This is a genomic window from Streptomyces sp. NPDC111744 (assembly GCF_055634995.1).
The window spans coordinates 1-56,026 of sequence record NZ_JBVKCG010000026.1; the positions used below are offsets into that span (position 1 = coordinate 1).

General features: G+C 68.7%; 49 protein-coding genes and 5 pseudogenes. 29 read left to right on the forward strand and 25 right to left on the reverse strand.

The features are described from left to right. Positions 1-90: 90 nt before the first annotated feature. The 3 genes and pseudogenes from ACZ7OO_RS36880 to ACZ7OO_RS36890 form a co-directional block, all read right to left on the reverse strand. Positions 91-198 (reverse strand): annotated as a pseudogene (locus tag ACZ7OO_RS36880) (DUF6009 family protein); the annotation flags it as partial. Positions 199-381: 183 nt separating this feature from the next. Continuing rightward, complete coding sequence (locus ACZ7OO_RS36885) at positions 382-1,866, reverse strand: DNA primase family protein (RefSeq protein ID WP_471511814.1); 1,485 nt, start codon at positions 1,864-1,866, stop codon at positions 382-384. Positions 1,867-2,406: 540 nt separating this feature from the next. Beyond that, complete coding sequence (locus ACZ7OO_RS36890) at positions 2,407-3,372, reverse strand: SGNH/GDSL hydrolase family protein (RefSeq protein WP_471511924.1); 966 nt, start codon at positions 3,370-3,372, stop codon at positions 2,407-2,409. A gap of 253 nt (positions 3,373-3,625) precedes the next feature. Here ACZ7OO_RS36890 and ACZ7OO_RS36895 point away from each other — a divergent pair, with 253 nt between their 5' ends. Together ACZ7OO_RS36895 and ACZ7OO_RS36900 are read left to right on the forward strand one after the other, a co-directional pair. Then, positions 3,626-3,820: a hypothetical protein gene (locus ACZ7OO_RS36895; RefSeq protein WP_471511816.1), complete on the forward strand. Its 195-nt coding sequence runs from the start codon at positions 3,626-3,628 to the stop codon at positions 3,818-3,820. A gap of 419 nt (positions 3,821-4,239) precedes the next feature. Beyond that, the gene (locus ACZ7OO_RS36900; protein ID WP_471511818.1) at positions 4,240-4,668 is read left to right on the forward strand and encodes an ester cyclase; all 429 of its coding nucleotides are present in this window, start codon (positions 4,240-4,242) and stop codon (positions 4,666-4,668) included. 124 nt (positions 4,669-4,792) lie between these two features. Here the strand turns inward: ACZ7OO_RS36900 and ACZ7OO_RS36905 are convergent, their stop codons facing one another. From ACZ7OO_RS36905 to ACZ7OO_RS36915, 3 genes are all read right to left on the reverse strand, one after another. Beyond that, positions 4,793-5,248: a MarR family winged helix-turn-helix transcriptional regulator gene (locus ACZ7OO_RS36905; protein WP_471511820.1), complete on the reverse strand. Its 456-nt coding sequence runs from the start codon at positions 5,246-5,248 to the stop codon at positions 4,793-4,795. 274 nt (positions 5,249-5,522) lie between these two features. Next, a complete protein-coding gene (locus ACZ7OO_RS36910) occupies positions 5,523-6,122 on the reverse strand; it encodes a hypothetical protein (protein ID WP_471511822.1) in 600 nt (199 codons plus the stop codon). 420 nt (positions 6,123-6,542) lie between these two features. After that, a complete protein-coding gene (locus tag ACZ7OO_RS36915; RefSeq protein WP_471511824.1) occupies positions 6,543-6,719 on the reverse strand; it encodes a hypothetical protein in 177 nt (58 codons plus the stop codon). A 365-nt stretch (positions 6,720-7,084) separates the two neighbouring features. Between ACZ7OO_RS36915 and ACZ7OO_RS36920 the strand changes: the two genes are divergently transcribed. After that, complete coding sequence (locus tag ACZ7OO_RS36920; RefSeq protein ID WP_471511826.1) at positions 7,085-7,483, forward strand: 6-pyruvoyl trahydropterin synthase family protein; 399 nt, start codon at positions 7,085-7,087, stop codon at positions 7,481-7,483. Between the two features lie 135 nt (positions 7,484-7,618). Further along, the gene (locus ACZ7OO_RS36925) at positions 7,619-8,167 is read left to right on the forward strand and encodes a sigma-70 family RNA polymerase sigma factor (protein WP_471511828.1); all 549 of its coding nucleotides are present in this window, start codon (positions 7,619-7,621) and stop codon (positions 8,165-8,167) included. Between the two features lie 33 nt (positions 8,168-8,200). Here the strand turns inward: ACZ7OO_RS36925 and ACZ7OO_RS36930 are convergent, their stop codons facing one another. Next, positions 8,201-10,312, reverse strand: coding sequence for an AfsR/SARP family transcriptional regulator (locus tag ACZ7OO_RS36930; RefSeq protein WP_471511830.1), 2,112 nt, complete (start codon positions 10,310-10,312; stop codon positions 8,201-8,203). A 579-nt stretch (positions 10,313-10,891) separates the two neighbouring features. Then, positions 10,892-11,449 (reverse strand): TetR/AcrR family transcriptional regulator, encoded by a 558-nt coding sequence (locus tag ACZ7OO_RS36935; RefSeq protein WP_471511832.1) that lies wholly within the window; start codon positions 11,447-11,449, stop codon positions 10,892-10,894. 188 nt (positions 11,450-11,637) lie between these two features. Here ACZ7OO_RS36935 and ACZ7OO_RS36940 point away from each other — a divergent pair, with 188 nt between their 5' ends. The 4 genes and pseudogenes from ACZ7OO_RS36940 to ACZ7OO_RS36955 all read left to right on the forward strand — a co-directional run. After that, a complete protein-coding gene (locus ACZ7OO_RS36940; protein ID WP_471510763.1) occupies positions 11,638-12,267 on the forward strand; it encodes a cysteine hydrolase family protein in 630 nt (209 codons plus the stop codon). Continuing rightward, positions 12,264-13,841: an aldehyde dehydrogenase (NADP(+)) gene (locus ACZ7OO_RS36945; RefSeq protein WP_471511834.1), complete on the forward strand. Its 1,578-nt coding sequence runs from the start codon at positions 12,264-12,266 to the stop codon at positions 13,839-13,841. The genes ACZ7OO_RS36940 and ACZ7OO_RS36945 overlap by 4 nt, the downstream gene beginning before the upstream one ends. Positions 13,842-13,912: 71 nt before the next feature. Further along, on the forward strand, positions 13,913-14,395 hold the full coding sequence (locus tag ACZ7OO_RS36950; protein ID WP_471511836.1) for a lipocalin-like domain-containing protein: 483 nt from the start codon (positions 13,913-13,915) through the stop codon (positions 14,393-14,395). Positions 14,396-14,737: 342 nt separating this feature from the next. Then, a pseudogene (locus tag ACZ7OO_RS36955) lies at positions 14,738-14,919 on the forward strand (class E sortase); the annotation flags it as partial. A 48-nt stretch (positions 14,920-14,967) separates the two neighbouring features. Here the strand turns inward: ACZ7OO_RS36955 and ACZ7OO_RS36960 are convergent. Continuing rightward, on the reverse strand, positions 14,968-16,077 hold the full coding sequence (locus tag ACZ7OO_RS36960) for an acetamidase/formamidase family protein (protein WP_471511838.1): 1,110 nt from the start codon (positions 16,075-16,077) through the stop codon (positions 14,968-14,970). Positions 16,078-16,467: 390 nt separating this feature from the next. Between ACZ7OO_RS36960 and ACZ7OO_RS36965 the strand changes: the two genes are divergently transcribed. The 5 genes from ACZ7OO_RS36965 (at position 16,468) to ACZ7OO_RS36985 (ending at position 22,561) form a co-directional block, all read left to right on the forward strand. After that, positions 16,468-18,126: a penicillin-binding transpeptidase domain-containing protein gene (locus tag ACZ7OO_RS36965; protein ID WP_471511840.1), complete on the forward strand. Its 1,659-nt coding sequence runs from the start codon at positions 16,468-16,470 to the stop codon at positions 18,124-18,126. Positions 18,127-18,381: 255 nt separating this feature from the next. Continuing rightward, positions 18,382-18,897: a (2Fe-2S)-binding protein gene (locus ACZ7OO_RS36970; protein WP_471511842.1), complete on the forward strand. Its 516-nt coding sequence runs from the start codon at positions 18,382-18,384 to the stop codon at positions 18,895-18,897. Beyond that, a complete protein-coding gene (locus ACZ7OO_RS36975; RefSeq protein ID WP_471511844.1) occupies positions 18,884-19,876 on the forward strand; it encodes an FAD binding domain-containing protein in 993 nt (330 codons plus the stop codon). The genes ACZ7OO_RS36970 and ACZ7OO_RS36975 overlap by 14 nt, the downstream gene beginning before the upstream one ends. Next, positions 19,873-22,080, forward strand: a complete 2,208-nt coding sequence (locus ACZ7OO_RS36980) for a xanthine dehydrogenase family protein molybdopterin-binding subunit (protein ID WP_471511846.1) — start codon at positions 19,873-19,875, stop codon at positions 22,078-22,080. Before ACZ7OO_RS36975 ends, ACZ7OO_RS36980 begins: the two co-directional genes overlap by 4 nt. Before the next feature lie 25 nt (positions 22,081-22,105). After that, positions 22,106-22,561: a lipocalin-like domain-containing protein gene (locus tag ACZ7OO_RS36985; RefSeq protein WP_471511848.1), complete on the forward strand. Its 456-nt coding sequence runs from the start codon at positions 22,106-22,108 to the stop codon at positions 22,559-22,561. 346 nt (positions 22,562-22,907) lie between these two features. On the opposite strand, the gene ACZ7OO_RS36990 is transcribed toward ACZ7OO_RS36985, so the two are convergent. The 8 genes from ACZ7OO_RS36990 to ACZ7OO_RS37025 form a co-directional block, all read right to left on the reverse strand. Then, on the reverse strand, positions 22,908-23,042 hold the full coding sequence (locus tag ACZ7OO_RS36990; RefSeq protein WP_471511850.1) for a hypothetical protein: 135 nt from the start codon (positions 23,040-23,042) through the stop codon (positions 22,908-22,910). A 387-nt stretch (positions 23,043-23,429) separates the two neighbouring features. Beyond that, entirely contained in the window at positions 23,430-24,488 is a 1,059-nt protein-coding gene (locus tag ACZ7OO_RS36995) for a CU044_5270 family protein (protein WP_471511852.1), read from the reverse strand. Then, a complete protein-coding gene (locus ACZ7OO_RS37000) occupies positions 24,485-25,123 on the reverse strand; it encodes an RNA polymerase sigma factor (RefSeq protein ID WP_471511854.1) in 639 nt (212 codons plus the stop codon). The genes ACZ7OO_RS36995 and ACZ7OO_RS37000 overlap by 4 nt, the downstream gene beginning before the upstream one ends. A gap of 477 nt (positions 25,124-25,600) precedes the next feature. Further along, positions 25,601-26,386 carry a DUF5707 domain-containing protein gene (locus ACZ7OO_RS37005; RefSeq protein WP_471511856.1) on the reverse strand — a complete coding sequence of 262 codons (786 nt, stop codon included), beginning with the start codon at positions 26,384-26,386 and terminating at the stop codon, positions 25,601-25,603. Positions 26,387-26,757: 371 nt separating this feature from the next. Then, entirely contained in the window at positions 26,758-28,014 is a 1,257-nt protein-coding gene (locus tag ACZ7OO_RS37010) for a L,D-transpeptidase (RefSeq protein WP_471511858.1), read from the reverse strand. Beyond that, on the reverse strand, positions 28,011-28,808 hold the full coding sequence (locus tag ACZ7OO_RS37015; protein WP_471511860.1) for a L,D-transpeptidase family protein: 798 nt from the start codon (positions 28,806-28,808) through the stop codon (positions 28,011-28,013). Before ACZ7OO_RS37015 ends, ACZ7OO_RS37010 begins: the two co-directional genes overlap by 4 nt. Positions 28,809-29,104: 296 nt before the next feature. Continuing rightward, positions 29,105-30,337 carry a CU044_5270 family protein gene (locus ACZ7OO_RS37020; RefSeq protein ID WP_471511862.1) on the reverse strand — a complete coding sequence of 411 codons (1,233 nt, stop codon included), beginning with the start codon at positions 30,335-30,337 and terminating at the stop codon, positions 29,105-29,107. Continuing rightward, positions 30,334-30,903, reverse strand: coding sequence for an RNA polymerase sigma factor (locus ACZ7OO_RS37025; RefSeq protein WP_471511864.1), 570 nt, complete (start codon positions 30,901-30,903; stop codon positions 30,334-30,336). Before ACZ7OO_RS37025 ends, ACZ7OO_RS37020 begins: the two co-directional genes overlap by 4 nt. Before the next feature lie 232 nt (positions 30,904-31,135). Here ACZ7OO_RS37025 and ACZ7OO_RS37030 point away from each other — a divergent pair. From ACZ7OO_RS37030 to ACZ7OO_RS37050, 5 genes and pseudogenes are all read left to right on the forward strand, one after another. After that, positions 31,136-31,414: pseudogene (locus tag ACZ7OO_RS37030) on the forward strand (helix-turn-helix domain-containing protein); the annotation flags it as partial. Then, positions 31,347-32,380, forward strand: a pseudogene (locus ACZ7OO_RS37035) (transcriptional regulator); the annotation flags it as partial. The pseudogenes ACZ7OO_RS37030 and ACZ7OO_RS37035, both read left to right, overlap by 68 nt. A 54-nt stretch (positions 32,381-32,434) precedes the next feature. Further along, positions 32,435-33,010 carry a transcriptional regulator gene (locus tag ACZ7OO_RS37040; protein WP_471511866.1) on the forward strand — a complete coding sequence of 192 codons (576 nt, stop codon included), beginning with the start codon at positions 32,435-32,437 and terminating at the stop codon, positions 33,008-33,010. Between the two features lie 266 nt (positions 33,011-33,276). Beyond that, positions 33,277-33,495 carry a PLD nuclease N-terminal domain-containing protein gene (locus ACZ7OO_RS37045; RefSeq protein WP_471511867.1) on the forward strand — a complete coding sequence of 73 codons (219 nt, stop codon included), beginning with the start codon at positions 33,277-33,279 and terminating at the stop codon, positions 33,493-33,495. Positions 33,496-34,611: 1,116 nt separating this feature from the next. Beyond that, positions 34,612-35,679, forward strand: a complete 1,068-nt coding sequence (locus ACZ7OO_RS37050) for an alpha/beta fold hydrolase (protein ID WP_471511868.1) — start codon at positions 34,612-34,614, stop codon at positions 35,677-35,679. A 308-nt stretch (positions 35,680-35,987) separates the two neighbouring features. On the opposite strand, the gene ACZ7OO_RS37055 is transcribed toward ACZ7OO_RS37050, so the two are convergent. Next, positions 35,988-36,998: a helix-turn-helix transcriptional regulator gene (locus ACZ7OO_RS37055; protein ID WP_471511869.1), complete on the reverse strand. Its 1,011-nt coding sequence runs from the start codon at positions 36,996-36,998 to the stop codon at positions 35,988-35,990. A 353-nt stretch (positions 36,999-37,351) separates the two neighbouring features. Here ACZ7OO_RS37055 and ACZ7OO_RS37060 point away from each other — a divergent pair. Further along, positions 37,352-37,399, forward strand: a pseudogene (locus ACZ7OO_RS37060) (hypothetical protein); the annotation flags it as partial. Positions 37,400-37,437: 38 nt separating this feature from the next. Then, positions 37,438-37,734, forward strand: a complete 297-nt coding sequence (locus tag ACZ7OO_RS37065; protein WP_471511870.1) for an MHYT domain-containing protein — start codon at positions 37,438-37,440, stop codon at positions 37,732-37,734. Between the two features lie 259 nt (positions 37,735-37,993). Here ACZ7OO_RS37065 and ACZ7OO_RS37070 read toward each other — a convergent pair whose 3' ends face one another. Continuing rightward, on the reverse strand, positions 37,994-38,377 hold the full coding sequence (locus ACZ7OO_RS37070) for a hypothetical protein (RefSeq protein ID WP_471511871.1): 384 nt from the start codon (positions 38,375-38,377) through the stop codon (positions 37,994-37,996). A gap of 260 nt (positions 38,378-38,637) precedes the next feature. Here ACZ7OO_RS37070 and ACZ7OO_RS37075 point away from each other — a divergent pair, with 260 nt between their 5' ends. Further along, positions 38,638-39,261 (forward strand): TetR/AcrR family transcriptional regulator, encoded by a 624-nt coding sequence (locus tag ACZ7OO_RS37075; protein WP_471511872.1) that lies wholly within the window; start codon positions 38,638-38,640, stop codon positions 39,259-39,261. A 108-nt stretch (positions 39,262-39,369) separates the two neighbouring features. Here the strand turns inward: ACZ7OO_RS37075 and ACZ7OO_RS37080 are convergent, their stop codons facing one another. Both ACZ7OO_RS37080 and ACZ7OO_RS37085 read right to left on the reverse strand, forming a co-directional pair. Next, a complete protein-coding gene (locus ACZ7OO_RS37080; RefSeq protein ID WP_471511873.1) occupies positions 39,370-39,942 on the reverse strand; it encodes an RNA polymerase sigma factor in 573 nt (190 codons plus the stop codon). Between the two features lie 247 nt (positions 39,943-40,189). Next, positions 40,190-40,861, reverse strand: a complete 672-nt coding sequence (locus tag ACZ7OO_RS37085) for an aggregation-promoting factor C-terminal-like domain-containing protein (RefSeq protein WP_471511874.1) — start codon at positions 40,859-40,861, stop codon at positions 40,190-40,192. 976 nt (positions 40,862-41,837) lie between these two features. On the opposite strand from ACZ7OO_RS37085, the gene ACZ7OO_RS37090 reads away from it, so the two are divergent. The 5 genes from ACZ7OO_RS37090 (at position 41,838) to ACZ7OO_RS37110 (ending at position 46,487) form a co-directional block, all read left to right on the forward strand. Next, positions 41,838-42,137, forward strand: coding sequence for a hypothetical protein (locus ACZ7OO_RS37090; protein ID WP_471511875.1), 300 nt, complete (start codon positions 41,838-41,840; stop codon positions 42,135-42,137). Positions 42,138-42,355: 218 nt separating this feature from the next. Continuing rightward, positions 42,356-42,520, forward strand: a complete 165-nt coding sequence (locus tag ACZ7OO_RS37095; RefSeq protein WP_471511876.1) for a group II intron maturase-specific domain-containing protein — start codon at positions 42,356-42,358, stop codon at positions 42,518-42,520. A 386-nt stretch (positions 42,521-42,906) separates the two neighbouring features. Then, positions 42,907-43,260 carry a PadR family transcriptional regulator gene (locus tag ACZ7OO_RS37100; protein WP_471511877.1) on the forward strand — a complete coding sequence of 118 codons (354 nt, stop codon included), beginning with the start codon at positions 42,907-42,909 and terminating at the stop codon, positions 43,258-43,260. Positions 43,261-43,299: 39 nt separating this feature from the next. Then, the gene (locus tag ACZ7OO_RS37105) at positions 43,300-43,863 is read left to right on the forward strand and encodes an HAAS signaling domain-containing protein (protein WP_471511878.1); all 564 of its coding nucleotides are present in this window, start codon (positions 43,300-43,302) and stop codon (positions 43,861-43,863) included. 701 nt (positions 43,864-44,564) lie between these two features. Continuing rightward, positions 44,565-46,487: an N-acetylmuramoyl-L-alanine amidase gene (locus tag ACZ7OO_RS37110; protein WP_471511879.1), complete on the forward strand. Its 1,923-nt coding sequence runs from the start codon at positions 44,565-44,567 to the stop codon at positions 46,485-46,487. A 508-nt stretch (positions 46,488-46,995) separates the two neighbouring features. On the opposite strand, the gene ACZ7OO_RS37115 is transcribed toward ACZ7OO_RS37110, so the two are convergent. Beyond that, positions 46,996-47,559, reverse strand: coding sequence for a CGNR zinc finger domain-containing protein (locus ACZ7OO_RS37115; RefSeq protein WP_097228113.1), 564 nt, complete (start codon positions 47,557-47,559; stop codon positions 46,996-46,998). 219 nt (positions 47,560-47,778) lie between these two features. After that, positions 47,779-48,795, reverse strand: a complete 1,017-nt coding sequence (locus tag ACZ7OO_RS37120) for an alcohol dehydrogenase catalytic domain-containing protein (protein WP_471511880.1) — start codon at positions 48,793-48,795, stop codon at positions 47,779-47,781. Positions 48,796-49,108: 313 nt separating this feature from the next. Here ACZ7OO_RS37120 and ACZ7OO_RS37125 point away from each other — a divergent pair, with 313 nt between their 5' ends. Then, positions 49,109-49,681 carry a TetR/AcrR family transcriptional regulator gene (locus ACZ7OO_RS37125; protein WP_471511881.1) on the forward strand — a complete coding sequence of 191 codons (573 nt, stop codon included), beginning with the start codon at positions 49,109-49,111 and terminating at the stop codon, positions 49,679-49,681. A 308-nt stretch (positions 49,682-49,989) separates the two neighbouring features. On the opposite strand, the gene ACZ7OO_RS37130 is transcribed toward ACZ7OO_RS37125, so the two are convergent. Then, positions 49,990-52,611 (reverse strand): carboxypeptidase regulatory-like domain-containing protein, encoded by a 2,622-nt coding sequence (locus ACZ7OO_RS37130; RefSeq protein ID WP_471511882.1) that lies wholly within the window; start codon positions 52,609-52,611, stop codon positions 49,990-49,992. A 928-nt stretch (positions 52,612-53,539) separates the two neighbouring features. Between ACZ7OO_RS37130 and ACZ7OO_RS37135 the strand changes: the two genes are divergently transcribed. Both ACZ7OO_RS37135 and ACZ7OO_RS37140 read left to right on the forward strand, forming a co-directional pair. Further along, on the forward strand, positions 53,540-53,833 hold the full coding sequence (locus ACZ7OO_RS37135) for a hypothetical protein (protein WP_471511883.1): 294 nt from the start codon (positions 53,540-53,542) through the stop codon (positions 53,831-53,833). 32 nt (positions 53,834-53,865) lie between these two features. Then, the gene (locus tag ACZ7OO_RS37140; RefSeq protein WP_471511884.1) at positions 53,866-54,111 is read left to right on the forward strand and encodes a transposase; all 246 of its coding nucleotides are present in this window, start codon (positions 53,866-53,868) and stop codon (positions 54,109-54,111) included. A 185-nt stretch (positions 54,112-54,296) separates the two neighbouring features. On the opposite strand, the gene ACZ7OO_RS37145 is transcribed toward ACZ7OO_RS37140, so the two are convergent. Continuing rightward, positions 54,297-55,061, reverse strand: a complete 765-nt coding sequence (locus tag ACZ7OO_RS37145; protein ID WP_471511885.1) for a DUF3152 domain-containing protein — start codon at positions 55,059-55,061, stop codon at positions 54,297-54,299. Positions 55,062-56,026 lie beyond the last annotated feature (965 nt).

The following is a 56,026-nucleotide window of genomic DNA, read 5'->3' on the forward strand; positions in this document are numbered from 1 at the left end:
TCAGCCACCGCACCCCCAGCACTCGGATCGGACGTCACGCAACATCCAACCGCCACGACCACCAACCCGGCGAACCAATGTGGTCAGAGCACTAGTCTTGTCCAGTGCCTGGCGGACGTAGTCCAGCCGTTCGGTGTCCTCCAGCCACACCACCTCTTCCTCGTGGCTGAGGTCGCTCTCGGTCAACAGCGCACTCATGGCGCAACCCTTCTCCGTCGGCGCCTGCCCCGGCCAGGGGTGGTGACCGACGACGCGTCCGTGTCGCTGCGGGCCGTGTTAGGCCGGTGTACGGAGGCCGCCGTGTGGGTGGCCCGAGGGTCATCGTAGAACGCGGGTCCACGGTGGGCGAGGCGCTTGCCCGACGCACCGGCGCCAGCCGGTTCACATGGGGAGCAGAGCGATTCCCGGGTAGTACTTGCGGCCGTTCGACTTGATCATGTCGGTTGGTGAGGCCAGGCCGACCTCCTGGCGGACGCGCTGCGCGAAGGCTCTGGGCGTTGCCGGTCGGATGCCCTCGACCGTGTGGCACCAGGAGGTGTACTCCGAGTGGAGAAGGCCCTGTTCGACGCGGAGACCGTGGCCGGTGTCGCGTTCCCGCGTGCAGCGCTCGCCGAGGAACCGGCCGATGTGGTCCTCGGCGGTGGCATAGGCGGTGGTGGCGGCCGTGACCGGACCGGGCCCCCTGAGCGGGTCTTTGGTGGCCAAGTAGCGCTGTGCCCCTTCGATGAGCCACTGAAGAATGCCGGGTCCTTCGTCCCGTACGAGGTCGAAGGCCAAATTGTCTATCTTGCGATCGGCAGGCACCGTCCGGGTGCACGGGATCAGCCGGATGCGCCGCCAGAAGGCGAAGCCTCCTGTTGTCACCTCGGGACGGTGGTTGCCCAGGAGCCACAGATGATGCGTGGGACTGAACGAAAAGTAGTCCTGATGCATTCGCCGTGCCTTGATCCTGTCTCCTCCGGTCAGGAGACGGACCCTGGCCTCGTCGAACTTGTCATTGGGGCTCAGCTCGCTGCACACCACCAGACGCCGACCGTGGAGTTCGGTGAGCGCCGTCGAGTGTTCGGCTGCCCCGCGTTCGGTGAGAAAGCCCGGTGAAGCGGCGTCGGCGTAATCGCCGAGGACCTGGACCATGGTGTCGAGCAGGACAGATTTGCCGTTCTTGCCTTCCCCGTGCAGGAACGGAAGTACCTGGGCACCCACATCCCCGGTGATGGAGTACCCCAGCAGAAGGTGCAGGAAGTCGATCATCCCCCGGCCCTGCGCGTCCTGGCCGAAGGTGTCGCCGAGGAACCGGTGCCAGCGTAGGGTCTTCATGGTGTGCGGAGTGACGCTCGTGGCGCGGGAATGGAGGTCACGGGCGGGATCCGCCCTGCGCAGGTGACCGTTCCGCAGGTCGACCACACCGGCGGGTGTGCAGAGTGCGTACGGGTCTCCGTCCAGCTGATCGGCATCCACCGAAAGCTCGGGCGCGGCCTTCGCCTGGGCGAGGAGAGCCTTCATGCCGGCCGTCGAGAGCGTCCGCCGCTTGTGATGCGCGATCATCCGGTCGCTGAAGACGCCGTGGGGATCGCTGTCGGGCATGCGCTCGGCCATTTCCCCCGCGGCCCATATGGCGGCCTTTCTGCCTCCCTCGCGTCTCCAGCGATGGCCGTCCCACGAGAGCCAGCCCAGACCCTCCACATGACGGAAGCGTTCGCGGTGGAGCTCGGCGAACAAGCGGGCGTTGCCACGGTCGGAGAGCGACGGTGGCAAGGGGCCCACAGGGAGGCTCTCCTGGTCAGGCCCTGAGGCGAAACGTTCCGCCGTTGTCAGAGCAGGCTTCGTGGCGGCATTCGGCCGGTTCGCGGCCGCCGTTTCCAACATCACATCGTCACCGAAGTCCGTGTTCAGGGCGGACCCTTGGAGCCGGGACGGCCATACAGGGCAGGTACGGTCCGTCCGCGTCCCATCGCATGCCGGTGCGCGCAAACGGTGGCCCGGCTCTGGATGCCCCGCGGCAGGTTTGAGCTTCGCTCGGCACAGACTCAGTCCTTGTCACGTGTGATCGCTCGGTCACTTGAGAAACCTCCTGTCCGCAGGCAGGGCCTGAAGGGACTACGTGCGAGAGCAGAGTGTAGGTGACAACTTCGCGAGGTATTCGGTCTAGGCACGTATGTCCTCGCCCCCGGCACGGGAAGCGCAAGTCCGCGTTCACCGGGGACCTGGTCCGGGCGAAGGTGTGAACCTTTCCGCGCCCCGGCCACGTCTTTGAGGTATGAGCACGGGCGGCCCGCGAACAACAGATGCCGGAAGCCCGGGGGCGCTGTCGGATCGCTGGTGACGCCGCACACACCTCGCCTGTCAGTCGTGGGGACGGGACGGCGGGATGGGGCCCGGCACCTGTGCCGGGCCCCATGTGCGTTCTCAGCGGGTGGCCGTGGCCGTGGCCGGGTGCCGCGGCGGGGTGGTCACCGCACCGCCTCGGGATTCCGACCGGGGTCCCGCGTGGCCGGAAAGCCCCCGCCGGACAGCGCTCGCCATCGCACTTTCACCGGCCGCGTTGGGATGCACGGGGGCGGCCGGGCTCTCCGGAACGAACGGCTCGATCCACCGGGCGCCGGCCGGCCGGCAGAGGTCGTGTCCGATGGTGGGCCTGTAGGTGTCCACGTACTGCGCCCGGCCGCCGCGTGCGGCACGCGCGAGCATCGCGTTGAGCTCCTTCTCCTTGTCCCGCAGATAGGAGAAGTCTCCGGCCGCCAGCGGCACCTTGGTGCTCGTGCAGCCGGTGCCGTCCTCCGGGAAGAGGTCGGGGTAGCCCACTACGACGACGCGGGCGTGCGGAGCACGGTGATGGATAGCGCTCAGCACCGAAGCGACCTTCGGCGCGGTCTCGTTGACGGAGTCGGTGACGGTGTCGCTGCCGCCCGCCGTGAAGTGTGTGCGGCAGGGGGCACCGGCGGGGTCCGTGGCGGAGACCTGCGCGCAGGTCCCGAGGACGGTGGTGAAGCCGATGTCGTTGCCGCCGATGGTGAGGGTGACCAGGTCGGTGTTCCGGTCGATGGCGTCGAGCTGAGCGGACACCGAGCCCTGAACGGACGTCATGTCGGCCGTTGTCGCCCCGGAGCAGCTCACATCGGTCAGCTGCGCGCCCGCCAACCGGGCCAGCAGGGACGGGTAGTTGTGGTCGGACCGCAGGCAGGTCGGGTCGACCTGGTTCGGGACCAGGGGAGCGGAAGCGTACGAGTCGCCGAGGGCGACGTACTCCACGTGGTGCCTGCCGTCGGTGGCGGCGCCGGCGGCCGTCGTCCCGGTGGTGGCCAACACCGTTCCCGCAGAGAGCAGCGCGGCGCCCAGTGTCAGTGCGCGCGCGGGGCGGGAGGTGGCGATCAGCTTTCGCAAAGCGGGTCCTCTCGTGGGCCGAATGCCCTGAAGTGGCGAGTGGTTGAGGTGTTCACTCTTCACACGTATGAGGACATGAGAAAGTGTCACGTTTTCCGGGACGCCTTGAGTGAAAGACGGGTGTTCGAGTAACGCCGTGTATGACACTGGTCTCTCCGTCACCCCATTGACAGGTGACGGAGAGCGATGCAGCCTTGGGTCATCGAGCCCCCCGGCTGGTTCGCCACGACGGAAGGAAGACACCGTGGAAACTCCCCCCGAGCGGGACGCGGCGGCAGCGGCGCGGCATGCGCGCTTCGGCAGCCTGCCGAAGCGCATCCAGTTCCATGAGATGGTCGAGGAGCAGGCGACCGGGCCGAACGCGGCGGTCGCCACGGCCTACGACCCCGAGGGCTCGTGGAAGCACTTCTCATGCCTCGCGCTCGACCTTGGTCTCTGAGGCCGCCGGGCGGCGGCACGGAGGAACAGGTGTGTGCCGGCCGGTGATTACTGTCACGTGAACCGGGGCCCGGGAAACCGGCGAAGGGTCGGACGCGGAACGCTCAGCAACCCCTGCCGTACGACAACATTGCGGTTGTGAACAATAGTTGGATGTTCCAGAACTCCCGACAAGTGCGGGCCGCGTTCCTGCGGGCCGGGGCGTACTGTTTGCCTACACATGTAAAATCGGCACGTCAATTCGGCAGGGGGCACGCAGGTCCTCCGTGCCTGCTCGGTGGTGCGGTCGCCGCGGCGCCGAACGCCCCCGCAGGGCTGTGCGTGAACACGGGATCTCGTGACGTCTGTGTCACGGAAGGTGGCCGCGCTGTTCTCCTGGCGTCCGCAGTACATCCCGGATGGAGCATCTACACCATGGGAATGACCGACAAGGATCCCGCCGCCGGGCTCTTCCGCGTGCTTGAAACAGGGGATCTGGCTCTGGCCGCGGAAAGTGGTGCACAAGGCGTTCCAGAACCGCGAGGCGGCTCTGTCGCCTCCGACCTGCCGGATCGCGGGCCCGGCAGGTGTGCTGGCGTCGAGCGCCTGGATGCGTTCCGCCTTCGACGGCCTGCGGCTGCAGAGCAGATCCATGTACTGAGCCTGCGCGACCGCAAGGTGATCCGGCACGCGGCGGTACGCGACGATGTCACGATGCTCGATCAGCTGGGGGTCTTTCCACCGAAGCCCGCAGCGGGGATACGTATGTTCGCCTGGCGAGCCAACGGACGGGCCGCCAGAGCCGCGGCGGAGGTGACGACGAAGGCGGCCCAGGCCGCCGCGACGGCGCTGCACCTCCGCACCGCGTGAGCCCTCGTGCCGCCGCCGGCGCTGCCTGAGGGAGCACAGGCAGGCCGTGGACGCCGAACGGGGAGCAGGCGGTACTCATCCCCGCCCCCGTCGGAATTGGCGCCACGGCGGCCTGTGGATGCCGTCACTGCGGAGCTATGCGCTCCAGCACTTTCACGGCCGCGCGGATGTCGCAGCCGTCCAGGCGTGAGAAGACATGGCGTCGGACACTCGCGAGGTTGGTCGGCCAGGCCTGGCCCAGTTGTGTCCGTCCGGCCTCGGTGAGGACGGCCAGCCACGCCCGCCCGTCGTCGGGCGCCTTCTCGCGCAGGACCAGCGACTGCGCCTCCAGCCGGTTGACCACCCGGGTCATTCCACTCAGCGACAGCCCGCACAGGTTGGCGAGCTCACTCATCCGCATCCGGTTGTGCGCCACCTCGGAGAGGTGCGTCAGGACCATGTACTCCGTGCCGGAAATCGGATGTTCATCGAGCATGTCTGCATCAACCAGGCGAGGCAGAGATGTCATCACTCTGCCCAGAGCCCGTAAGAAGGCCTCTTCGTCACGATCGAGAGGCTTGATATTTTCCACGTCTGCCATGGCGACAGTGTAAATGGCGCAACACGGGAGCCGGGGGCGGGTGTTCGCTGTCCGCTCGTTCATCGTCCAGCGGTGAATGCGGGCCTGATTCGCGGCGCGGACACGGGAAACCGATGCCTCGTCCCGGATCTTGCCGTGCAAATTAAAACGTATCCCATTACGCGCGGCAGTTTATTTTCAGATATGTTTCCCTGGCCATCGCACTCGACGTGTCCCGTTCCGGATCGTCGGACGGGACACATCGTGGGTGGGCGCGAATTCCGACCGTGTCGGGTCAGCCGGCGTCCTTCGTCGTGCCGGAGGTGTCCGGCTCCGTGGACGTCGCGACGGTGTACATCACCGATCGCTGCTGTTTGTGCCGCTGGACACGCCCCTTGGCGACCAGGGATTCAATGGTGTTCCGTACGACCTGGGGTGTCGGATTCCGGTCCGGGTGCTTCACCAGCAGCTCGTCCCGCAGCTCCTTCGCCAGACGCGGCTCGGTGTGCCCCCCGAGCAGGCTCAGCAGGACGTCACCGAGCAGGGGCTGGCGCGACTTCCCCTTCGCGCCGGACTGCGTCGGACTCGTGCGCCGCGTCGTCGACGACGAGGACCGCCGTGATGTTCGCCCGGACGGGATGGACGTGTTCTCACGTACCTGCGTTCCATGTCCGGGTGCGTCTTCGCCCTGTGCCTGCCCAGGCAGCGACGACGGGTCCGACAAGCCCTGGTACCGCTCGGCGAGAGTCAGAATGTCGACCAGGAGGGCTTCCTCCTGCTGCAACATCGTGATTTTCTCTGCGAGTTCTTGTTGTCGACGGTGATTCTCCTCAAGATCCGACGCGGCTTGCTCGACATACCGCGATCGGAGCGTGGCGGCTGATTGGCTGGTCACAACCGTTCACTCCCTCTCATCAATGACGCGTCGCATGGTACCCAGGCCTGCGCAAGAGACATGCAGCCCCCTACTGGACAGTAGCCCGATCATATGGCGACGGTGAGCAATGAGGTACTCCCATGTGGTCGGACGTCATGTCCAGGGCCAGGTGTGTACCTGGGGCGGAAGCTCGTGGCGGAAGGAGCTATTTCTCCGCGCTCGCCCGGGCCGAGGCTACGGCTTTCTCGGGGGAACTGTTGGTGGACCGGTTCGTGGCCGGGTGCGAGGACGTCCGATTCCAGATCCTCGATCAGCGGCAGGGCGTCCAGGGTCCGGGCGTGGGCGGCGTGAAACATGCCGGGCAGGAGCTGGGGACCGATACGGCGCGACGTGGGATGGGCCGTCACCAGGGCGTCGCCGGTGATCAGGATGCCGGACTCAGTCCGAGAGAGTCCAGCGACGCCAGCAGGATGCCGTGGTCACCGGGTACCCGGTGTCGACCAGAGTGCAGTTGTCGTCCTCTTTGGTGGTCACCCAGTTCGTGTTGCTGCCGGAGACCAGGTGGACTTCGTCTCCGATATGGACGAGGTCATCCACCCGGAGGACCTTCCGCATTCTCTTCCGACTCCCCATGACGTGGCGGCGCCCGGGAGCATGTCGAACCGCTGCGTGCCCACCGCGACGGCGTGCTCCTTCACAACAAACACGAAATGACGACAGCTGTGGTTCATCTGTCCGGTGCGGCTGTTCCGGCCGCCGTTCGCCCACACAGGGCGGTCCTCCGCACGGCGTACCGCGGGGTATGCTCCTAGCTCCCCGACGAGTCATGATCTCTGGCTGTACCGGAGACGTAGGGGTCGTTGCGGAGATCGAGGCGCTTACACGTGTGTTCAACGCCGGGCGCCATCGGACATCGCCCAGCCGCTCGGACGGCGACCGAGGGGTTTCGACGGGCGGCCCAGAACCAGAGGAGAGGTCTGTTGTTCAGCATCACGGTTCGCGACCACATGATGATCGCTCACAGTTTCCAGGGCGAGGTCTTCGGCCCGGCCCAGCGGTTGCACGGAGCGACGTTCATCGTGGACGCGACGTTCCGCCGGGACCAGCTGGACGACGACAACATAGTCGTCGACATGGGCAAGGCCGGCGCGGAGCTGCGCGGGGTGATCGAGGATCTCAACTACAGCAACCTTGACGACAAGGAGGAGTTCAAGGGAGTCAACACCTCCACGGAGTTCCTGGCCGCGCTGATCGCGGACCGTCTGGTGGCCCGGATCCACCAGGGTGCGCTGGGGGACAACGCACGGGGGATCTCGCAGGTCGCGGTGACCCTGCATGAGTCGCATGTCGCGTGGGCAACTTACGAACGTTCAGTGTGAGCCGTATCGCTCCGGGGTGTGCGCCTGTCCAGCGCGACCGGTGACGCCAGTCCGGCGTCACAAGTGCGGCAGTTTTCGGTCACTTGCCTCTGCCTACAGTGCGCGGGCGGGGGCTGTTTCCGGCCTCCGTTCGTAGTGACGGAGAACCAGGACGGCTCAGAAGACATGGTTACGCCCCCCACGAAGACATCCTGTTCGGACCTGCTCGGGCTCATCATGAGGGAGTACCGCGACGGCCTGGTGTCGTATGCCGAGAAGATGTTGGGTGATCACGGTGTCGCCGAGGACATCGTGCAGGAGACGATCATCCGGGCTTGGCGCAACATGGACCGTCTGCTGGGCATGGAGGGATCGGTGAAGGGGTGGTTGTTCACGGTCACCCGGAACCTGATCGTGGACTGGGTGCGCAAGCCTCACATGCGTCGGGAAGTGGTGGGCGGGACCTACAGCGATCCGTTCGTGGGGACCGATCCGATCGAGGAGTTGCACCGTGCGATGGCGGTGAGGCCGGCGTTGGGGCGGCTGCCCGCGGAGCACCGGGCGGTGCTGGTTCACCTGTATCTGTGTGACCGCACCATCAAGGAGACGGCGGAGCTGCTGGGGATACCGGCGGGGACGGTGAAGTCCCGTCACCACAATGCCCTGCGCAAGCTCCGCGCGCTCCCCGTGGAAAAGGCCGCCTGACCCCGGGTCGCACGCCGCCCGGAGCCCGTTCGCTCAGCCGCCGTCCGGCCGCAGGGAGTTGTGGAGCGTGGAGGTCAACTGCCGCTGGAGCGACTCGCCACGCGGATGATGGCGTACCTCCTTGGCCAGCACGGGCAGGAGATACCGCTCCGCGACGATCCACTCGGCGGCCTCGGCGGGACAGCTGAACTCCTGCGGGCGCACCCCGGGGCGCGGCGGCGGCAGGTCGACCGTGCCGCGCTGCGGGGCGAGGACTGCGGTCGCGGCCTCGGCGCTGTACAGGTAGTGCTCGATCATGCGGGCACGTGCCTGGGACCGGACAGGGGACGTGTCCAGGACCGTGCTCAGTTCCGCGGCGAAGGCGCGGAGCAGATCATGACAGGTGTATCGGCCGGGGATCAGCTCGACCAGCAGGTGGTGATCGGCCAGCTCGGACAGGTGCTCCAGGGTCGCCCGCAGATCCGTCCCGGCCAGACTCGCGGCCGCCTTAGGTGTGATCTCACACGAGGGGTGCAGGCTGATCAGCCGGAACAGCGTCGCGGCGGGCGTGCTCAGCGCCTCGTAGGAGCGGCGGAAAGCGCTGCGGACGTCCGTGCGGGCGTCCTGGCTCGACAGGGCCACCAGGCCGTCCCGCAGCTGGGACGCGAGCGAGGCGAGCGGAAACCGGGGCCGGGACAGCGCCCGCGCGCCTGCCACTGCCAGGGCGAGCGGAAGCCCGCCGCACATGTCGACGATCTCCTCGGCGGATGCCCGTTCTGCCTTGACCCGGTCGGTACCCAGCCGGCGCTCGAGGAACTGGAGACTCTCCTGCCGCGTCATGGCGTTCAGCGTGATGATCTGTGCGTTGTGGGTGACGGTCAGTCCCTCCAGCCGACGGCGGCTGGTCACGATCGCGAGGCAGCCCGGGGCGGCGGGCAGCAGCGGACGCACCTGCTCGCAGTCCTGCGCGTCGTCCAGGAGGATCAGCAGCCGGCGCCCGGCCAGCGCACTGCGGTAGGCGGAGTTGAGCGCGGCGGCGTCGGCGGTCCTGTCCCGGGGGACGCCCAGCGCGTCGAGCAGCGCGCTCATGGCCTGGCAGGGATCGAGGGGCGGCTGCGAGGAGTGGTGCCCCTGGAGGTCCACGTAGAGCTGTCCATCGGGAAAGCGTTCCGCGGTCCGGTGCGCCCAGTGAACGGCGAGCGTGGTCTTGCCGACCCCCGCCATGCCGCACAGGGCCACGATGGTCGCGGGGTACTCGCTTCCGTCGTCCGGGGGAGTGAGTCGCAGACCCTGGTTCAGCGCCTCCTGACGGCCGACGAAGGGCACGGAGTCGGGCGGCAGATGAGCCCGGCCGCCGGCCGCGTCCGGCCGCGCCGCGGGCCTGTCCGCGTGCGCGGAGAGGTTGCGCCGCAGCAGGCGGTGGTGTGCGGCGCGCAGTTCGACGCCGGGTTCCACACCGAGTTCGTCGGCGAGGGTGCGCCGGATGGTCTCGAACTGCCGCAGAGCCTCCGCCTGCCGCCCGGTCGCGGCCAGCGCGGTGATGATGCGGGCGTGCAGCGCCTCGTCGAAGGGATGGCGTTCCACAGCCCCGCGCAGAGCTGACAGCACGTCCTCCGTCAGCGCCGGAGCGGAGGCCAGCACGACGTCGGTGGCTTCCTTGACCGTGGCCACGTACTCGTGGCCGACCGAGGTGAACACCGGGTGCCGGGCGACCGAGGTGCCGTCGGCGACCACGGGACTGCGCCAGAGCCGGAGGGCCGCGGTGAAGTCGTGGGTGGCCTGCTCGGGGTCACCGGCCTTGACCGCTAGCTGCGCCTGCGCACGCAGGTCGCGGAAGCGCAGGAGATCGGAGGCCGACGCGTCGACGAGAAGGCGGTATCCGTCCGCTGCCCGGGCCAGATGTTCCGCGTTGGTGCGGCTGTGGAGTCCCGGCTCCAGGATCTTCCGCAGGCTGCCGATGTGCCGGTGCACCACGTTGACCGCACTCGCGGGCGGTTCGTCGGGCCACAGCACGTCCACGGCGTCGTTCAGCGAGACGGGACCGGGCGCGCGCAGCAGCAGCAGGGAGAACAGGGCCAGTCTCTTCGGGGGCCCCAGGTCGAGCTCCGTGTCCCCGCGCAGCGCTCGCACACTACCGAGCAGGGTGTATCGCACTGTCGCGTCCATGTGCTGCTGCCAATCGTCGTCTGTCTCGGCGCTGTTCTTTCGGTGCTCGTCGTCGCCCTGGCCGGCGGCGGCACGTCTCCGTGCGCACGAGGAGCGATGCGTCCGGCGGCCGCGTACGAGCGGATCACCGTCCGGGAGCCGGACGGTCCGCTCGGCTGTCGGTCAGGACCGGCCGGCCTGCAACACCGTGGCGGAGGGACCGCCTCCGGGTGCGTGGATGCGGTCGGCCAGGAGACGGGCGGGCATGCCGGTGAGCGGTCGGCGTAGGTGTGGCCCTTTTCGGTGTGAGCCTGCCGCGCTCGGCCGCGGGTGGACCGCGTGCCGTCGGGCGCGCGGCCGATCAGAAAAATCGCCCGCCCCGCTTCCGAGCGGGGTCCGGTCGAGGATGAATGATTGCCCGACCACCGGTGCAGATCCTCGATTGATCATGGATCAGATTCTCTGTCTACCGAACGTGAGGGAGATGGACATGCCCAGGGACGACGGCAAACGGTATATTATTTGCTGCATCAAGTAAAATGGCACATTAGTTTTTTCGTCAAGGAAGCGGGTGGAAGCTCGGGTCAGCTGACCCGAGCTTCACCTCAGGCGTTCGGCGACGGTCTCCAGGAGTTCGTCGGAGAAGTTCTGGTCGGTGACGGCGCGGGACATGAGGACGGCGCCGACGAGTGCGCTGAGGGTGAGCATGGCTTCGGCGCGGGCGTCCTCGGAGTCGTCGTCCAGGCCCGCGATGAGCTCCAGGTAGGTGCGTACCTGCTTCTCGTACGCTTCTTTGAAGCCCTGGTCGCCGCGTCCCGCGGAGGCGCCGAGGGAGACGAGTGCGCAGCCGGTGTCGGGCGTGTCGCGGTGGTGTGTGGCGAGGTAGGCGTCGATGAGACCGGCGCGGGGGTCCTGCTCGTTCTTCCGCGCGGATCTCTGCATCTTGGCGGTGCCTTCGGCGAGTGCGACGGTCGCGGCCTGTGCGATCAGGTCGTCGCGTGAGGCGAAGTGCTTGTAGAAGCCGCCGTGGGTGAGTCCGGCTTCCTTCATGAGCTCCGCCACACCGGGGCGGGTGACGCCTTCGGTGCGGACCTTGCGTGATGCGAGCTGCAGGACGCGTGCGCGGGTCGCCGCCTTCTCTGCCTGCGAGTGGCCCATGTCCGTGCCTGCCTTCCGCGGGAGCGGCCTTGTGGGGTGCCGCGCTACTGGATGATACCCATCATACACCCGTGTCCCGTATGAGTGCTTTACGGCTCTTGGGTTTGACTTTCAGGATGATGGGCGTAATCTTGCATGTGGATGGCGGTAGTCATCCAGATTGGACTTCCCGATTCGGAGTGGAACCCATGCCCCCCATCTATGACCCCCGCCGTACGGCTGTTCTGCTGGTCGATCCGTTCAACGACTTCCTGTCGGAGGGCGGGAAGATCTGGCCGCGGCTGGCTCCGGTGGCCGAGGAGGTCGGTCTCCTGGAGCATCTGCGTGCCGTCGTGGGCTCGGCCCGTGAGGCGGGTGTCCGCGTGGTCTTCGTCCCGCACCGCCGCTGGGAGGAGGGCGATTACGAGGGCTGGGACCACCCCAACCCCACGCAGCTGGGCATCATGGAGCGTCACAGTTTCGCCCGTGGTACCTGGGGCGGCGAGTTCCACCCCGACTTCCAGCCGCAGCCGGGTGAGATCGTCGTCCAGGAGCACTGGGCGCAGAGCGGTTTCGCCAACACCGACCTGGACTTCCAGCTCAAGCAGCATGGCATCAGCCATGTCGTGCCGGTCGGTCTGCTCGCCAACACGTGCATCGAGTCCACCGGCCGCTACGCCATGGAACTGGGCTACCACGTCACCCTGGTCCGCGACGCCACCGCCGCCTTCCTCCCCGAGATGATGCACGCGGCCCACGACCTCAACGGCCCCACCTACGCCCACACCATCACCACCACCACCGAACTCACCACCGCATTCGAGGGAGCCCACGCATGACACTCACCGGAGAACTGCTGATAGGCGCGGCCCGCGTGCCGGCCACCGCGGGAACCATGAAGGCGCTCAACCCCGCCACCGGTGAACTCATCGAACCCGAGTTCGCCTTCGGCGGCCCGGCAGAGGTCGACCGCGCCGTCCGTCTCGCCGACGAGGCCTTCGACAGCTACAGCCACACCGGCCTGAGCGAACGGGCCGCCTTCCTCGACCGCATCGCGGACAACCTCGAAGCGGTCAAGGACGAACTCGCCGCCCGCCTCGCCCTGGAGACCGGCCTTCCCGCCGCCCAGCTCGAGGCCGAGGCCGTACGGACTGCCGGCGTGTTCCGCAAGTTCGCCACCGTCGTGCGCCAGGGCCGCTTCCTCCAGGCGACCGTCGACCCGGCACAGCCGGACCGGCAGCCCGCGCCGCGCATGGACCACCGGCTCCAGAAGGTTGCCCTCGGCCCCGTGGTGATCTTCGGCGCCAGCAACTTCCCGATCTCGTACTCCGTCGTCGGCGGCGACACCGCCTCCGCCCTCGCGGCCGGCTGCCCGGTCATCCTCAAGGCGCACAACGCGCACCCCGGCGCGTCGGAGATCCAGGGGCGCGTCATCCAGCGCGCCGTCGCCGAGGCGGGCCTCCACGAAGGCGTCTTCTCCCTGGTCCGCGGCGCGGGCAACGAGATCGGCGAGGCACTCGTGGACCACCCGCTGGTCCACGCGGTCACCTTCACCGGCTCCGAGGCCGGCGGTATGGCCCTCTTCCGCCGGGCCCAGCAGCGCCCCGACCCCATCCCCGTCTTCACGGAGATGACCAGCGTCAACCCGACCTTCGTCCTGCCCGCCGCACTGGCCGCACGCGGCGCCGAGATCGGCACCGGCCTGGTCCAGCGCGCCATGTACAACGTCGGGCAGGCCTGCCTCAAGCCCGCGATCCTCCTGGCCGCCGACGGACCCGGCTTCCAGGAACTGCGGGACGCGCTGAGCGCGGAGGTGGCGAAGGCCGCCGCACGCACCATGCTCACGCCCGGCATCCACGACGCCTACGTCCGCAACGCGCAGCGCCTGGAGAACGACGGTGCCACCCGGGTCGCCGCCGGAGAGGCTCCCGAGGGCCTGTGGGACGGCCAGTCCCTTCTGTACGAGGTCAGCGGAGAACAACTGCTCGCCGAGCCCGGCCTGCGCGAGGAGGTCTTCGGCCCGGCCGTGCTGCTGGTGCGGCTGACCGGTGCCGAACAGCTGTTCGAGGTGGCCCGCGCCTTCCGCGGCCAGCTGTCCGCCACCCTGCACGCCGAGGCCGCCGACCGCGCCCACGCCCAGCGGCTCCTGCCGATCCTGGAGCGCCGCACCGGCCGCATCGTGTTCAACGCCTTCTCGATCCCGCAGGAGGTCTCCTACGCCTCCACCCACGGCGGCCCGTTCCCGGCCACGTCCGACAGCCGCTTCACCTCCGTGGGCATGGGCGCGATCGAGCGGTTCATCCGTCCGGTCACCTACCAGAACTTCCCGGACGACCTCCTGCCCGACGCGCTGCGCGCGGCCAACCCCGAGAACCTGTGGCGAGTCGTGGACGGCGAACTCGTCAAGGACTGACCCGTCTTCACCGGGCCCCGGCCACTCCTGCGGCCGGGGCCCGTCCCCTCACACTGACGAAGGAGCCGCTCATGACCGCCCAGCACCAGGACGCCGCCGCGCGTGCACACGAGGCCCGTGAGGAGGTCCGCAGGAAGCTGCTCGGCGCCTGGCAGCTCGTGTCCTACACCGCGGTGAGCACCGACGGCGACGTCGTCCAGCCCCTGGGACCCACCCCCTACGGCCTGATCGTCTACACCCCGGAGGGGTACATGTCGGCCCAGCTGGGCCGCGACCGCGCGCCGCTGCCGTCGGCCCGTCTGGAGGACGCGGCCTCCGACGACCTGGCCCGGGCGGCGATCGGCTACATCGCCTACGGCGGACCCTTCACGGTCGTCGACCCCGCCACCGTGGAGCACCACGTCACCACCAGTCTCTTCCCGAACTGGATCGGTCGGCCCCAGGTACGCACGGTGACCTTCGACGGCCCGTACCTGCGACTCGCCGTCGCCACTCCCACCCGGCTGTGGGGCGCCGACCGCACGGCAGAACTCACATGGAGCAGAGCGGCCTGACCCCGTGCCGCAAGGTCCTGACATGTGCTCACACCTCAGAGACGGCCGGGGCACACCCACCTGTGACAGCAGGCGGACCCAAGGCCCCGCGTCGTCAACGTGGTGCGGTACGGCGAGACTTGCGGTGCCCTCCAGAAACGTAAGGGACGGCATGTAAGGCTGGAACTCGCGGTATCCGGCCTTTTCCCGTACGTCTTCCCCGGGGCCGAACCGCTGCAGCCCTTCAGCGATGTGGCGGTGGACAACCAGTGAGCGATCGGATGCCGGTCTGGGACGCGGAGCAGGTGACCCACCTCCCGCCGATCGACGAGGCGACTGTCGCCCTGCGGATCCCCCGATCCGCCGTCCGTGTCGGCGGTGCTGAACCCGGTCCCGAGGGGCTCCGGATTCACCGCACCGGGGCGGTGCATCACGCTCACCACCTGCACACCGGAGTTCACCAGCAAGTCCCGGTGATTGTCTGGGGCAGGACGGTTGAGGAACGTCCGCGCACCAAGGGCAAGCCGGACGCTCTCGTCGAGTAGGAGCAGAGGAGCTCCCGCGGACCGGACGGCCGGATTCCACCGACCGGGTCACCCGAAGATTCCGCGTGGCAGGGTCATGGAGACGAGCCACTTCGGCAGGTCCACCGTCTCGTTGATCTTCAGATCTCCGGCCACGCTGCACAGGGCGTACGCCTCGTGCAGGCTGACCCCCTGGTCCTGGACGAGCCAGTCCACCATCTCCCGTACGGCCGTCTTGGCGTTCTCCATCAGATCGGGCCCGGTGCCGGTGGTCTGGTAGTAGCCCCGCTCCAGCATCTCGTCGGGCATGGCCAGTTGGGTCGGGTCCGCGGCGGGTACGACGGCCCGGGTGGAGGCGATCACGGTGTGCTTGTGCAGGGCGAACCGCAGGGTGACGGACATGAGGGTCTCGACGGCTGTCCCGGTCACCTCGCCGTCGCCCTGCGCCATGTGCCCGTCCCCGGCGGAGAACATGGCTCCCGGCACGTACACGGGCAGCTGTACCCGTGCTCCCTTGACGAGCTGCCGGATGTCGGTGTTGCCGCCCATGCCTCCGCTGACGTCGGGCGGGAAGGTGCGGTACATCCCCCTGTGCAGCGGAGCGACGCCCATGATGCCCATGAACGGCGCGATCGGAACACGGGCCGACCGCCCGGTGTCGACACCGGTGAAAGAGGCGAGACCGCTGCTCTGGCCCCGCTCGAACGTGAAGGTCTGGAGAAACGGCGCACCACTGTTGTGCGGCTGGTCCCCGGGTATCGCTCCGGCCGCCGGGCCGGGGGAGGGGTCGCTCAGCTGGGAAGCCTCGCTCCAGGCCGCGAGCGGAGCCAGAAGCTCCGGGCGGAGCGAGCCGAAGAGACCGAGAGCCGGGCTGATGGCGACATAACCGAAGTCCACGAGGGGGCTCACATCGAGGATCTCGACCTCCAGGATGTCTCCCGGCTCGGCCCCCACGATCTCCAGCGGACCGGTCAGCGGATGAACCAGTCCCAGGTCGATGGTGAGCGTTCCCTCCGCCGTCATCGTCCGGGCCGCCTCGCCGATGTCCAGGGCGTCCCGGCACAGCAACTGGACGACTTCACCGGGCCGTACGCTCGCCACCGGGGGCAGGTCCCTGTTCCAGCGGTTGTGCAGCACCCGGCCGTAGCCGTCGACGACGAGGTCCCCATGCGGTCCCACGGTCACATCCGGGGTACCGGACCCGGCCACGTCCCGACCGCCAAGCCCTCCCTCGCCGGCGGCAAGCCCGGACAGAGCGGACGCGGCGGGTCCGGCGGAAGCCTGCTGAACGAGGCTTGCGCCCTGTACGAAGCCGGAGTGGACGAAGCACATGGCGACCTCCCGCGCTCCCGCGCATGTCGCTACGGGCCGGACCGTCGGCGAAAGCGGTCGTACCCGCAGCCGGGCTTCAGGATCACTCAGCTCACTCGGGCCGGCAACCCGGGCGGCAGGGTATTCACATTCGGGGGTCACACATATGAACCGCTCCCGTTCGTCGGCGCTCACACCCATGGCGGTTGGAAACACCCAGAAACGTTGCTTGCAGGAGGCATGCATAGGATCCCACGTATGAAGAGAGCTGTGAAGGTCGGCGTCGCCGGCTCGGGTATCGCCCTGCTCTTCCTGGGCGGAGCGGGCGTCTACGAAGTCGTGAGCAGGATGACCCACGACTTCTGGTCCGGCGACCGGTTCAGGACCGCGCGAGATTTCGACCCGACGGCGGTGTCCAGCACACCGCCGGCGAACGACAAAGCGGCGGAGTTCGTTCGCTCGTTCCTGCGGACCTGGTCACAGGACCACACCGAGGAAGCGGCACAGAGCGCCGACACCCCCGCGACCGCATCCGTGTCGCTGCGAGGCTACGCCGACGGCCTGCACCTGAAGAAGGTGTCGTTCGACCACGTACTCTCCGCCGGTCCCTCGTCGGTGACGAAGGGCGCCACAAAGGTGACCTTCGATGTCACCGCACAGGTCGCGGGCGGCACCTGGAGCTATCCGAGCGCGGTCGCCGTGCAGCAGAGCACCGACGGAGTGCTGGCCGTCCACTGGAACAATTCGGTGCTCTACCCGGGCCTGGGGGACCGGCAGTCGCTGACCGCCGGTGAACTGCCGCCGGGCGCGGTCCCGGCCAGGGCGGTGGCCTCCGACGGACACACGGACCTGTCCACGTTCCCTTCACTGCGGGACATCTCCGCGACGATCAGCAAGAACGCCAAGCCGAACGGGATCAGCACCGGCACGGGAGTGGCGATAACCGACCCCACGGGCAAAGGAGTCAAAGCGCTCAAGATCTTCACCAAGGGGAAGACCCAGCTGGTGAGGACCACCATCGACGCTTCGCTCCAGGCCGCCGCCGAGAGCGCAGTGCTGGACTCACACCTCCATGCCAAGCCCGCCGGAACCGTGGCACTCGACTGGAAGAACGGCCACATCCTGGCCGTGGCCCACTCCGGCAACGACGGCGACATCGCCATCAACGGCATCAAGTCGCCCGGATCCACCATGAAGATCATCACCTCGGCGGCTCTGATGGACCAGGCCGGTCTCACGCCGGACAGCGCCGCACCCTGCACGGACGAGTTGGCCGCCAACGGCCAGATCTTCCACAACGACCCCGGCGTGCTACCCGCCCCCGGCTCCACGCTCGCCCAGGGCTTCACGGTGTCCTGCAACACCTCCTTCATCAAGGACGGCTTCCATTACCTCGTGCACAGGGGAGACGCCTCCGCCCTGCACGACGAGGCCGTGAACGTCTTCGGCATGGGCAGCTGGTCGATCGGCGGCGGGGTGGCCACCAGCGATCCGAGCGTCCCGCCGGACGTGGTCGGCGGTGACCAGGCCGCCCAGTTCATCGGCCAGGGCAAGGTGACGGCCACACCCCTGTTCATGGCGTCGGTGGCGGCGACCGTACGCAACGCCGGCTTCGAGCAGCCGATCATCCTGCCGGAGCAGCACCAGAACAAGGCACACCAGCCCATTTCCACCCGCACCGCGGGCTATCTGCAGTCGATGATGCGTGGCGTGGCGACCGGCGGCACGGCGGCTCCGCGCCTGCGTGATCTGGCGGACGTCGGCGCGAAGACGGGAACGGCCGAGGAGGGGAAGCACACCAACGGTTGGCTCACCGCCTACAACTCGCACATCTCGGTCGCGGCCCTGGTGGAGGGCGGCAGCTCCGGTGTGGACTCGGCCGGGTACGTCGTCCGCCGCCTGCTGAGCGACGACTGACACGGGGACGGACGGTTCCGTCCACGGCATCCGGGTGCGGCTGCCGTCACCGCACGGAACGGGCTTCGTCCGGGTCCGCCGCGGCGCCGGACGGCGGTCGTGCGGATGCGGTGCGCCGTCGGGACCCATACGGTGGTCTCACACTGGCTGGTCACCGCATGCCGTGGTAAGCGCGCAGAGATACCGGGGGAGCGCGCTCCGTGTCGCTGCCGTGACCTGTTGAACAGGCGGCGGGGCGCCGGAGACCGAGGTGCCATGACTATGCGGGCGAAGCCCGGCGCGACACAGGCCGTTCCCCAGGCGGAGTTCACCCTGCGGGTCAACAACACCGAGTACCCGCTGCGCGTGGACGCACGTGTCACCCTGCTCGACGCGCTGCGCGACCGGCTGGGTCTGACCGGTACGAAGAAGGGCTGTGACCAGGGGACCTGCGGTGCCTGTACGGTCCACGTCGACGGCAAGCGAGTGCTGTCGTGTCTGACGCTCGCCGCACAGTGCGACGGCCGGGACGTGACGACCATCGAAGGTGTCGGCACCGCCGAGCAACTGCATCCGGTGCAGGAGGCGTTTCTGCGGCACGACGGCTTCCAGTGCGGTTACTGCACGCCGGGACAGATCATGTCCGCTCTCGGCCTGCTGTCCGAGGACAGAGCGGGGACGCCCGAGGACATCCGGGAGTACATGAGCGGGAACATATGCCGCTGCGGCGCCTACGAGAACATCGTGGCCGCGATCCGGGAAGCGGCCGGTGATCACGATGAGACCCTTTGAGTACGTACAGGCCCGTGAGGTGTCCGCGGCCCTGGCCGAGGCGGAGGCGCACGTCGAAGCCGACTTCCTCGCCGGTGGCACCACCGAGCTGGACCTGATGAAGGACGGCGTGCTGCGGCCCAGCCACCTCATCGACATCACCCGTCTGCCGCTGCGCGGCGTCGCGGAGCGCCAGGGCGCACTGGTCGTCGGAGCGCTGGTCACGATGGAGGAGCTGGCGGCCGAACCCACTGTCGTACGTCGCCTGCCCTTCGTCCGGGAGGCCCTGTTGCGCAGCGCCTCCGTCCAACTGCGCAACATGGCCACGATCGGCGGCAACCTGCTTCAGCGCACCCGCTGCCGATACTTCCGCGATCCGACGGTGGCGGCCTGCAACAAGCGCGAGCGCGGCACCGGGTGCGCCGCCCTCGCCGGCGCACACCGCACCCACGCGGTGCTGGGCACCAGCACGCACTGCATCGCCACGCACGCCTCCGACGTCGCGGTCGCGCTGATCGCCATGGACGCGATCGTGCACGTCACCGGCGCGCACGGCCGCCGCGAGATCCCGCTGAGCGGCTTCTACCGGACCCCGGGCGACACCCCGGACGTGGAGAACGACCTGCGCCACGGAGAGCTCGTCACTGCCGTGGAGATCCCGCTGTTGCCTGAGGGCGCCCGGTCGGACTATCTGAAGGTGCGCGACCGGACGAGCTACGAGTTCGCGCTGGCCTCCGCCGCGGTGGCCGTGGTACTCGGCGACGGCGACGTCATCCGCTGGGCCCGGGTGGGTCTGGGCGGTGTGGCGACGGTGCCCTGGCGCGCCCTGGAGGCGGAGGCCGTGCTCACCGGCAGCCGTGCGAGCGGCGAGGTGTTCGCCGGCGCCGCCAGAGCGGCCCTGGCAGGCGCCGTACCCCTGCCGCAGAACGCCTTCAAGGTGGAACTGGCCCAGCGCACGCTCGTGCGCACACTGCGTACCGTCACGGGAGTCACCTCATGACGACGATCTCACGTCCCCGGCTGCTGGGGCCCGGCATGAACCGGGTCGACGGTCCGCTCAAGGTGACCGGCTCGGCCCCGTACCCCAGCGACTTCGCCTACCCAGGCATGGCCCACGCGGCCCTCGTACGCAGCACGGTGGGCTCCGGACGGATCACCGAGATCGACACGACAGAGGCCGAGCGTGCTCCCGGAGTCGTGAGCGTGCTCACCCACCTCAACGCCGGACACCTCGACCGCGGACCGATGACACCCCTGGGTGTCTCCCCGCCCGCCCCCCTCCAGGACGACCTGATCCTGCACTACGGCCAGCAGGTCGCCGTGGTGGTCGCGGACACCTTCGAGGAGGCCACCGAGGCGGCCGGCCTCGTCCGCGTGCACTACGCCGCGCGGCCGGCCCTGCTCGAACTGGACGACCCCGGTGCCGAACTGCGCACGAACCCCTGGAAGCGGGACGCCGCCTGGGGAGACGCGGCGGGGGCGCTGGCCACCGCCGAGGTACGGGTGGACGAGACCTACCTCACGGCGGACAACACCAACAACCCGATGGGCCCTCTCACCACCGTCGCCCGCTGGGAGGGCGACACCCTCCTGATCAACAACTCGACCCAGTGGGCGTCCCTGGAGAGCACTTCTCTGGCGGTGACCTTCGGCATCCCCGAGGAGAACGTCCACGTCACGGCGCCCTACGTCGGCGGAGGATTCGGAGCCGGACTGCGGGTCTGGTCCCATGTCATCCTGGCGGCGCTGGCCGCCCGGGTGACCGGGCGCCCCGTCAAACTCGCCCTGACCCGGCCGCAGATGTTCACCGCCTGCGGCCACCGCCCCAAGGGCCGGCAGCGGATACGGCTCGGCGCGACGCGCGACGGCCGTCTCGTCGCCATCGACCACGAGGCACTGACCGCTGCCGCCATGGACGACGACAACTTCGAACCCACCGCGACCGTGTCCGCCACGTCCTACGCCTGCCCGAACGTCGCCACCCACGACACACAGGCCCGCCTCAACATCCCCGTCCCGAACTCCATGCGCGGCCCGGGAGCGTCGACGGGCAACTACGCACTGGAATGCGCGATGGACGAGCTCGCGTACAAGCTCGGCATGGACCCGCTCGAGCTGCGCCTGCGCAACGACGCCGACCCGCATCCCCCGACGGGCCTGCCCTGGTCCAGCCGCGCGCACCGGGAGTGCCTCGAACGCGGCGCCGAACTCTTCGGCTGGTCCCGGCGCACGCACGAGCCGCGCTCGATGCGCGAGGACGGGATGCTGGTCGGGTACGGGCTGGCGGCCGTCGGCTACCCGTGGTTCCGCGCCCGCTGCCTGGCACGGGTCACGATCCGCCGCGACGGCACCGCGTACGTGTGCAGCGCCGGAACGGAGATCGGCAACGGCGCGTACACCGTCTTCGTCCAGCTGTCGGCGGAACTGCTGGGCCTGGATCCCGCACAGGTCACCGTCGGGCTCGGCGACTCCACCATGCCGCTCGCTCCCCAGACGGGCGGATCCGGACTCACGAGCGCCATCGGCAGCGCGATCCACGAAGCCTGCCGGAACATCATCGGCGCCGTTGTGGACCTGGTGGCCGACGACACCGGCTCCCCGCTGCACGGCTGCACGGTCGACGACGTCGAGGCAGCCCACGGAGGCGTCCGGCGGCGCGACGACCCGTCCCGGTTCGCGTCGTACCGCGACATCCTGGCCCGGCTCCACCGGCCCGACCTCACGGCCGAGGGCGAGAGCGTCCCCGGTACGCCGCAGGACCTGGGCATGGCACTGGCCGGCGCGTTCGGCGCGAAGTACGTCGAGGTGCGGGTGGACCCGGACCTGGGCCGCATCCGGGTCGCCCAGGCCGTCTCCGTCATCGACGGCGGACGCATCCTCAACGAGAAGACCGCGCGCAGCCAGATCATCGGAGGGACCGTCGGCGGCATCGGCATGGCCCTCTTCGAGGAGACCGTGAGTGACGCCCCGGCCGGACGCATCGCCAACGCCACCCTCGGCGACTACATCGTGCCGGTCAATGCCGACATCCCCGACATGCAGGTCGAGTTCGTCGGCTCGTGGGACCGCGCCAACCCCATCGGCACCAAGGGCATCGGAGAGATCGGCCTGGTCGGCCTGGCACCCGCCATCGCCAACGGCATCTTCCACGCGACCGGACGTCGTATCCGGTCCCTGCCCATCACCATGGACCAACTGCTGTGAAGCGGTGGAAGGAAGCGGCGAATCCATGACCCCCGACGAACTGCGTGCCGCACTCATCGGAACCTGGCGCCTGGTCTCCTACGAGGCCACCGGCGTCGAGGACGGAGAAGTGGTGCGACCCTACGGTGAACACCCGCTCGGCCTGATCATGTACACCGCTGACGGATACATGTCCGCCCAGATCACCACCCCGGACCGGCCGCTGTTCGCGGAGCAGCGGCAGGAGTACGGCAGCCCAGAGGAACTGGCCGAGGCCGCCCGTCACTATTTGGCCTACACCGGCTCCTTCCGAGTGCCGGACGGAGAGACCGTCGTGCACGAGGTCGCCCTCTGCCTGTACCCGAACTGGATGGGCGACGGCCAGACCAGGGTGGCACGCCTGGACGGAAGGACGCTGCAACTGGCGCCGCCCGTGCCCCTGAGCGTCCAGGGCAAACCCCGTACGGGCGTCCTGACCTGGGAACGCGCGGAACCGCGCTGATCTTGCTCGGAAATGTCGAAGGTCCCGCCCCTGGATCACAGGGGCGGGACCGGCAGAGCAGACGAGGTCTGCCCCGGCAGGTGACGCCTCGCGGACGCCGACTCGTCACGGCGGGACACAGTTAGCCGGTCGGCATCAGCGTTGCGCAGATACTTGCACGGTGCAGCATAGTGGGCGTTTCGGACTCACTCGGCAGCGGGGTCATATACGTATCTGGCTCCGGTCGTCGAACACACGGCAACGGCTCAGCCGTCGTGGGCAAGCTCCCACATCATCATGATCGACGATACGGGCATCGCCGGTTCCGGACCCGAGACGGTACCGGAACCGGCTGTGCGCCGATCGCCTATCGCCGACGTCGTCCCACCAGGACGATGCCACCGATCACGATGGCCGCGACGACGAACGCGGTGACGGCGTACACCCCCACCGGGGGAATGCGTTGCTCGGTGATGGCCATGATGAGGGGTTGGGTGCGCACAGTGTTCCTCTTCGCGTAGTCGTCCGTCACCGCAGCGCGGAATCCCTGGTCTGCCGGTGGCGATCCCGCGCGGTGGTCTTCGTAATGACCTGGTCGCGACGGAGGCCGGGTTCCCGTGACGGCGATCACAGTGCTCAACATGGTCGGCCCATTTCCTGCGCAACGACCTCAAGTGACACCGCACCGGCTACCGGACCGGCGGTGGCATGCCCCGCCCAACTCGAACGCGGCAGCAGCGGCAACAGCCGCCCGATGCCCCCCGGTTTCCGACTCGCCGCGGCCCGAGCAGCGCGTAGCGCCCGCGGCCCGGACGGCATCTGCCGTCCGGGCCGCGCGCGCGACAACTCTCCGAAGCAGAGCTTCGCTCCGGTCACTGAGTTTTACGTGTCACACCTTGCCGCCGGAAGGCACCTGGCCGATCTTGTCGGCCACCCCCCGGTCGAGCACCGCGGAGATACCGGTGAGCTGACCCGCCTTGCCCGCCTTGCTGTCCTTGACCAGGTAGCTGCGCTCACCGAGATAGGTGTGCGTGGTCTTGGCGAAGATGTACTCGGTACGTTCGTTGAGGGACTCGAACGCCAGGGCGTCGCCGTGCCGGCCCGCGGCGTCGACGGCGCCGTGCACGACCTCCACGCCGGGGATCTTCCCGGCGGCCAGCCAGATGGCAGCCTCCACCTTCGGCGGGACGATCGCCTCGCCGATCGTCTCGCCGACCCAGTCGAAGGCCGCGGCGTCACGGCCGGGAGCACGACCCTCGGTGATGGCGTAGATCTTCTTCAGCAGGGCGTTGGGGTCGGTGGGCAGCGCGGCCACCTGCGCGTACGTCGTGTTGCCGGCACCCGGGGTCGTCGGCGCGCCACCGTCGATGCTGACCTGTGCACTGCCACCGCCGAGGTTCTCGTCCTCGCCGCCTTCGCGGATCAGCCCGGGGCGGGTGGGGTCCTCCGGCAGCCAGACCTGGCGCTCGTGCACGGCGTCCAGCTTGATCGGGCCGTCCATGGTGCGCTCATGGATCTGACGGCTGAAGCCGACCTCGCTCTTGACGTAGACGTACTGGTCGGCCCGGATCGTCAGCGGCTTGCTCTCGCCGGTGGCGACGGCGACCTGCTGCATCAGCTCGGCGGTCCCCTGGGCCGAGGCGGGCAGCACCTTCACCACGGGGGAGAGGGCGACGGACGGCGCGGCAGGGGTGGTGGAGCCGGTGACGTTCAGTACCACGGCGGTCGCCACGGCGGCGACGGCCACCGGTATGGCCACCAGGCGCCAGCGCGGGCGGCGGGGGGCAACGGCCACGGGAGCCGCTTCGGTACGAGTGATCTCACGCATCAGGTGTTCCTCGAGGAGTGCCGTACGGGCGGAGGAGAGGCCGTGCGTCGCGGTGGCCGGAAACTGATCCGCCATGGCCTGGCGTTCGGTCTCTTCACCTCGCTGCGAGAAGGCGTTCATCGGACTGTCTCCTGTTTCGACCGGACCGCGGTAGCGCGGTCACCCCGTATCTGTTCGCGAAGAGCGGGCGGTTCCATGGACTTTCTCTGCTTCTTCAGTTCCTCCTCGGTGAGCTGGTGCAGCCGCTTGCGGGCGCGGGCCAGCCTGGAGCGGACGGTGCCCACGGCGACGCCGAGCGCGTCGGCCGCCTCGGCGTAGCTGAGGTCGGACCACACACAGAGCAGGAAGACGTCCCGCTCGTTCTTGCGCAGCCGGGTGACGGCGGCCTTGACGGCGGTGAGTCTGTGGTCGGCGTCCAGGCGCTCGGCGACCTCGTCGGAGAAGTCGGGGACGGTGTCGAGTGCGGGCATGCGTTCCATGGCGTCCTTGTGACGGCGCGCGGCACGGCCACGATTGCGCAGCAGGTTCGTCGCGATGCCGTACACCCATGGGCGCACACTGTCGTCATTGGGGTCCAGCTTCTCCCGCAGCCGCCACACCTCGAGGAACGTCAGTGACACGATTTCCTCGGCGGTCGACCAGTCACCGGTGGCGCGCATGGCATGACGGTGCACCGCTTGGGCGAGTTCCTGGAACAGTTCCCGGAACGCCTCCGGGTCGCCTGCCCGGAGCCGGGATCGTAGAGATACGTTCACGCAATGACCTGTTCGGAGAGGGTGCCCTGGTTCCCGTGAGCCGTGTCACATCTGGGGGCGGCCGAGCGGCAGGGCGAGGACCACGGTGTCGGTCCCGACCCGTCGCGCTCCTCGAGTCGTCCAAGGGTGCCACGAGGCAATGAACCCATAGCGAAAGAAATAGGGTGATCTGCGCCGCAGCGGTCACGTTTCCCTCGTGGCCACGCGCATACTTCGCCTCCTGGGCGCATACGCCCGTCCGCAACGGGTTTCGCCGCTCGGTGGGCAGAGAGGTGTCCGGCACTGTGCGGGGAAACCCATGGCCGTCAGGGCGACGGCAAGTCGGGGCGGACGGGGCAGCCCGACGGCGGCTCCGGACCACCCGGCCGATCGTGGTGGCGTCCTGCCGATGCCGCATCGGTATCGGCAGGGCACCTGGCCCAGGTGCCGCTCGCGCGCCGCTGTCACCCGGGGAAACGGCTTGTTCGGCCGTCGAGGTCAGCCGGCGGCGACGAACTGCGGCGCGGAGGTGGCCGCGGCGGTCGTCCTGTCACCCGAGTAGGACCAGCGCCAGTAACCGTCCTCCTCCGGCTTCACGGACGCCTGGAGGGAACCCGTGGATGCGGACCTCACCGTCCGCACCGTGGTGAAGTGCCTGCTGCTCTCCCGTCGGAACTGCAGCCGCGCGGTGACGCCCGCGTATCCGGCGCTCTGTCCGGTCTCCCAGTCCGCGCGATCGAGTGTCCCCGTCACCAGGACGCCGCCGTCCTTGACCTGCTCCTTCGCCGTCCGGAGCGACAGGGAGGACTCCCTCCGGACCTTGACGTTCGCATAGCGGTTGGCGTCGGTGACCTCATGGGACGTGGACGCGCTCATCGCGTGGACGTCCACATGCCACGTGCCCGCGTAGGAGTTGGCCCAGTCGTGGTAGGAGACTTCCAGGACTTCGGTGCACGTGGTCGTGGTGGCGTTCACCTTGACGCAGTCACTGTCCGACGGAAGCAGATACGCGTCGGCGGCGTCGAAGCTCTTGCCGTGCCAGAGTGCGACACCGAGGGTTTCGATGCCGGCCCTGGCCTGTGCGGTCACCGTGACGGGGATCTGGTGCGGCTGCGTGGGATCGCCGAGGACGACGTTCTTGCCTTCGTTGACGACGACGTCCTCGATCCGAGGCGTGTTCGGTACGGAGCCGACAGCCGGGGCCGCCTGAGCGGCGGTGGGTAGAACGAACGCCGACAGCGCGGCCGCGCCTGACACGGCGGCCATCGCGAATTTCCTGTGCATCGGTTTCTCCTCAACGGGTACGTCATCCAAGTGGCCCGTGCGTCAGTCGCGCTGCCGTGAGCGGCGAAGGGTCAGGCCTGGCGGCGGTCGATGCCGACGTTCCCGGCGTGAGCCGTCACGACAGAGCTGATCCGTGCGCCCTGCTCAACGGCGTTGATGCGAGGCCGACTCGGGCCCTCCTGTTAGGACGACGAGACTCCTCCTGGTTCCGGATCATGAAATCTCGTGAAAGTGCCTCAGATCACGTTGAGGTGGAATTCCCGATACCGCACGAAAGGGCTCTTGCGCAGGCCGCTGACGAGGGCCGTGGGCAGTGGCCGAAGTGCGTGCGCGCACAGTCGGTTTGACCTCGGCCCGGCGCTCGTCGGCGTCTACCCGAGAGCCGACCCGGTCTGCCACTGCTGCCAGGTCATGTTCCAGCCGTTGAGGCCGTTGTCGGGGGCGATCGTGTGGTCGTGGGAGTGCTCGACGACGACCACGTCGCCGATGAGGGAGTTGTCGTAGAACCAGGCCGCGTCCTGGCCCGGGTCGCCGCCGCCGCGGACGTCGTCCAGGCCGACACAGCCGTGACTCACGTTGGAATGCCCGAAGACGGAGTGCGGCGCCCAGTAGTTGCCGTGGATGAAGGTGCCGGAGGTGGACAGACGCATCGCGTGCGGCACGTCGGGTATGTCGTATTCCCCCTTGTATCCCACCGTGGCACCGTCCATCCGCGTGGAGATGAGCTTCTCGGAGATCACCATCTGCCCGTTGTACGTGGTGCGGCCCGGCGCACCGGAGGTGATCGGGACCGTGCGGACCGTCCGGCCGTCACGGACGACGCGCATGGTGTGCGCGGCGGCGTCGACGGTGGAGACCTGCCGGCGGCCGATGGTGAAGCGGACCGTCTTGTCCTGGGTGCCGTACGCGTCCGCGCCGCCCTTCACGCCGTTCAGACGCAGGCTCAGGGTGACCCGCGTGTGCGCCTTCCAGTACGTCTGCGGGCGCAGGTCCAGGCGCTGGTCGCCGAACCAGTGGCCCACGACCTGCTGACCGCTGTCGTCGGTGACACGTATGCCGCGTTCGACGGCCTTCTTGTCGTCGACCGGTTTGTTGAAGGTCACCGACACGGGCATGCCGACTCCGACGGTCGACCCGTCCTCGGGCGTGAACATACCGATCAGGCGCTCGTCCTTCGCGAGCGTGGTGAAGGACAGGCGCCGCGTCCGGGGCCGGCCCGCTTCGTCCGAGGCACGGACGACCAGACGGTACGAGGTGCCGTAGGCCAGACCGGCATCCGGGGACCAGCGACGGTGATCGGCGGCCACGGTCCCTCGTACGGCTTGCCCTTGCGTGGTGGTGAGGGCGACCGACGAGATCTTCCCGCCGGAGACCTCGACATCGGCCGCGCCGCCGACGGACGCGTGGCGCTCGCCGTCGGCAGCACCCGTGGTGAGCCGGAAGGCGGTCGCGGCCTGCTGCTCGGACGACGATGTCCTGGACGGCGCTGTCTCTCGCGCGGAGGACGCGGTACCGGAGTGCGGGCCCGCGCAGGCGCTGAGGACCGACGCCATGACTGCGGCGAGTGCGATCACGGTGAGGCGGGAAGGGGAGGGCACGCTTGCTCCTGGGGACCGGGGGACTGTCATCGGGCGAGAGAGGCTGCGTCGCCCATGACGACGACGGGGTGGTCGGCGGGATCGAGCGTGCGCAGCAACTGCTTCATATGTGTCTTGGAGAGGCTGACGCAGGCGTGCGTGGGGCCGCCGTGGTCGACGTGGATCCATATGCCCCCGCCGCGGTTCGCGCCCATCGGGTGGGTGCCGTCCAGCGGTGACGTACCGGGCTGCCGGTTGTAGTTGATGGCGATGACGTAGTCGAACGCGCCGCTGAGTGGTTCGCCCTCGATGCCGCTGCCGCTGACCGAGAAGGCACCGGACTGGTGGTAGGGCAGCTTGCCGCCGGGGTCGCCGAGGCGGCCGCCCGCGTCGGTGAGACCGAACACCCCTATGGGGCTGTGCAGATCGCCCGCGTAGTGCTCGTCGGTCCAGCCCTTGTAGCCGTTGTGCGCGGCCCACACGGTCCCGGGGCGCCAGCCGCCGTCGACACGCTGCCAGAGCACGGCCTTCGAGGACGCGGAGTTCTTCCCGGCTCCCGTGACGAGGAGGACCTGCCGGGTGTCGTCCGGGATGTGCGCCGACGTCCTGGGACCGAGCCCCGGCAGTTGGACGGGGAACTCCGGCCGCGACTGAACCGTCGCCCGTGGTGTGGCAGGGGTCGGCACCGGCGGTGCGGTCGCGGCCCGGGCGGCTTCCTGGACGACCGAGGCCTTGCCGGAGACCGGGGTGGGCATGTCCTCGGGGATGTAGTGATAGGCGGCGACGCCCAGTGCGGAGACGATGACCGCCGCGGTCGCCGAGAGGGAGGCCCTGTGGAGGCGCATGGGAGCAGGCTTTCTCAAGAGGACGGGAGAACTTGGGGCCGGCCCGGGGCTGCGGAGGAGGTTCCGCTGCGGGGCAACCGGACGGACCCCGGCAGGGTTTGCCGGGACGGGACGCGGGGGGCCGTGCCGAGATCACCCGGGGGGAACCGCCCGGGGCATGGCTGTCTCCCGGAGATCTGCCGTGTCGCATCAGCGGCGGATCGCCGGGGCAAGTGTGACGTGGCGGGGGGAGAGACCGACCTGCCGCGCGTGCTCCTTGCCCGGCAGGTCGGCTCCGCTCCGGATCAGCGGTGGGCTCAGCTGCGGGCGTTCTTCGGCACGGTGATCTGCTGCTCGCCCCAGCCCATCCGGGTGGTCGCCGCGTAGCCGACCGTCATGCCCGCCTTGAGACCCGCGGTCCTGGCCCTGGTCGAGGGTTCGACCAGCAGGGTCTGGTCGCTGAGCATCGCGCCGGTGGACGGGTCGACGACCAGTCGCTCCCGCGTGGTCCCCAGCGGCGTCGGGTAGGCAGTGGGGAACTCGACTCCGACACCCTCGCGGCCCAGCGGGTCGGTGACGTGCCCGACCACCCGGACGCCGGGCAGATCGGCCATCACGCGGTACGCCGCCGCACGGACGCCGGGCTTCACGGGCATCGTGATGAGGTTGCCTGCCTGGCGCAGCATCCATTCACTGCGGCCCGACGTACCGCTGTCGGCGTTGTTGTCCTGCGCGTACAGCGCCTCCAGGTAGCGGCGCAGTCCGTCGCTGGTGGAGGGCAGTGCGCGCAGGTCGTTGTAGGAGACGTTGTTCGGGCCGACGGAGTAGATCTTGTCGTCGACGCTCGTCTGCATGACCATCGGCCGCCCGGCTCCGATGGTGTAGGCGATCTTGGCGTTCCCGGACCCGTTCTTGATCTCGGCCACGACCGTGTGGGGCGAACCCGCGGCCTTCCAGCGTTCCTTGTCCGTCGCCGTCCTGGGCTCGGTCGCGGAATTCTCTCCGGAGACCATCAGGCTCTTCGTTCCGGGCCGCACTCCCACCGACCAGTTGTCGGTCCCCGTGTTGCTCACGGCGATGAGCTGCCCGTTGGCTTCGGCGGCATCCAGGTGCTGCGACCGCGTGATGGTCTGCCAGTACGTTCCCTCGGCGGGCGAGGATTCCGCGTTCCTGGCCGCACTGAGCAGTTCGATGTGGCCGTCGACGCGGATGTCCGCCCCGGAGCCGGGCTTCTGCGCCGGGACGGAGGACTGCGTCTGCGCGGTCGGCCGATCGGCCGGTCCCTGCCGGCCGATCGTGCCCACGGCCGCCACCACGGACGCCGCGACGGCCACGAGGGCCACCGCCCCCAGAGGGCGGAAACCGCTTCTGTGGCGCGGTGCGACGAGGCGCGCCGCGCGGCCGTCCGCCGGCTCGGTGACGATGCGCGCGAAGTCCTGCTGCCGCCGTGACGGGTCCACCAGCAGGGACGGATCCAGTGCGTCCGGCCGTGCGTCCGCGAGCACCTTCATGACGTCGGGCCGCTCGGACCGCTTGTTGGTCTTCTTCATGCAGGGGCTCCTTGGTGGTGGGTGGGAAATGGTGCGGTCTCCGGGGAAGCCGCCGACGCCGCCTCTGACGCCTGTGCGGTCTCCAGGGCCTTCTCCAGACGGCGGCGGGCCCGGTACAGCCGGACGGTCAGCGTCGCGGTGGTGCAGTCCAGAACCTGGGCGGCCGCCTTGGCGGTCAGGCCGTGCCAGGCGATCAGCGTCAGCAGTTCCCGGTCGGCCTCCGGCAGGCTCGCGAGGGCCTGCAGCGCGATGTGCCGGTCGGTGACCACTGCCGCGACATCACCGACGTGGTTCTCGGCGCCGCTGCCGATGCGCTGTGCTTCCTCGGCGGCGAGGAGGTACTGGAGCGCGTCCCGGCGGCGCAGTTCGCGCACCAGGTTGCGGGCCACGCCGAGAAGCCAGGGCAGTGCCGGGTGGGGAACGTCGCGCATCCGCCGCCAGGCGACGGTGAACGTCTCGCTGGTGATGTCCTCTCCCACCTCACGTCCCACCAGGCTCGTCGCATAGGCAAGGACGCGTGGGTAGCACTCCTCGTAGACACCTCGAAAGCGCTCAGCAGGTGTCACGCGCCCTCCTTTCAACTCGGCTCTCTCACCGAGCAATGCGTGTGGCGGCCCGTTTCTTACACGCAGGAGCCGACAAACCTGCCGCTGTGATCGACGTCACGCCGGAGAGAAACCCGATGCCATGTCCAGCAGAGGACCACGCCCTTGCGGTCTTGCCTTCGGGGACTTCGCCCCCGCCGACGCGATGCGATATCCGTATGGAGGATGAGCGTCACGCGACAGGGTCGCCGTCGTGAGCATGAACCTCGATGAGCGGGTCAGATCGGCGGTGGCGGCGCTGCTGCACGCCACCGGCGAATCGCAGACCAAGCTCGCCGACGTCCTCGGCGTGACCCAGGCCCAGGTCAGCCGACGCCAGTCCGGCACCGCCGCCTGGAGCCTGAGCGACTGCGAAGCGGTCGCCGCGCACTACGGCATCGACCCACTCGACCTCCTCGCGGGACCCACCCGGGCCGCCGAGGCACTGCCCGCCGCACGCCGCCGCACGCCCGGCCGCACCCGTCGGCCGCCGCCTGAAGACCGCCGATACCCCGGACCTGATCGGCTCCGCCGTCGCGGCCGCCCTCACCGAGCACTCCGGAGACCTGGAGGCGGCGACCAGCACCCTGGTGAAGAAGGCGATCCCGGACGCGATGGCACTCCTGGACCACAGCCGCAAGGGCGGCCGATACGAGGTGGTTCGCGCACCCCTGGCTCCCCGACGTCCTGCGCAAACAGTCCTCCCGCGGCGCCGACCAGATCTGGGAAGCCCGTCCCAAGTGGACCAGGCCCGAACTCCCGCCCGGCGAGCACGAGAATCACCGCACTCGACGTCAACGGCGCCTACCTCAGTACCCTCAAGACCCACCTACACCTCGGCCAGCTGGAACACTTCACCGGCGACCAGCACGACCGCCGCCGCTCCGGCGTCCACCTCATCACTCCGCCCGACTGGGACCACGACGCCCACCTGCCCAACCCGATCGGCAGCCGCGACGAGCCGGGACCGCTGTGGGTCACCGAACCCACCCTGCGTCTGCTGCTGCGCGTGTCCTCCGCCAAGTACGGGCTGTGCGACCCGCCGCAGATCCACGAGTCATGGACGTCGGGCGCGACGGAGGGCCTCCTGGAGAAGTTCCGCGTCGTCCTGAAGAACGCCCGGGACCGGGCGATCACCGAGGACGACGAGGTGACCCTCGAATACGTCAAGGCCATGTACTCCAAATTCGTCTCCACGCTGGGGGAGTCCAACTACAACCGGGAGCTGTACCGCACCGACTGGATGCACCTGATCCGCTCCCAGGCCTTCGCGAACCTGTGGTGGAAGGCCCACCGCGCCTACGACGAGGGACTCATGGTCGTACGCGCCATGGGCACCGACGAACTGCATGTCACCGGCGACTGGCGCGCGGTGTTCCCCGAGGGTCGAGGCGTCGCCGAAGTGAAGGTCAAGGACGTGTACACCGTGGGCACCGGTCCTGCGGACGACGGCATGTGAACCCCTGTACGCTCATGAACACCCGTCACCCGGCCGCGCAGCGAGGAGTGGAGCATGCCGGAGAGGAACATCGACTTCGGCAAGTTTGGAGCCCGCGGCGTCAAGGGATTCGAGGCCGTTGCCCGCCAGCTCGACGCCCTCGCCGGCTTCGTCGCCACTCCGATCACCCAGAGCCGTGGTCTCCTTGCCCGGCTGCACTATCTGACCCGCAGCGACCGCGCTCGCCAGGCGGCCCGCGAGGCCGGGCTCACGGTCACCGACCGCACGCTCAAGGCGTGGCTGGACGGCAGGCGCAGTCCGTCCAGGCGGAACCTCCAAGCCATCGAGACCGCCTACCGAACGGTCCGCCGCCACAACGTGGCCCGCTATCTGACCGCCCGCCTCAACCGCGAAGGCCGCAGCACCCGCGTGGAGTTCCACCCCCTCAACCAGTCTCAGGTCACCCGCCCCCATCAGCGCGTCGTCTCGTTCCGCACCCTCAACGTGCGCCGCTGGGACCGGATTGTCGACGCCTGGGCCAACGACGACAGTGACGCCCTGGACGACGCCTGGATCAACGACGCGACCGTGGACCTGGGCTCTGAATGGGGCCAGTACGAGTACGTCACCAACATCGGCTTCGCCGCCTGATCACCCCTGCCGGACCGTGCCGGGCGGTCCGTCCTCTTCGGCATTCCCTGTTCCGCGCCGACCCGGCCCTGGCTTCGAGCGTCCTTCGTCGACGGCGGTGCCCCGGCCATGGCGGGTGTGCGGAGACAACGTGTGAGTGGGTGTTCCGAGGGGGTATAAGAGGCCTGCTACCTCGCTGTGTGACGCCCGTTAGTATGAGTGGACACGTGGGGCAGGCTGCGCCACATACAAGCGGGCAGGCGCCCCCTAGCACACGAGGTGACCCAATGACGACAGCGCTGGTCTACGCGATATACGTCCTAGTCGCGGTGTTGTACGTCTATGCCCTGATCGACTGCGTCAGGACGCCTGCTACGCGCATTCGCGCGTTGCCCAAGGTGGGCTGGCTGATCGCGATGGTCCTGTTCCCGATCTTGGGCGCCATCGCCTGGCGCAACCTCGGCAAGCGTTCCGCGTCCGCGGAGGGCCCAGTGTCTGCCGCCTGAGCTCTCACTCACCGCTCTCACGTGTCGTTCAGAGCCATTCTTTGACCGCCGCGACCAGCACGGCCGCTTCGTAACGGACGGCGTTTGTCGTACCGGGTGGCGACAGCTCGGTGGCGCCTGAGGCGGTTGCCGCCGCACTCGACAGCACTCCGCTGCTTGTGGTCGTCCCTGTCCAACTTCGGCGGCCTGCCACCGCGCGAACCGCGCTTTGCCGGTTGCGGACCCGGTCCGCCGGCACCGGATGGTGGCCTTGATACCGATCCGGGGCTCCTGGACCGGCTCGAACTGTGGAGTAGTGAGAATCCTGGCCCTGGTTTCGCCCTGCCGCGCCGGCGCGTGACCTGAAGTTCGTAGACCCGGTCCCACGGCCCGTAGCGCTCCGGCACATCCCACCCCCGCGCATGATGCGGCGAGCCTCGTCGACGTTCACGTTTTCTGCCATGTGCCTCCCGGCTTGGCGTGGCGCGATGTCACCGGGAGTGGGCTCGTGGGCACGTCCTCTCGGCGCGGCAGGACATAGGGATCACTTACTTGACGGGTGATGTAATTGACGCTGCGCGGTCACGCCGAAATGCACCCGTGAGGTCATGGGCACCCGGTGCCCCGGCGGGAGGAGGCGAGCCGCCGCCGAGCGCCGGGGCACCTTTCTCCGCGCCGGATCGGTGTGCGCCGACCGTGGTCGCGCTCGTGTAGGCGGAGCCGCAGCGCGGCCACCCGGCAGCCGACCATGTCTCCCGTCGGTCACGTCAATTCGCTGGTGGAACTCTTGCGGAGCGCGCGGCGGAGTGTTCACCGCGGTCTCCGCCGCGTCCGCGGGCGTCGGCGTCGGCGGGCTCACCTTACGGCCTGGCGTGGCAGGGGCAGGGGCAGGGGCAGGGGCGGAACGCTCTTCGGCACCGCAATGCCGCAGGGCCCATCCTTCAGGACCCAGGTGTCGGGGTGGCCCTCCAGACGGTGTCCCGCGCCATGCGACAGATCATCCGTCACTAGCTTGACCGGTGACGCTTGTCGTGAAACAGTCAGGACCGCCCGCAACGTGGTGCACTCGGCGGGGCCTGCTCGTCGTGCCGACAGACCGGCGCATCGGCTCTACATTCGTATGGCGGAGGCTTTTCCATGATCAACAGACGTACCTTCAACATGGCCCTCGGTATCGGCACGGGCGCGACCGCTGTCTCGCTGGCCGGATTCCAGCCCGATGCGAACGCCGCACCAGGCCATCACACCGAGTGCGGATCGCCGGCGCCGACGGTGCCCACCGTGACCCCGGGTACGCACACCTCATTCGCCCGGCTGAAGCAGGTCAGGGCCGGTGTGCTGGACGTCGGTTACGCCGAGGACGGTCCCCGGCACGGACCCGTGGTCATCTGCCTGCACGGCTGGCCCTACGACATCCACAGCTACGTCGACGTCGCCCCGCTCCTCGCTGCCCAGGGCTACCGCGTCATCGTCCCGTTCCTCCGTGGCCACGGCACGACGACGTTCCTGTCCTCCCGGACGGTCCGCAACGCTCAGCAGTCGGCTGTCGCCCTGGACATCATCGCCCTGATGGACGCCCTCAAGATCGACAAGGCCCTGCTGGCCGGCTTCGACTGGGGCTCGCGCACCGCCGACATCATCGCGGCCCTCTGGCCAGAGCGCGTGAAGGGACTGGTGTCCGTCAGCGGATACCTCATCACCAATGTCGAAGCACAGAAGAAGCCGCTGGCGCCCAAGGCCGAGTACACCTGGTGGTACCAGTACTACTTCGCCACCGAGCGCGGCCGCCTCGCCATGGAGGACAAGACCGACCGGCACGACCTGTGCCGGCTCGTCTGGGGCACCGTCTCTCCGACCTGGAACTTCGACGACGCCACCTTCGAGCGCACGGCCGCCGCGTTCGAGAACCCCGACTACGCGGCCATCGTGATCCACAACTACCGCTGGCGACTGGGCCTCGCGGACGGCGAACGCCGCTACGACCGCTACGAGAAGGCACTCGCCACCCGCCCCGTCATCGAGGTGCCGACGATCACGCTCGACCCCGAGCGCGACCCGTTCACCGCACCCGGCAACGGAGCGGCGTATCGCAACCAGTTCACCGGCAAGTACGGCCACCGCACACTCGCCGGGATCGGCCACAACCTGCCGCAGGAGGCACCCATGGCCTTCGCCCAGGCCGTCGTCGACGTCGACCACTTCTGAGCCGTACGCCGGACGGACGCCGCCCTGCCGCCGTCCACGCCCCCGGGAATCCCTGCCGGTGGGTACTTGCCGGCAGCCGACAGCCCCGGCCGCACGCGACAGACAGCGGGCGCGGTCATGGGTTCGCTCCCCATGTCATGATCGCGCCTGGCTTCGCACCCGGGCCGGAGCTGGGCTGGTGCGCCGCGCCGCCGCGGACTCCCGGCGGCTCCTCGGGTCGCCCTGTGCCGTCCGTCGGGCGGGGATGCTGATGCGAGAGCCCGTTTTGGCGGACGCGATACCGGCCCGACCGTCCTACCGGTACCTCCTCAGTGGCGTCGTCCCAGCCATCCCCGTTCCGCCGCGAGCAGGCCGATCTGGAAACGTGTCTTCGCCCCGAGCGCCGTACCCGCGTCGCTGACGTGCTTCTGCACGGTGCGGCGGCTGATGCCCAGAGCCCGTGCGATGGCGTCGTCCTTCATGCCGGTCGCCATCAACCGGAGGACCTCCCGGGTTCGTTCGTCCGGCCGCGGCGTGGGAGCACCGCCGGCCGGCGCGGGGCCGTGGTGGCCGGCGCCCAGGAACGCGGGGACCGCCTGGTCCCACACCCTCTCGAAGAGCGCGGCCAGCGCCGCCACCAGTGCGAAGGAGTGGACCACCAGTGATCCCGCCGTCGGCCGGTCGGGACGCACCGGCAGCAGGGCGGAGGTCCGGTCGAAGACCACCAGCTTCGTCGGCAGGTGCGACGCGAGCCGCAGCTCACCGCCGTCGGCCGTGCCCCGTGAAGCGGTCTCCAGCGACACCGCGTCGGTGAAGCCTTCCGTCTCGTACACGGAGCGAAGGCGCACCCCCGCGGCCACCTCCGGTGCCGGCGAGGATGCCCGGTCAGCCGTGACGTAGGGAGGCTTCGCCAGGTGCAGGACCTCGGCGTTGCTGCTCCGCAGCAGCTGCGCGTAGCGCGCCGCTGTCTCCTCACCCTTCTGCAGTACCTCTACCAGGTGCGCCGTCCGCAGGGCGGAGACCGCCTCGTACGCCGCGTACAGGCGTTCCGCCAGCTCCTCGGTCCGGGCCAGTTCGGTGCGCCGGCGTGCGAGCAGGCCACCGAGCGAGGACCGCGGCGGACTGACCGTCCAGCGGGCGGGCCGTCCGGCGATCCGTATCACCAGCGAGGCCTCCTCCAGCCGTTGGAGCGTCCGCTCGGCCTCCTGCGTGGACACCCCGGCCGCCTGCGCCACCGATACCACGTCGGCCGGCGGCGAACCCACCAGGTGCTCCAGCAACTGCCCCTCGAACCAGTCCAGTCCGATGGATGCCCAGGGACTGTCCGACGTGACGTCCATACGGTGTGACACTCCTGTACGCCGGGAATGGGGACGAGCCCGGCCGAACGCCCTGTCCGGCCGGGCTCGATGGTAGATCCGGTGCCACCGGCCGGGAGCGTTGCCGTGCCCTGGTGGCTCCCAGACGTGTGTCGGAACAGGGTGGACAGACCGTCGTTCACGGTCAGGAGCCGTTGCCGTGACCCGGCATACCCATCCGTTGACCGTGCTGAGCCTGCTGGTGGCGATTGTCGCGGTCGAGTATCGGTGTCTGCATCGTCGGCTACCGCGGTACCGGGGTACGCCCGTTGGCCGCCGCAGGTTTACTGACCGGCCTCGCGGTCGCGGCCATGCACTACCTGGGCATGGCCGCCATGCGTCTGGACGGCGAACCGCATGACAGCGTGACCGTGATCGCCCTGTCGGTCGTCATCGCCGTCATCGCGGCCGGCGCTGCGCTATGGGCGGCCGTCACGTCCGCGGCTTCCTGCCGTCCCTCTGCGCCAGCCTGGTCATGGGGCTCGCCGTCTCCCGTATGCACTACACCGGTATGGCCGCCGTCAGCGTCGAGCTCCACATGAGCGACCACGAGTCGATCGGGCGCACACCGACCTCGCTGGTGCTGCCCACGCTCATCGGAGCTGTCATCTTTCTCGTCGTCGCAGGGGTCATCGTCATGTTCGACCGGTCCTCATCCTCGGAGACGGCGACTGGAACCAGCGTTCGACCCAGAGGCAGGACGCCGAGGCGCGCGTAGCGGCAGAAGCGGACGACCACCCCTTTGATCCCACCGACGGCCTGAGTCCGGGGCGCGGCGCCGGTCAGGCCCGCGCTCTCGCCGGCGCTGACGTACGAGGCGTCGGCGCTCCACGCGGCATTCGAGGACCGCGTACATCACCCGCGACCGCACACAGGAAGTCGGCTCTGAAGACGGCCGGTTCCTGAGCCGACTCCAGCGTGGAATCGCCCTCCCCTGGCCCGGTCGACCGAGGGACCCGCACCGGCCGAGCCCCAGGTCAGCGCTTCACATCCGCCACGGAACGGTCATCCGCCACCCGCTCCACCAGCCGCCGGGCTTCATCGAGCGCGGTGTCGGCGTCCGGCGCGGGATGTGCGGTCACCTCTATCAACTGGGCGAAGAGCCGGGCGAGCCGGCCGTCGCCGGCGTACGTCAGAGTGATGCTGCCGGCCAGCAGGGTCTCGCGCACCGGGTCCGGGGTGAAGCACCCGTCTCCGGCGCAGGCCACCATCAGGCGGCCAGCAAGGCTCTGCTCCAGTGGCCCCGGTGCCCACAGGCCCTGTTCGAGGTCCTCGGCGAGGGCGGAGACCAAGGAGGTGAGCTCCACGGACGGCGTGGGCCGTTCCTGGAGGGCGAGGTCAGCGGCTGTCTTGTGGGACATGGGAATCGATGGCCTTCTGCTCGGCGCGGGTGATGCGTTCTGTCCTGTCTCGCCGGACAGCAGGTCCGGCAAGGAATCGCCCGGTGCGGGTTTCACTCAGAATACGTGTGTCACTGACACCTGATGCATCGCCTGCTCGCCTGCAACCATGTATGCCCGGTACCGACGGAGTCCAAGATACGTGTTTGGTGAGATCCATCCCCACCCGGAGCATCGGGCCGACGACAAGTGGCATCATCGCCAGAGAGACCGGAGAAACCATGAGATCGGACGCACGCTGCAACCGGCTGCGCATCCTCGAAGCAGCGGCGGAAGTTCTCGCTCTTCCCGGAGACACCTCGCTGAAGTCCATAGCCCGCAGAGCGGGCGTGGGCCAGGGCACCCTCTATCGTCACTTCCCCACGCGGGAGTCCCTGGTGATCCAGGTGTACGGGGACGAGGTGGAGGCGTTGGTGACTGTCGTACCCGCCCTGATGAGCAGCCTGCGGCCGCCGCTCGCCCTGCGCGCGTGGTTGGGGCGCCTGCTGACCTTCGGGAGACGCACCCCGGAGTTCGCGGACGCGATGCGCGTGGCCACGGCCACGCCGGCGGACTCGGGCCGGCAGGCCCACCAGCCGCTCTTCGACGCCCTTTCAGTGCTGGTGGAGGCGAACAGGACTGCTGGGACCATCGAGCCCGGGACGACGGCCGACGACGTATTCCTTCTGGTCGGACCTCTGTGGCGGGTCGATACGGACGAGGTGGCGGACGCCCGTTTCGCACGGCTCCTGGACGTGGTCATGAGGGGGCTGTGCTCGGCGGCGGGCTCGCCGCAGGGGCCCCTGGCGGCGGATGCCGCGCACTTTTGGGACCGAGGCGGCCGGTCGCCCGCACGGCGACTCTGAACGCGGTGGCCGCAGCCGCTTTCCCCGGCAGGCCATCGAAATGCAGACGACATCAGCCATTCGGGTTCAGAAGCCGGCGGCGCCGTGGAAACGTCGTGAGAGACCACCTCACGATGCCACCTTCGGCTGCCTCGTCTGCCGCCATTCCGCGCGGGTCAGTTCCTGGAGTGTGAGTTTATGCAGGTGTTTACGCCCCCGGGATATCCTGGCACGGATAGTTCCGATCGGAACCCCTCTGTTCTTCGCGATCTTGGCGTACGTCCACCCTCCGTCGGCAACGAGCAGAACGGCCTCTCGCTCTGGTGGAGGCAATCGCTTCAATGCCGAACGCATGGCAAACAACATGGCACGATCTTCGTAGAGTTGGGAAATTTCATCGGCCACATCAGGGCCGGTGAGTCTGTCCTGCAGACGTTGACCCAGCGCCGACTGCTGGGCAGCTCGAAAGTATTTTTCATCCAGAACCTCACGTGCCATCGCCAAAAGCCAGTCCATCACCTGGTCGGACTCGGCGGGCAAATCTGACTTATGGAGCCATGCCTTCAGTAAAGTCTCCGCGACAACATCCTCTGCACAGTCCTCATTCGAATCAGGCAGGGCAGCGTACTGGGATATCATATCGGCGCACCGTCGACACAACTCGTCGAAAATGATCGGAAATCCATCTCCGAAAATATACATATGCGCCTTACGGTCTCGCGGTAATATTGCCGGCGGTGGTGTGGGTCATAAAAATCATTGATGTGTCAAGTAGTGCACTATGGGCGTGCCGAGGATGCGCAGCTGTCAGCCGGGTGTGCCACTTGTCTGTCGCCTTGGCGTCACCAGCATGCGTGGAGTCGTCGATTCCGGCCCTGGCCTGCGAATGCCGCCGCCCCCTGGGGAGCAGCGGCAATCGCAAGACTGAACTTCGACGAACGCGGCTGGCCTAGTACCAGTGGTTCGCCTGCCAGAACGTCCACGCCGCACACGGGCTGCCGTAACTGCTGTTCATGTAGTTCAGGCCCCACTTGATCTGAGTGGGCGGGCTGCTCTGCCAGTCCGCGCCTGCCGAGGCCATCTTGGAGCCCGGCAGCGCCTGGAAGAGGCCGTAGGCGCCGGAAGAAGGGTTGACGGCACGGTAGTTCCAGCTGGACTCGTGGTCCACGATGTTGCTGAAGCACTGAAACTGGCCGCTCGGCACCATCTGGCGCGCCATCGCCTGGATCTGCGCGACGGTATAGGAACTCTGCACGGTGAAGCTGGAGGCATCACGCGTACTGCGGCTTGCCGCCGCCTTGGCCTCGGCGCGCTCCGTGGCCGCCTTCTTCTTCGCGACCGCGCTCTGCGCGGCAGCCCGGCGGGCCGCCTCCTCGGCGTCCTTCTTGGCGCTCGCGTCGGCGGCGATGGCCTGGGTGTCGGCCTGCTGCGTCAGGGACGCGGTCTGCACCTGGACCTGCTGACCCGCGGGGATGTCCGCGAGGAGCGTGGTGTCGGTTGCCGTCGCCTCAGCTTCGTTGGGCTGTGCGACGCTGCCCGAGGCAACGCCGATGACGCTTCCGACGGCGGTGACCGCGGTGGCCGAGGCCACTGCGAATCCCCGGACCGAAATCCGGCTCACACGTTTTCCTTCCTGCATCGCCCGCTTCGGTGACTCTGACGGACGCAAGCGCGCCCCTGACACTGGCCTCCCCACGACGGCGTCACTGGAGGCACGGACCCGGTGGGCAACTCCCCGCAGGGGAGCGCCGTGTGCAGAACGGGCGGCATACGACGACGCTATGGAGTTGACACTGGTACTACTGCGGTCCCGTACTGCTGGGGGACACATGTGTCGTATGCGGGGCCTGACAGGAGTGTGACTGTGCCGCACCCGACACCGGATGGCAATTCTAGATCACGTGTGAAAGCTCACACGTGCCCACCGCGGCAGCCCCGGAAATCACATGCGCACGAAGCGACCGACGGATGCGGTACTTGACCCTCCTGACTCTCAACCAGTGACATGTGCTTGGACGCGGCCCACCCGCTGTTGGTGAGCAACGTGCCGACGACGCACTGCGTCAGAGAGCTCAGAAACGGAATGGCCACTTGTGGCGAGGGCTACCAGGACCTTCTCGACGAAATGTGGGCAGTGCTCCGAAACGGGATCTCAACCAGCCATAGCTCATGACCTGTCGGAGCAGGACCCGCCGGACCGGTTCCTGCCGGCGTCAGCGGCTGCGGGGAATGTCGAGCCGAGGAGACCAGGCGCGGAACGGCCGCTTCCGGAGCACCAGTTCAGAGCCTCGTCGCGCACCGTCCTCTCCTCCTGCCATAAAGTTGTTTCGTCAACTATGAACTGTCCGAGTCAGTGAGATGCCGCCGTGTGGCGTCCGGCACGGACAGGGCCCGAGCCGTGGTTCCGCACCACCCTCGGTGTCGATGTGAGGATGGAAAATGAATGAGCGTCCGACTCGCGGATTCGCCGTGACGGACCATGAGCCGAGGCGTCCGTTCGATCCCTCCCGCCGACTCGCCGAAACGGGCCGGCAGGAGGAGCTGGTCCGTGTCCCGATGCACGAGCCGAGACTCGGCGACGCGGACGTGCTCCGAGCATGGGATTCCGTGTCCCGGCCCGCGGGGCGACGGAACGGACCTCCGACTGGCTCGCGAAGGCGATCGCAGGAGAGGTGAAGAACCTCAAACCCGGATACGCGGCGGAGATCGCCACCCGGACGGCCGCAAGCGCTGACACTCCCGGGGACGGCAGCACGCCGGAGGCCGGTGAGGGCGAGACGGCAGACGCCGAGTACGGCGATGCGGTGGAGCCGGCCACCGCCGAGTGGTCCGACGGGACCGAATACGGCGATTGGGCGGAGGTGTTCCTGTTGGACGCCGAGCGGTTCGAGGGGTGAACACGAGGCGCCGACCGTACAGCCGCCCGCTGTCCTTCCCCGGACTCCGCGCGCAGCCGGAACCCCAGCGGGAACAGGACGGCCCAACAAGCCAATGCCGGAAGCCGAAAGGAATCGGGAACCCGGGGCAGACGATCGGACTCTCCGCCGGTCGCCCCCCATAACCGTCCGAATACGGGTGAACCACCCGAGCCCGAAAGGGTGCTGACGTGGGCCGGATGAGCCTCGTGCGGGGTTGGTCGGCCTACTGCCGGACGGTGGTGTCCAGCGAGATCTTCACGGCGTTGGACAATCACATGTGGAAGCTCGCTTACAAGTGGGACAAGCACAGTCACCCGAACAAGCCGAAGCGCTGGGTATCCGACAAGTACTTCGGCCGGTAACAGGTCCGGGAAGGACCGGTGGGTGTTCGGTGACCGCGACAGCGCCGCCTACCTGCTCAAGTTCTCCCGCCATCTCGGACGGGAGCACGCCGGCGGGCACACCACCGTCCGCGCAAGACCCACGGCTACCGCACTCCGGCAGAGGTCTACGCCAACCACATGAACAGCAGTGATGCGCTGACCGCTTGAGTTCGCCGTCGTTTGCCGACAGTCCGCAACCTGGTCCGACCCCCCGGCGCGGTAAGGCGTCCGGATCGCGGCAGCGAGAACGGCGTCGTGCGACACCCCATCCTCCGATGAAGTAGCCGCACAGGTGTCGATATCCGGCCTGGGGCGGTCCCGGGAAGGGCTGGACGTACATGGCCGTGCCGGTTACCATGTATTGCATGGTACCTGATGTGGCAAGCAAGGATGGCCCAGGTAAGGCGGAAAGTCAGCTCCGCAAAGGAGTGCTGGAGTACTGCGTCCTGGGACTTCTGCGCAGTGGCGCTCGCTACGGCGTAGAACTGCTCGAGGTGCTGGGCACCGTGAACGTGATGGCCACCAGCCAGGGGACGATCTATCCATTGCTGGCCCGGTTGCGCAGGGACGGCTTGGTGGATACCAACTGGCAGGAGTCCCCAAGTGGGCCGCCGCGCCGGTACTACTTGCTGACCCCTCAGGGAGAGGCGGCGCTGACGGAGTTCACTGAGATCTGGCCGCACTTCCGCGACGCCGTGGATCGCTTCATCACCGATTAAACGTCCGAACTCCCCACTGCCTTTACCTGGAGATTCACTATGAAGACCGTCGAGCACCCGCTTGCGGTGGCCTACCTGGAGGCTGTGGCACGCGAGGCCGCAGCCCTGGCGCCGGAGCGCCGCAACGAACTTCTTGCCGATCTGACGGAGCACATTGCGGTGGCATTCGCCGAGCAGCCAGCCCGCACTGAGGCGGAGGTGAAAGTCGTCCTGGACCGCCTCGGCGACCCCCGCACCATCGTGGCCACCGCCCGCGAAGGCGAGACCAGTGCGCTGCCGGTAGGCAAGTGGCACAGCCTTGCCCCGTTGATCTTGCTGCCGGTGGCAGGACTTCTCGGGGGCGTCAACATCGTCCTAGGCGGCATTGTCATGATTGCGGGCGTCGTGCTGCTGTGGGCAGCACCTCACTGGAGTCGGCGCGACAAGATCATCGCCAGCGCGGCCACGCTCCCGGTCCTGATAGCGCTTGTCGGCATAGCCCTCACCGCAGCGACAACGGGGCCGCTCGACCCGGTGCTGCTCACTCTCGTCGTCCCCAGCGTGCTGATCCCGGCGGCCGCATCGCTATACCTCTTCAAGACAGGGCGCCGCATGTCGTCATGATGAGGAATCACCTGTTCTGGCAGCGTCACCGACCACATGGCGCGGACCGGGCACTCTGACGGCCGGCGCAAGTTCGAGCCGCCGGTCCATGCCGAGGCGGAAGGTGCCGTACGGGTGGATGCTCGATCAGAACGACGCGGGCAAACCGCGCCGGTCCTCGTCGGACAGCTTCTTGCCCAGGCCGGTTCGACGAGGACCATCCTCCAGCGTCCAGCGCGCCACCACCTCTTCCAGCGACCACCCTTGTCACACACCCGCCCCTTGCTGTCGTCGAGGCGTCGGTCCATCCGATCAGCTCAACGAGACGGCGGGCCGCAGCCCCTTGGAACCTACCGGCGGACTACTTGCTCCCTAGTGTCCGAGCTGGGACTCTCGGACCTCGACGCGGGGCACACGCTGCTGTCGCCGCGGCTCACCTCCAGCGTGTCTACTGCCGTCACCGCTCGGCAGTAGGCAGTAGGCCGTGGCGCTCATGCCCTTCACATGTCTTCCGGTTCGGTGCCGTGCCACCTCTCCACCATTCCTTCACGCACCCGCGGGCATCCGGTCAACCTCCGTTCATGACAGTGTTCTTGAGCCGTCGGCGGCAGACTCGGACCCCTTATAGTCGGCCACAGACCGAGCTACCGCCGCAGCGAGACGTCGTACCGTCCCGGGCGGGCATCTCGGCACCTGCTTCCCAGTTGTTAAGGATCATCGCCTTGCGCAAGAGAAAGAGGGCGGTCGGCGTTTCCGCCGCGATCGCCGCGAGCGTGCTGACCGCGAGCGGCATACTCATATCGCCGGTCGCCGCCCAGGCCGACACCTCGAACAGCACCCCCACCGCCCGGCAGCAGGCGCTCCGGTCCGCCGCCGCCGAGTACCACATCCCGTCCAGCGTCCTGCTCGCCCTGGCCTACCAGGAGTCGCGCTGGGAGTCGCACGGCACCCAGGTGAGCACGGACGGCGGCTACGGGGTCATGCACCTCACGGACGTCACCCCCACGATGCTGGCCGGCGGCGACGCCGGCGCCGTGGGCCGTGCCGACCTGAAGGACCTCGCCGCCAACCCCGCCCTGCACACCCTGCAGGCGGCCGCGAAACTGACCGGCCTGTCCGCGCGGGAACTGCGCGAGGACGACACCGCCAACATCCGTGGCGGTGCGGCGCTGCTCGCCTCGTACGAGAAGCAGCTGACCGGCGGCACACCCGCGGACGCCTCCCGGTGGTACGGCGCTGTGGCCCGCTACAGCCAGTCCAAGCAGCAGCAGGGCGCGTCCGGCTTCGCCGACCACGTCTTCGGCACCATCCGCAGCGGAGCCGCCGTCACCACGCAGGACGGCCAGCGGATCCGCCTGGCCGCCGACCCGTCGATCGCTCCCGTGCGCTCACAGGCCACCGCACTGGGCCTGAAGACGGCGACCGCGGACACCGCCGACACCGAGTGCCCGCCCGCCGTCCGCTGCACCTTCGTCGCGGGCTCTCCCGCCGGCCGTCAGGTCTCCAACCGGCCCGCCAACGGCATCAGGATCGACACCATCGTCATCCACGACCTGGAGACCACCTACGACGCCGGTGTCACGGGCCTGGCCAACCCGACGAACCCCGCGGCGACCAACTACGTGATGTCCTCCGACGGTTCGGTCACCCAGATGGTGCCCACCAAGGACATCGCCTTCCAGGCGGGCAACTATTCGACCAACCTGCACTCGGTCGGCATCGAGCACGAGGGCTACGCGGTACAGGGCGCGGCCTGGTACACCGAGGCACAGTACGAGGCCACCGCTTACCTGGTGCGGTACCTGGCCACACGGTTCGGCATCCCCCTGGACCGCCAGCACATCATCGGCCATGACAACGTTGCCGGTCCCAAGTCGTCCCTCGTCTCCGGCATGCACTGGGACCCGGGCCCCTTCTGGGACTGGGACCACTTCATGAGCCTGCTGGGCGCCCCGCTGAGCGGTCTGCACGCCGTTCCGCAGACGGGCTCGGTCGTGACGATCGACCCGCCGTTCGCGCAGAACAGCCAGACGATCCAGGTGTGTCCCTCCGACGACCCGACCGGGCAGACGACCGCCTGCACCGAGAGGCAGCAGCAGGCGAACTTCGTCTACCTGCGCACCGCCCCGAGTGAGACGGCCCCGCTCTTCGGCGACCAGGCCATCCATGGCACCGCCGCGGGCACCGACCGGGTCAACGACTGGGGCAGCACGGCCCAGTCCGGGCAGCAGTTCGTCGTCGCGGACGTCCAGGGCGACTGGACGGCGATCTGGTACAGCGGCTCCGAAGTGTGGTTCTACAACCCCTCCGGCGCCAACACGAAGACCAGCTACGGCGTGAAGATCATCCGTCCCGCGAACACCAGCGCGGTCTCGCTCTACGGATCGAGCTACCCCGACAAGGCGGAGTACCCGGCGGGCCTCGGCGCCTCGACGCAGGCGCCCCTGAGCATGTACTCCATCCCGGCCGGTCAGGCCTATGTCGCCACCGCCGAACCCGCCGCCACCGACGACTACTTCCCCTCCAACGGAGCGGTCGTCATCGGCGCCAAGAAGATGTACACCATTCAGTACAACCACCGTGTGGCCCTCGTCTACGCCGGTGACGTCACGGCGACCGAAGCAGTCCATCACTGGGAGGACTGACCCGTTCCGAGCCTCCGCGCGGCGGGCCCGTCCGGCACCCGTGCGGAGGCTTTCGCGTTCCACTCGGCGCGCAATGCCGGCGGCGAGGTCCGGGAGTTCCCCGGAGAGCAGTTCAAGACCGCCTTCGAGCGCGTGATCCACCCCATGCTCATCGCCGAGCTGCGCCCGCGCATCGTGTCGGTCGATCTGAACCCGCCGACATCGGCGACCGGCGGGTGGAGTTCGGGCGAGGCGACCTGACCGACGTGTCGGCGTTGCTTCCCGCGCCTGACATGGCCGATTTGGAGCCGGGACACGTATCTACCGCAAGTGCCTCGACATGTTCGGGCAGACTCCACCAGCGCGCTCGACTCGATCTGCGTCACCGCGAACCGGTGAGCTCCCGCCCGCAGGCGTACTCGACGCCCTGGCGAGCTCGCTCTGGACCGCTGACTATGCCCGCGGGCGCGTTCGTGTCCGACGGACGGTGTATCGCAGGCGGTGCGAGTTGGCCTCATCGTTCCCGCTGTCAGCGGGTGGTCGTTGCCGGCGTCGTCTTCTTGCGGGCGCGGTACGCGGCTGCCTTGATCTTGTTGCCGCAGGACTCCATGCCGCACCACTGGCGGCGCATGCCCCGGGAGCGGTCGATGTAGATGCGGGTGCACACCGGGTTCCCGCACTCCTTGAGGAGTGGGACGTCCGGGCCGCTCAGCAGCTCGACGGCCTGTCGGGCGACGGTTGCCAGGGCCTGCTCGGGTGTGGCGTCGATGTGCCGTCCGGTCAGGGTGAGCTGAGGAGTCACCGGAGTCTTGCGCGCCGCCGCGTTGAGCACGCCGAGTGCTTCCCGGTCGAAGTCCTCGCCGAGACGGCGGTCGGTGATGAGCCGGTAGACGGCCTCCCGCACGGTGATAGCGTCCCGGACGTCCTCCTCCTTGCCGGGGGTGACCGTGTCGACGAGTCCGGACTCCACGTACCAGGCGTTCAGGCGCTCCGGGGTCACGAACATCTCGAACCGGGTCGAACGCCGGGCACGGAGGGTGGCCGCGAAGTCCAGGGCCGGGTTTCCGCAGACGAAGACATGGTTGAGATTCACGTCACCATTCTGACAGGTGACTGATGCAAAGTGCAAGCTCTGCCACCGTCACCGCTCTGGACGGTGCACCGGGCGGGAGCCGTCGAGAGTCCGCGACACCGTACGCCGCCCGCCGGGACGCGGTCCTCCGCGGGAGGACGGGCGGCTGGTGGCGGCGTTCGGCGATCCGCGCGGTGGTGCCGGGCGGGAGGCGTGTCTCGCCCGGCGTCAAGGGTTGGTTCAGGCGGTCGTGTCGAGGACGACGCGGAAGCGGGCCGCGCCGGAAAGCATGTGCTCGTAGGCCTTCATCGCCTGGGTGAAGGGCATGACCTCGGTGCTGGGACGGATGTCGTGCGCGAGGGTGAACGCGAGGTTGTCCTCGTTCTCGATGGACGAGCCGGTGAGGCTGCCGGTGATGGTGCGGGTGCCGAAGATCAGGTCGGGGGTGGCGATGGTGAGGGGGTCGGGTGCTGCTCCGACCACGACGAGCCTGCCGTTCGGTGCGAGGCCCTGGACCAGCGGGTTCATGGAGGCGCCGCTGGAGGCTGTGGCGATGATGAGGGAGGCGCCGCCCAGTGCGGTGAGCTCGGCTCCGGCGTCGGTGGTGGTGCTGTCGATGTATTCGTGGGCGCCGAGCCGGCGGGCGTATGTCTCCTTGTCCTTTCCGCGCGCGATGGCGACGACGCGGTAGCCGAGGCTGCGTGCGTACTGCAGGGCCAGGTGTCCCAGTCCACCGATGCCCTGTACGGCGATCAGGGCGCCGGCTCGGGTGGGTCCTTGCTGGAGGGCGGTGAAGGTGGTGAGTCCGGCGCAGAGCAGGGGAGCGGCGTCGGTCGCCGCAATGCCGTCGGGGATCCGTACCAGCCCGCTGGCGCGGGCGTAGGCCACCTCGGCGTAGCCGCCGTCGATGGTGGTTCCGGTCTGTTCCTGGTTTCGGCAGTTGACGAAGTCGCCGCGGCGGCATGGTTCGCATTCGCCGCAGTGGCCGTTGAGGAAGCCGACGCCGACCCGGTCCCCGGGCTGCCAGGCGGTGACACCTGCTCCGACGGCGTCGATGACGCCGACGACCTCGTGGCCGGGAACGACGGGCTGTGAGGGATCGGCACGCAGTCCCTCGATGGCCAGCACGTCGGTGTGGCAGACACCGCAGGCCTCCACACGCAGGCGGACCTGCCCCGGTGCCGGGTCGACCAGGTCGCGCTCGACCAGCTGGAGGTTGTGGACACCGGTGGCCTCGAAGGCCCGGTAAGTGGACATTGGCTGCTCCTGTATGTCGTGCCGCCGTGACAGGCCGGTATTGGTGAGGACAGAGCTCAGAGGACGACAGGGCAAAATGACCGGTCGTCTTAGACGAGGGTAACCCATGTCGAGTACCCGAGGACCCACCGCAGGACGCCAGGGGTGAACCGCACCCCGAGGGCGCCTGTGGGCTCGTGCCTCGGCGGGGGACGACTACAATATGGTTGGTCGCCTTGGTGTATTCCTCGGCCGCGAAAATCGTACGCGGCGATCCGGGTCCGTGTCCGCGGAGGGGCGAAAGCGGGTCGGCCCGACGGAAGGCGGAGACGGCATGGCGCAAGTGTCCAAGCGTGAGGAGATCGCTCAGGCGGCCTTTCAGCAGTTCCACGCACGCGGCTTCCACGCCACCGGCATCAACGACATCACCAGCGCGGCGGGGGTCCCCAAGGGGTCCTTCTACAACCACTTCTCCAGCAAGGAGGAGAGTGCCCTGGAGGCGCTGAGCCGGTACGCCACCACTCTGAGCTTCGAGATGCTCACGACACCGGGCCGCCCTCCACTGGAACGGCTTCGTGCCCATTTCGAGTTCCTGAGCAAGGACACCGTCGACAACGGCTTCGTACATGGCTGCCTGGCCGGCAATCTCGGTGCGGAGATGGCCGACCACAGCGACGAGATCCGCCTGGCGGTCGCAGGCGGGTTCGACCGGTGGGGGGCGCTGATCCGGGACGTCCTCGTGGAGGCCCAGCAGGCGGGCGATCTGAGTGGCGATGTCGACGCGGAGGCCACCGCACTCTTCGTCCTGAGTGCCTGGGAAGGCACCCTGATCGCGGCCCGGGCCCACAAGTCGGCGGCGCCCCTGGACGCGTTCTTCCGCACCGTTTTCGACGTCCTCCTGCCGTAGCGTCCCTCTTCGCCCTCGCTTCCGCGGTGGGGTGCGGCACACTCATGCGTCACGTGTTTGACTGGTGACATCTGCGGCAACCAGAAGTGTCACCAGTCAAACCTGTGGTGCATGGTCGGTGCTCCCGCGGGCAGGTGCCCCATCGGGCCGTCGGCCTCGGGGACGTGTCTTCGCTTCGAGCGCCGTACCCGTGTCGCCGGCGGGCTTGTGCACGGTGCGACGGCCGACTCCCGGAGACCGCGGGTCGGGAGCGGTGCTGTGACCGCTGGGACACGGCACCGCTCCCGACGGCAGTACGGCGAGGTGTTCTAGCCGTGTTGTCTGATCCGGAAGTCCTCCCGGGTGACTCGGTCGTCGTGCGTCACCGCGGTGCGGGTGAGTGTCGCGTAACCGGATGCCGTGACCCGCAGGGTGTGGCGTCCGGAGCCGGGCAGGAACAGGGTGTACAGACCGTCGCCCACAGCCGGGTCGTCCGGAGTGGCGGCCGTGACCGCGCCGCTGTCCGGGGTGCGGGTGTCGACGACGGTGGCGCCGACCACGCCCGCGCCGGTGGCCGCGTCCCTGACGGTGCCCATGGCTAGGCCGCCCGGGACCGGCTCGAGGCGACGGGTCTGGAGGGTCACGTCGTCCAGTGCCCAGAAGTAGCCCCAGTCGGCCACGAAGTGGAAGCGCAGGCGCACGGACCGCTGCCCGGCGTACTGACGCAACGGGACAGCGACCGTCAGGTGGTCCTCCGAGCCGCCCACCCTCGGTCCGGCCCAGACGTTCTGCCAGGTCTTTCCGTCGTCCGTGCTGGCGTCCACCGTCATGTGCTGCTGGGTGAGGTTGGCCACATAGGCCGTCTTGAAACTCAGCTCCGCGGACTGCGCGTCCGACAGATCGTAGGCGCGAGTGGTCAGTTGGCTGTCCTGGTGCGGACCGAACGGCCCCTGGTCGCTCTCCACCACGGCGAAGGAGCCGGTACCCCCGGTGGCGTTGCCGCGCTGGATGGGATCGTCGAACTGCCATCCGTTGCCGGTGCCGGCGGCGTTCGTCACGGTCCACCCGGCGGGGGCCGTGGTGGTGGAGTCGAAGGTCTCGGCGTTGTCGGTGCGGCGGGGGGTGTAGCCGATGGCGGTGGCCGCGTCCGGGTCGGCGGTCATGGCGACGTTCGCGGTCACCGGCCTGGCGGCGACCGTCACGGCTCGGGTGGCGGATTCGTAGCCGGGCAGCGCGGCGCTGACGTCCAGCTTGTAACCGGCGTGCTTCGGCAGGGTGATGTCGTATGCGCCGGTCGCCGGGTCGGTCCATGCCGGGGCCTCGGGTGACCCTTCGACGGAGATGCGGGCGTAGAGCGGCCAGCCGTGTCCCGAGCCGTCCTTGACCGTGCCGCGGACGTGGACGCGCGGCAGCGGCGCCACCGCGAAGTCGTGGGTCACCTTCTGGCCGTCGGCGATGTCGAGGGCGATCGGTGCGGTGGTCCGGTAGCCGAACGCCGTCACGGTCAGGCCGTCGACCCGGCCGGCGGGGAGGTTCAGGGAGTAGGTGCCGTCCTGGAGGGTCGTTGCGACGTCGGGACCCGCGCCCACGGTGGCTCCGGCGACGGGCCGGCCGGTCTCGGCGTCCTTGACCACGCCGGACACGGTGCCGCTCGGGCCGCTGCGGAACGCCGCCAGGCCGGACGGTGTACCGAGGCCGGTGGGACCGTCGTAACCAGCGGCCGCGGTGCACAGATACGCGGTGGCGCAGGTGCCGTTAGATCCGCTGGTGATGTCGGTCAGGCCCGTGCCGCCGGCCGCGTAGGGGTACGCGTTCGGGTACGTTCCGGGCCGCGGGCTGCCCGCCAGGGCGTAGACGGCCGCGATCACGGGCGTGGCGACGCTGGTGCCGCCGTAGCGCTGCCAGCCTGTTCCGGTCGAGCCGAACGTGGAGTAGACGGCAACGTTGTCAGCGACGGCTGAGACGTCGGCGACGCTGCGGCCGGCACACCCGGTGTCCTTCTGGAAGGCGGGCTTCGGCTGGTGCGTGGCGCACCCGGAGCCCGGCGCGTAGGTGCCGCGGTTCCAGACGGTCTCGGACCATCCGCGGGCACTGGTGGGGTCGGCGACCAGGTCCGTGCCGCCGACCGAGGTCACCGTGGACAGGGTCGCCGGGAAGGCGACCCCGTATCCGTTGTCACCGCTCGCCGCTACGACGGCGACACCCGGGTGGTCGTAGGAGGCACCGTAGGTCGCCTGGTCGCTGTCGGAGTCACCGCTTCTGCCATAGGAGTTGGAGACGTACTTGGCGCCGAGGGCGACCGCCCTGTCGACCCCGGCCGCGAGGTTGTCGAGGCCGTCGTTGTCGGTCTCCACGAGGATGATGTGCGCCTGCGGAGCGGTGGCGGAGACCATCTCCAGGTCGAGGGCGATCTCGCCGGCCCATGAGTCGCTCGTCATGGGGTAGTTGGTACCGCCGCGCTGGTCCACCTTGGCGAAGCAGCCGTTCGCCGTGGTGCACGGCGGAAGCCCGTACTGGCTGCGGTAGATGGCGAGATCCGCCTCGGCGTTCGGGTTGTCGTACGCATCGACGATCGCGATCGTCTGTCCCGCTCCGCCGTCGGCGGGCAGGTCGTAGGCGCTGCGGATGTCCTGCGGACCGAGTCCCGCCGGTGTCTGCGCCGCACTGAGACGAGCCGTCGTGCCGGGCGCGCGCAGGGCGTAGCAAGCTGCGTGCCCCTTGGCGGGGGTATCGCAGAGGGGAGTGAGATCGGTGCCGGGGGTGTCGGCATCGGAGGCGGCCGTGTTCAGCCGTGTCGAGGCGGCCGTCGCGCCCGGCACCGGGCCGGTTCCGGCACTGGCCGCGGGCTGGAAGCCCACCAGGGCCACCGCCGCGACGCCCACGACCGCGGCGCCGCGCCGCAGGGCGTAAAGCGGTCGAAATCCGCTCTGCACGCGCGTGGATATCTTCATGTTCCACCTGTCATGATCTGGCCTCCATAAGAGACCGGTGGCAGGAAAAATGCATACGCCGGTGCGCAGCGCTTAATTAGCCGCCGTATGCGGTACGGCTGTCAATGCGTCAGCTGTTACGAGTTCATTTCCCCGTTACTGGAAGCCGAAAAATGGACAGCAAATGCACAATTCTTGCCGTTTGGTGCCGCGCTCCCGGGCTGCGGGCCGGACGAGAAGCGACACGCCTGGAGAGGGCAACCGCCGTATCAACGAAGGGTTTTGTGCAGATCAGGCCCATACGCACCCTTCGGGTGGTGGTGGCCCGACCGGGCTTCTCACTTGTGCAGCCGCGCAAACGCCCCAGGTTCCACCATTGCCCCGACAGGCCGTTCGGTCGCAGAATCTGATCGGTACACACCCGGTGCCACGGAATTCTGACTTCCCTTCCGAAATTAGTCTCAGCTCTGCCGGAAAGTGCGGAGGAATTCAGCGGGCTGCGAGTGTGCGCCTTCCGATGCTTTTCCGGCGTGGACCTTTTCCGCCGCCGCGCGCTACCAGCTCGGCGTTTCCGGCGGCCGATGTAGTCGGGTGCCTGGCCGGGAGCGCCTTATGTGCGGGGGGCGGCTGTTACGCACTTTCGGGCGACGGCCTGTGGGGCGGGGCGGCGCATGTGCCGGTCCGCGTCTGGAATCCTGGCGCGCGAAGGGCTGGCAGGTGACGGTCCGTCAAGAACGTGCATTCACCGCATACATGGATGGTGCGGGTGAGAGTGATGGGAATATGACGAAACGGTCAGGACCTTCGCGTACTCATCCCACCTCCTGCGCATGGCGGGCAAGGTGTGGGTGTGCGGCCGACCGGCCGCCGACCCGCACAACGCACCATGGGCGGCCTGCGACGTTCATGGTGCCCGCCCGGGGTGTCCGGCCCTGAGAAGGGGTACCTCGTGTCCGTATCTGTGACCGGTCGCGGTCTGACCGCCGCCGCTGCCGTGGCCACCGCTGTCGTGGGCGCGTTCGCGCTGCCCGCCGCGGCCGCCGGCCGGCACCCCGCCCGCTGGGACGTCTCGGTGGACTCCACAATCGTGCGCGCGTACCAGCACGCGGCCGGGGCCCGCACCGACCCGCCGCCGGCCCTCGAAACCCCGTGGCAAGGCCTCGTCGGCCGGCTGGTGGAGGTGGTACGGGAGGCGAGGGCCTGGGCCGCTCGCGCGGCGGCTTCACCCGCAAGATCCACCTGAGCGCGGACGGCTTCTGTCGCCGGCTGTCCCTGATGGTCACGCCGGGGCAGCGGGCCGACTGCACCCAGTTCCTTCCGGTGTTGGAGAAGATCCGGGTCCCCCGCCGCGGACTGGGCAGGCCCCGCAAGAAGCCCGACAGCGTCGCGGCCGATAAGGCCTGCAGCAACCGGCCCTGCCGTGAGTTCCTGCGTCGTCGGGGCATCCGGCACACGATCCCGGAGAAGGCTGGTACCCAGTCCACCCGCCTGCGCCTGTACCTGCCGGCCCTGGGCTTCTAGACCTGCGCGCAGAGCGGCCACGATGTCTGCCGTGGGCGCCGGGCTTTCAGTGGCGACGTCGAGATCGTGGCTACGGCCATCTCGGCTCCGACGAATGCGAACGCCGCCATCACACGGCTGAGCTCACGCTCGCCGCGTGATCAACGAAGCGCGTGTCCACCATCACGGGGGAAGGTCGGTTGGCCTCAACCAAGGAGCGGGCCCGTGATGGCGTTGCGGTGGCTGTCGTACGGCCATCCGTTGATCACGCAGCCGTGCAGGCCCTTGATCTGCTGCATCATCACAGGTGCTGGTCTGCCGGCACCCGGGCAGGACTCGTGGCCATGGCCGAGGCGGTGGCCGACTTCGTGGTTGATCGCCAGAGCGTGGTAGGAACCGGGTTTCCCTTGGTAGTGGGGAGTCAACAGGAGCCATCGTTTGACGTTGATCACGACATCGTGTCCGCCGCTGCAGTTGACCCAGCCGCCGGTGTCCAACCCGTAGCGGCCGCAGATGACGTCAGTGGTGTGCGGCGAGGCCAGATGGACGGTGAAGTCAACCGGGCCGCCGGCGACCCGCTGGAAAGCCCAGTGACCGCCGGCCGCCCAACCGCGGGCAGTGTTGTCCAGGATCGCGTCGACCTGCTTGGCGAAGCGCTGCGGGTCCTGGTCGATGCCGTCCTCCACGTCGACGGCGTAGCGCATCAGGGTGCCCCGTCCGGCGATGATCGTGCCTCCGTGGGCCAGGGTGAAGGTCCCGGTGCCACGTTGCGGGAAGGTGGTGGAAGCCGAGTCGGGCGTCTCTTTGGAAGACGGTGACGCGGGTGAGGAAGCAGACGGTGACGGGATGGCCGTGGTCGTCGTCGGGACTGGGCTTGCCGTAGTGATCGGGGTGCTCGCGGCGATGCGGCCGGTGGCCCGATGGGACAGTGACAGTCCCAGTGTCACGGTGAGGACGAGAGCGACCAGCACGGTCGTCAGGACGGCACGGAGTGAGGGGCGTACTTGGCGTATGCGCCGCGGGTGCGAGGAGGGGTGCTGGCGGTGTCGTCCCGCCCGTCGGTCGAGTTGTCGGTGCATCGTCATATCTCTCGGGTGAGGTTCCCAGGAAGGTCGCCGCGGGCCTCGGCCGGGCCGGTCGGCGCACAGCGTCTGACAGCCCCGGGACCGCACGTGTGTGAGGTGAGCCGCGCGGCGCCGCCGGTGGCTGTGGGCAGCGAAGACGACGAGCCGTCGGCGCGGCATGAACGCCCCGCGGAGGCATGCAGCGCGCCGGTGTCACGCGGGGCACACCGGTGCGGTGCCTGTGCGCGGACGCTGATGATCGGCCCAGAGGCTTCCGCGCCGCCGACGCACAGGCGGAGTTGTGAGGAATGTTCCACACCGGTATCTGTTCGAGCGAAGTCACGTGTTCCCGTGACTACGGTCACAGCGGAACAAACGAGGTTGCCACGGGCGGGCGCGAGTGGTCATGCCTGTTTCCCCTGTGGCGAACGCCACCGTCTGCCGTTCCTCGGTGCAAGGCGCCCACCGCTGTCGATCTACGCGCACAGCAGACACAGCCCGGTAAGTCACGCGGATCCCACCGGCCTGAAACCGGATCGCGACGGCGGTGGACGCAGCGGCCGCGACCCGCTTGCCTGCCCGGACCTCGACCGGGGCAGCCAGGGTGACGCCCACACATCGAGCTGCGTGAACGCCTCGATGAATGGGAAGGCGGCCTCGTTCGTGGGCGCCGGCAGCCAGTCCGCTGTCGCTGCTCTCGTCGACCGGCGCACCCGCCCTCCCTGCCCGGTGCGCAGTCGGCGCGGTCCCCGGCGCCGGCGGCCTGAAACTCCACGCGGACAAGGGCTACGACTGAGACAGCAGCCGGGCTCCAGAGCCACACCCGGTTGAAAGCTCAGCAGAACCGGTCACGGTCCTGGCATCGGGTCACA

What these genes read in the sequence shown, in the direction of transcription:
- ACZ7OO_RS36885 (WP_471511814.1), bottom strand. Translation starts at nt 1,866, where the DNA reads ATGTTGGAAACGGCGGCCGCGAACCGGCCGAATGCCGCCACGAAGCCT.
- ACZ7OO_RS36900 (WP_471511818.1), top strand. Translation starts at nt 4,240, where the DNA reads ATGACCGACAAGGATCCCGCCGCCGGGCTCTTCCGCGTGCTTGAAACA.
- ACZ7OO_RS36905 (WP_471511820.1), bottom strand. Translation starts at nt 5,248, where the DNA reads ATGGCAGACGTGGAAAATATCAAGCCTCTCGATCGTGACGAAGAGGCC.
- ACZ7OO_RS36915 (WP_471511824.1), bottom strand. Translation starts at nt 6,719, where the DNA reads ATGCGGAAGGTCCTCCGGGTGGATGACCTCGTCCATATCGGAGACGAA.
- ACZ7OO_RS36930 (WP_471511830.1), bottom strand. Translation starts at nt 10,312, where the DNA reads ATGGACGCGACAGTGCGATACACCCTGCTCGGTAGTGTGCGAGCGCTG.
- ACZ7OO_RS36935 (WP_471511832.1), bottom strand. Translation starts at nt 11,449, where the DNA reads ATGGGCCACTCGCAGGCAGAGAAGGCGGCGACCCGCGCACGCGTCCTG.
- ACZ7OO_RS36940 (WP_471510763.1), top strand. Translation starts at nt 11,638, where the DNA reads ATGCCCCCCATCTATGACCCCCGCCGTACGGCTGTTCTGCTGGTCGAT.
- ACZ7OO_RS36945 (WP_471511834.1), top strand. Translation starts at nt 12,264, where the DNA reads ATGACACTCACCGGAGAACTGCTGATAGGCGCGGCCCGCGTGCCGGCC.
- ACZ7OO_RS36950 (WP_471511836.1), top strand. Translation starts at nt 13,913, where the DNA reads ATGACCGCCCAGCACCAGGACGCCGCCGCGCGTGCACACGAGGCCCGT.
- ACZ7OO_RS36965 (WP_471511840.1), top strand. Translation starts at nt 16,468, where the DNA reads ATGAAGAGAGCTGTGAAGGTCGGCGTCGCCGGCTCGGGTATCGCCCTG.
- ACZ7OO_RS36970 (WP_471511842.1), top strand. Translation starts at nt 18,382, where the DNA reads ATGACTATGCGGGCGAAGCCCGGCGCGACACAGGCCGTTCCCCAGGCG.
- ACZ7OO_RS36975 (WP_471511844.1), top strand. Translation starts at nt 18,884, where the DNA reads ATGAGACCCTTTGAGTACGTACAGGCCCGTGAGGTGTCCGCGGCCCTG.
- ACZ7OO_RS36980 (WP_471511846.1), top strand. Translation starts at nt 19,873, where the DNA reads ATGACGACGATCTCACGTCCCCGGCTGCTGGGGCCCGGCATGAACCGG.
- ACZ7OO_RS36985 (WP_471511848.1), top strand. Translation starts at nt 22,106, where the DNA reads ATGACCCCCGACGAACTGCGTGCCGCACTCATCGGAACCTGGCGCCTG.
- ACZ7OO_RS36995 (WP_471511852.1), bottom strand. Translation starts at nt 24,488, where the DNA reads ATGAACGCCTTCTCGCAGCGAGGTGAAGAGACCGAACGCCAGGCCATG.
- ACZ7OO_RS37005 (WP_471511856.1), bottom strand. Translation starts at nt 26,386, where the DNA reads ATGCACAGGAAATTCGCGATGGCCGCCGTGTCAGGCGCGGCCGCGCTG.
- ACZ7OO_RS37010 (WP_471511858.1), bottom strand. Translation starts at nt 28,014, where the DNA reads ATGACAGTCCCCCGGTCCCCAGGAGCAAGCGTGCCCTCCCCTTCCCGC.
- ACZ7OO_RS37015 (WP_471511860.1), bottom strand. Translation starts at nt 28,808, where the DNA reads ATGCGCCTCCACAGGGCCTCCCTCTCGGCGACCGCGGCGGTCATCGTC.
- ACZ7OO_RS37020 (WP_471511862.1), bottom strand. Translation starts at nt 30,337, where the DNA reads ATGAAGAAGACCAACAAGCGGTCCGAGCGGCCCGACGTCATGAAGGTG.
- ACZ7OO_RS37040 (WP_471511866.1), top strand. Translation starts at nt 32,435, where the DNA reads ATGCCGGAGAGGAACATCGACTTCGGCAAGTTTGGAGCCCGCGGCGTC.
- ACZ7OO_RS37045 (WP_471511867.1), top strand. Translation starts at nt 33,277, where the DNA reads ATGACGACAGCGCTGGTCTACGCGATATACGTCCTAGTCGCGGTGTTG.
- ACZ7OO_RS37050 (WP_471511868.1), top strand. Translation starts at nt 34,612, where the DNA reads ATGATCAACAGACGTACCTTCAACATGGCCCTCGGTATCGGCACGGGC.
- ACZ7OO_RS37055 (WP_471511869.1), bottom strand. Translation starts at nt 36,998, where the DNA reads ATGGACGTCACGTCGGACAGTCCCTGGGCATCCATCGGACTGGACTGG.
- ACZ7OO_RS37065 (WP_471511870.1), top strand. Translation starts at nt 37,438, where the DNA reads ATGGGCGGCCGTCACGTCCGCGGCTTCCTGCCGTCCCTCTGCGCCAGC.
- ACZ7OO_RS37070 (WP_471511871.1), bottom strand. Translation starts at nt 38,377, where the DNA reads ATGTCCCACAAGACAGCCGCTGACCTCGCCCTCCAGGAACGGCCCACG.
- ACZ7OO_RS37075 (WP_471511872.1), top strand. Translation starts at nt 38,638, where the DNA reads ATGAGATCGGACGCACGCTGCAACCGGCTGCGCATCCTCGAAGCAGCG.
- ACZ7OO_RS37080 (WP_471511873.1), bottom strand. Translation starts at nt 39,942, where the DNA reads ATGTATATTTTCGGAGATGGATTTCCGATCATTTTCGACGAGTTGTGT.
- ACZ7OO_RS37090 (WP_471511875.1), top strand. Translation starts at nt 41,838, where the DNA reads ATGGGATTCCGTGTCCCGGCCCGCGGGGCGACGGAACGGACCTCCGAC.
- ACZ7OO_RS37095 (WP_471511876.1), top strand. Translation starts at nt 42,356, where the DNA reads ATGAGCCTCGTGCGGGGTTGGTCGGCCTACTGCCGGACGGTGGTGTCC.
- ACZ7OO_RS37100 (WP_471511877.1), top strand. Translation starts at nt 42,907, where the DNA reads ATGGTACCTGATGTGGCAAGCAAGGATGGCCCAGGTAAGGCGGAAAGT.
- ACZ7OO_RS37105 (WP_471511878.1), top strand. Translation starts at nt 43,300, where the DNA reads ATGAAGACCGTCGAGCACCCGCTTGCGGTGGCCTACCTGGAGGCTGTG.
- ACZ7OO_RS37120 (WP_471511880.1), bottom strand. Translation starts at nt 48,795, where the DNA reads ATGTCCACTTACCGGGCCTTCGAGGCCACCGGTGTCCACAACCTCCAG.
- ACZ7OO_RS37125 (WP_471511881.1), top strand. Translation starts at nt 49,109, where the DNA reads ATGGCGCAAGTGTCCAAGCGTGAGGAGATCGCTCAGGCGGCCTTTCAG.
- ACZ7OO_RS37130 (WP_471511882.1), bottom strand. Translation starts at nt 52,611, where the DNA reads ATGAAGATATCCACGCGCGTGCAGAGCGGATTTCGACCGCTTTACGCC.
- ACZ7OO_RS37140 (WP_471511884.1), top strand. Translation starts at nt 53,866, where the DNA reads ATGGTCACGCCGGGGCAGCGGGCCGACTGCACCCAGTTCCTTCCGGTG.